Here is a 57,671-nt window from a genome sequence, read left to right on the forward strand (position 1 = left end):
GATTTCATGCGCCACGACGCCGGAGACCATATCGGGCGAGCTGGCGAGTTCGATGAGGCCGCTCGTCACCATGACATGATCGCCGGGCAAGGCGAAGGCGTTGGGCAGTTTGAGATCGACCACGTCGATGGTGATGCCGTCCTGGTTCTTGGCGGCGTCCTTCAGCAAGGCCGGCGGGGCGAGGCGGTCGACCAGCTGGCGCATCGCGGCCTTGCCGGCGGTGCCATCGCAGACGGTGAGGTTCTTGGTGATGGCCTTGTAGATATGGGCGCCCAGGCGCTGTTCCCAGGTCTTTGGGACGAAGCGGGCAAGGTACGCGCTGCCATCGCGCCAGGCGAAATAGCAGCCGGTGGCGATGAGGAGGCCGACCAGCGTCCAGGCGAGGCCCACCGACCAGCCGCGCTTCATCGCGCGCGATTGCCAATGTTTGAGACGCGGGTTGGCGTCAAGCAATTCCTGCCGGACAGGGGAATCGTGCAGGACAAGACGCGGAGCCGGATCGCTGACCAGGCCGAAATTGATGGCCCCGGTCACCTTATTGGCATCGATGACGCGCATGTCATTCGCGGGCCAACGCGCGAGACCGGGATTTTCCCCGGAGCCGATGACGAGCGTGGGACCCGCCAGCGTGATGACGATGCGATGCGCGGTGGCAGTATGGCCATCGTAATAACGGTCTTCAGGCAAGATGGTCCTCGTGTTCAGTCTCATCCAACAGGAACCCCCCCTCGCTATTGCGGGGCCAGGGGGTGCTGCGCTGTCCCAGTCTAATTACAATATCCCAGGATCGAACGCCTCCAGCAGGCCTTCGCCGAATTTCGGTCGTGGCAATTCGGCGCGGGTAATTTCCGAGCCGTCGATCTCGCCAACCAATACGATATTGTGGCTCAGGAACAACATGGTGCGATGGATGGCAATCGGCAAGCCCAGGCCGAGCGTGAAGACGATGATCACGATGTTCCAGAAATAACGGCTGACCAAGCGACCCGTTGTGATAGGCGTTGCAAAACGAAGTCCACCAAGTTCGAGGGACGAAGCCACTTCTCGAGCCACAGCAACCATGTAGAAACTGTAGGCGATTGGCGCAACAAAGACATAGGCGATCAAGATCACCAGCACGGGGAGGAAGGCTGCGACCATCTCAGGATTGGAACCTGGCCCCTCCATTTGCGCACTCGCAATGCCGCCTAGCTTCATCAATGCATAGATAGACCCGGCAAAGCCGCCGACGATCAGAAAGGTAACAAGAAACACCGCGAGCGAGACAAAGTATGCCCCGTACACATTTGCAGATTTTAATGTTGCGCTGGCTTTGGCGTCACCAAAGTAGGAATGGTTGATGCGGTCACTCAGCAAACGCATCTGTGCCCAGGGCCAGGCGAGGGTGAGGGAAAGGAGCGAGAGGATGGAGAACCACATCCCCTTCAATCCCCATTTCCAGGCCGAGCCGGTCATGCCGCCGCTGATGCCACGCCACAGGGTGCGGGTGAGGCGGTAGCGCTGTGCCGCATACTGCGCGACGAAGACCAGATAGAGAATGAGGAAGGAGACGCCCAGCTGCAGAACGATGAGCACGGGAGAACCCGGCTCCAAGGCGATGCCGATGGCCTGGATGCCGATCGAACCCAGCACATAGGTGATCATGACGATGAGGAAGCCGACGAAGAGCTCGCCGCCGGTGCCGGTATATTCGAAGCGGTCACCGGCAAGGCTGGTGCGGGACCACAGGTAGCGGCGGATGCGCGTCTTGCCCCAGAAGCGCCAGATACTGAGGGTGACGATCATCAGAAGAATATTCTTGATGAAGATCCAATAAAGCTCGCCCAACCGCCCGTCATAGACGAAATGGCTGCGCACCGGTTCGGCGGCGCGGGAGGCGAAGCCCATCTGGGCCGTGCTGCCGCTATGACCGGGACTGATCTCGCTCATCTATTTTCCCCATCAATTACTGTCATTCATCACGCTTATTGATAGAGGAGGGGGCATGCCCGGACAAGATGCCGCCATGTTGTCCAGGCGCTTGACAGGCCGGTGCCAATCGTGGCTTAACAGGCGCCGACGGTTGGGCTTGCCTGATCGTCCGTGGTGATTTGTGCCGGATTGCGGCCACGTAAAACCAAACGCTAAAAGGTCCAGGAAGGCGATCAATCGCGCAACCTCGGCCTTAGTTCGGTCGAGGTTTTTTTGTGCCCGGAATCTGGGAATTCCTGGATGGGGCCGTGCGAGGCGATCATGACTGTAAAGCGCGACATCAAACCGAGCTGGAAAGCGGCCACGAAGTTGGTGCATGCCGGCCAACTCCGCAGCCAGTTCAAGGAGACGGCCGAGACGATCTACATGTCGTCCGGCTATGTCTACGAAAGTGCCGAAGAGGCCGAGGCGGCGTTCGACAACAGCAAGCCGCGTTTCGTCTATTCGCGTTTCGGCAATCCCACCGTCGCGATGTTCGAGGGCCGCATGGCGGCACTTGAGGGCGCCGAGGCTGCGCGCGCCACGTCCTCTGGCATGGCCGCCGTGTTTGCGGCCATTGCGAGCCTGGTGAAATCCGGCGACCGGATCGTTGCTTCGGACGCGCTGTTCGGGTCCTGTCATTTCATCCTCAACGACATCCTGCCGAAATGGGGCGTCGAGACGGTGTTCGTCGACGGTCGCGAGATCGAGCAGTGGAAAGCGGCACTTTCCAAACCGACCAGGGCCGTGTTCCTGGAGAGCCCGAGCAATCCGGGCCTGCGCCTGGTCGACGTCAAGGCCGTCTCTGACCTGGCGCATAAGGCGGGTGCCACAGTGGTGGTCGACAACGTGTTCGCCACACCCTTGCTGCAGCAGCCCTTAACGCTGGGTGCCGATGTCGTGGTCTATTCGGCGACCAAGCATATCGACGGGCAGGGGCGGTGCCTGGGCGGCGTCATCCTGGGCAGCGAGAAGTATATCAACGAGACGCTGCAGCCCTTCATCCGGCATACCGGCCCCAGCCTCAGCCCAATGAATGCGTGGATCCTGCTGAAAGGCCTGGAGACGATGGATCTGCGCGTCTCGAAGCAATGCGACAGCGCCTTGAAGATCGCGCAGGCGTTGAAAGGCCATAACAAGCTCGCCGATGTCAGCTATCCGACGCTGGACGGCTTCGCGCAGGCGGATCTCGCGAAGAAGCAGATGAGCGCCGGCGGCACCATGCTGTCGCTGAACCTTGCCGGCGGCAAGAAGGAAGCGTTCAAGTTCCTCAATGCCTTGGAACTGGTGCTGATCTCCAACAATCTCGGCGATTCAAAGTCGCTCGCCACCCATCCGGCGACGTCGACCCATCAGCGCCTGGCGCCGGAGTTGAAAGAGAGCCAAGGTATCACGCAAGGCCTCATCCGTCTTTCGGTGGGGTTGGAGCATCCGGACGATCTCATTGATGATCTGCTGAATGCGTTGAAGGCGGTGTGAGCGGGCATCTCATGCCGGGATTCGATGGAGGGCGAATGTATCTCACTGGTCATTGTGCCTGCGGTGCCCTGCGCTACCGGTTCGACCCGTTTGATGCCGTGGTCGATTACTGTCATTGCGAGACCTGCCGGCGCTGGAGCGGGGCGCCGGTCACGGCCTGGGCGCAGGTGAAGCCGGCACAGTTCGAGATCACGCGCGGCGCGGCCAAGGCATTCCGTTCATCGCCCCGCGCCACCCGGCATTTCTGCGGCGATTGCGGGTCGCCCGTCTATATGACCGACCCGGATGGCCAATCGATCGGCATCATGCTGGGGACGGTCGACGATGCCTCAAGCCTGGTCCCGCAGGGTCATGGCTGGGTCAGCGATCAGATTTCCTGGTTCAAAATCGACGATCAGTTGCCACGCTGGGAGGAAGATGCGCCTTATGATGGCTAATAATATTATAAATCTGTGGCCGCATTCGGCCTGATCTTGCGCCCCGCAGCATTTCCCCTCTATATTGCGCCGCACAAAAACAAGTTCGGGTGGGAGTGACCATGAGTGCGGCGCCGAAGAAAGAGCAACCCTGGCTGTTCCGGACCTATTCCGGCCATTCTTCTGCCAAGGCGTCCAACGAGCTTTACCGCACCAATCTCAAACGTGGGCAGACGGGACTCAGCGTCGCTTTCGATTTGCCGACCCAGACCGGTTACGATTCCGACCATCCACTAGCCAAAGGCGAAGTCGGCAAGGTGGGCGTGCCGATCAGCCATCTGGGCGACATGATGGCGCTGTTCGACGGCCTGCCCTTGGCCGAGATGAACACCTCGATGACCATCAACGCGACGGCACCGTGGCTGCTGGCGCTTTATATCGCCGCCGCTGAACGTCAGGGCGCGCCGCGCGCCTCGCTGCAAGGCACGGTGCAGAACGACATCATCAAGGAATACCTCTCGCGCGGGACCTATATCTTCCCGCCGGAACCCTCGCTCAAGCTGATTACCGACGTGATCAGCTTTACCTATCGCGAGGTGCCGAAATGGAACCCGACCAATGTCTGCTCCTATCACCTGCAGGAAGCGGGTGCCACGCCGGTGCAGGAACTGGCCTATGCGCTGGCGACTGCGGTGGCGGTGCTCGATCATGTGAAGGCGAGCGGCCAGGTGCCGGCGGCGGATTTCCCGCAGGTCGTGGGACGGATCAGCTTCTTCGTCAATGCGGGCCTGCGGTTCATCACCGAGATCTGCAAGATGCGCGCGTTCACGGAGCTGTGGGATGAGATCGCCCGCGAGCGCTATGGCGTCGAGGATGCGAAGCTGCGCCGCTTCCGCTACGGCGTGCAGGTGAACAGCCTCGGCCTCACCGAGCAGCAGCCGGAGAACAATGTCTATCGCATCCTCCTCGAGATGCTGGCGGTGACCTTGTCGAAGAACGCGCGTGCGCGCGCCGTGCAATTGCCGGCCTGGAACGAAGCGCTGGGCCTGCCGCGGCCCTGGGATCAGCAATGGTCGCTGCGTTTGCAGCAGATCGTGGCCTATGAGACGGATCTGCTTGAGTACGGCGATATTTTCGACGGCTCGGTCGAGATCACCAGGAAGGTCGAGGCATTGAAGGCGGAAGCGCGCGAGGAGCTGGCGCGTATCGATGCGATGGGCGGCGCGGTAGCGGCCGTTGAATCGAGCTATATGAAGCAGCGCCTGGTGGAATCGAATGCCCGGCGCCTCGCTGCCATCGAAAGCGGCGAGCAGACCGTCGTCGGCGTCAACAAATATACCGAGAGCGCACCGTCACCCTTGCTCAGCGCCGGCGATGGCGGGTTTCTCACCATCGACGATAAGGCGGAGACGGAGCAGGTGGCGGCCATTAACGCCTGGCGTGCCGCGCGCGATAATGCGGCGAGCGCAAAGGCGCTGGTGGCGCTCGAAGCCGATGCACGGGCTGGGCGCAACATCATGGAAGCCTCGATCGCCTGCGCCCATGCCGGTGTTACCACCGGCGAATGGGGCGAGACCCTGCGTCGCGTCTTCGGCGAGTTCCGGGCGCCGACGGGCGTGGCGCGCGCCAGCATCAATCAGGACAGTGTCGCCATTGAAAATGTGCGCAAGGCCGTGGATGCCGCCTCGAAGCGGCTGGGCCGGCGCATCAAGATTCTGGTGGGAAAGCCCGGGCTCGACGGCCATTCCAACGGCGCCGAACAGATTGCCGTGCGGGCCCGGGATGCCGGCATGGAAGTGGTCTATGAGGGCATCCGCCTCACCCCGGCGCAGATCGTCAACGCGGCGCTGGAGGAAAGCGTGCATGTGGTGGGGCTTTCCATCCTCTCCGGCTCGCATATCGCCCTGGTGGGTGAGGTGATGAGCCGCATGCGCGCGGCTGGCCTTGCCGACGTGCCGGTCGTGGTGGGCGGCATCATTCCCCCGGACGATGAAAAAAGGCTGCTGGAATTCGGCGTGGCGCGGGTCTATACGCCCAAGGATTACGATCTCAATGCCATCATGGCGGGGATCGTCACCCTGGTGGACCAGCACTCGCAGGCGGCATGACGGAACGAAGCTTCGGCAAGGAATTCCAGAACGAATTCGAAGCATTGCTGGCCTGGCGCCGCGATGTGCGCCAGTTCAGGACCGACCCGATTCCGGCGGAGACGGTCGAGCATCTCCTGGACCTCACCAATCTGGCGCCCTCGGTCGGCAATGCGCAGCCCTGGCGTTTCGTCAGCGTCGATGCGCCGGAGCGCCGGGCGGCGATCATCGCCAATTTCCAACGCGCCAACGAAGCCGCCTTGTCCTGCTATGAGGGCGAGCGGGCTGAACTCTATGCACGCCTGAAACTGGCGGGCCTGCGCGAGGCGCCGCGCCATTTTGCCGTGTTCTGCGACGAGACGACACCGCAAGGCGCCGGCCTCGGTCGCCTGACCATGCCGGAGACCCTGCGCTATTCGACGGTTCTCGCCATCCACACGCTTTGGCTAGCGGCGCGGGCGCAAGGTTTGGGCCTCGGCTGGGTGTCGATCATCGATCCGGTGGCGGCGACGGCGAGCCTCGACGTGCCGGCCGACTGGCGCTTCGTTGCCTATCTATGCCTGGGACTGCCGGCCGAGGATCATCTGGAGCCGGAACTGCAGCGCAAAGGCTGGCAGGCCCGCGAAAGTGCCTGCCGCCAGGTTCTGCAGCGCTGATCACTGTTCGATGGTGAGCGTGTCGCCCTCGATATGCAGCGATTTGAGGCGCGACAGAAATTCCATCCCCAGCAGCGAGTGAGACATCCCTGTCATATTCACATGGGCCGGCACGTCATGCATGACGATCGGGCCCATGACCAGTTCGTCAATGCGGATCGGCGCCGAGCGGCCATAGCCGTTGGCGGTTTCCGACATCATATTGTAGGCAAGCTTGTCGAGATCGTAGCCGAGGCGTTCGGCGGCCTGTGGCGTCAAGACGATGGCGCTTGCGCCAGTATCCACATAGAAGGTGATCGCGACGCCATCGAGGCTGGCCCTCACCTCGTAGTGGCCTGAACTGGCGCGGGTGAAACTGACGCTCTGCTCACCCGTGGCAACACCGCCACGCGGATCGAGCGTGCCCGCGAAGCGCTGACCGAGGGTGGCAAAATCGTCCTTGTATGAATAGGCCAAGGTGAGGCCGGCCAGCAGTGCCACCCAGATGGCAAGCTGGGAGAGAGCGGTGCGCGTCTCCGTCCTGAAGCGGTAGAGGGCGCCGCCGCCGACCATGCTCAGCAGCAACAGCAGATAGATCAGCTGCCGCGTGCCATCGACCTCGTCGAGGCTGGAAAGGCTGTTGCCGATGAGCGCCAAAGCGACGATCCCACCACAGACGACCAGCGCCCAGATGGGCCAGCTATTGCGTTCCATCGCGGTTTCGTCTCCTGAATGAAATACGCTTTATGGATGTATTTGTTCCCCATTTGATCCCAACTCGGTTGTCCTGTCCACAGCTAATTTTTGGCGGCGGTTCCGTTCAGCGCCTCGGTCAGTTCGACCAGGTTGATGAATTCGGCGCGCTCGCCGCTTTCGTCCTGGCCGCGCCCGGCGCGAGCGAGGCTGGCGATCTCACCGAGGCCGAAGGAGCCAAGCCGGTCACCGCCTTTGAGATACTGCCCGAAGGCAGCGACGGCGGCGGCGAAATTGTCATCGGTTACCGGCGGGCGGTCGCGGGCAAGCCAGGCGGTGGGCAGCGGCGTCTCGATGAGCTTCGAGGCGTCGCCATCTGGAGCCTTGTAGCGGATGCGCAGGAAGGCGAACTCCTCTGCCTTGGTGGGCAGGTCCGGTGTCGTGCCTTCATCCTGGTAGCGCAGGGGATCAGTGCTGAGGCCCTTCGAGCCGACCAACGCGATCTCGTAAAGCGCCGTCACATTGTGGCCGGCGCCGATTTCGCCGGCATCCTTCTTGTCGTTGTTGAAATCCTCACGGCTGAGGGCGCGGTTCTCGTAGCCGATCAGGCGGTATTCCGCGACGACAGCCGGGTTGAACTCGATCTGCACCTTCACATCCTTGGCGATGGTCTCGATATTGGCCTGCAGGCCGTCGACCAGTTGCCGCTTTGCCTCGTTAAGCGAGTCGATATAGCCATAGCTGCCATCGCCGACATCGGCGATCTGCTCCATCAGGGCATCGTTATAGTTGCCTTCGCCGAAGCCGAGCGTAGAGAGCGCGATGCCGGATTTTCGGTTCTCCTCGATCATCTCCTTCAACGCATCGATATCGGTGACGCCGACATTGAAGTCGCCATCGGTCGCCAGGAGAATGCGGTTGATGCCGCCTTCAACCTTTGCCTCGCGTGCCTTGGCATAGGCCAGGGCGATGCCTTCCCCGCCCGCCGTGCTGCCGCCGGCATCGAGCCCGTCGATGGCGGCGCGGATCGTTTCCTTCTCACTGCCTGGCGTGGGTGCCAGCAAGAGGCCCGCCGAACCGGCATAGGTGACGATGCTAACCTTGTCCTCTGGGTCCAGCTGGTCGACCAGCATCTTCATGCCGGCCTTGAGCAGCGGCAGCTTGTCCTGGTCCTGCATGGAGCCGGAGACGTCGATCAGGAAGACGAGATTGGCAGCCGGGCGATGGTCAAGCGGCGTCTGATAGCCTTTGATCGCCAAGCGCAGCAGCTTGGTATTCGGATTCCAAGGCGTCGTCATCACATCGGCATCGGCGCGGAAGGGGATGCTGGCATCACGCGGGCCTTTGTAGTCATAGCTGAAATAGTTCAGCATCTCTTCGACGCGCACGGCATCGGCCGGCGGTTTCTGGCCGTTCATCAAAAAGCGGCGAAGATTGGCGTAGGAGCCGGTATCGACGTCGATGGAGAAGGTCGAAACCGACTCCTCCGCCGCGCGCTTGATGGGATTGTCATCGCTATGCGCATAGATTTCGGTGTTCAGCGATTGCGTCGGATAGATGTTCGCAGTGAAATTCTCGGGCTGCCCCGGCACCGCTCGTGCGGTTATCCCAAGTGCTGAAGCCGGCTCTATCTCGCGCGTCTCGACCGGTGCGTCGGGGGCGGTCACTCCGGTTCCGGCTATGCCGGCCGCATCGTTCGAACTTGTTTCCGATACGGCTTTTACCTTGGGTGCGGCCTGCATATCGGCCGTCTGGTTGTGCTCCGCACCGCAGGCGTTCAAAATCAATGCCGACGACAAAAGAATATGCGTGATGAGAATTTGCCTGCGCATGATGGCGCCCCTGTTGCTGATTGTCCCCTGGGCAGGGAGGATCGGCGGCGACAAGGGCGAAAGCAGGACTGGATTGTGGCGAAGTTGGGGTGGTCCAGGGGCAGACCGGGTTCAGCGCCAGTTGCGGCTGCGGCCGACCGCCGTGTGGAACTTCATGCGATGTGCGTCGGCAAGTTTCCCGGCAGTCAGGCGCGCCTTGGGAGCGGGCGGTGGTGGCAGGGTGTCGATGGTGGCCAAGCCGGCGCCGATGAGGGCCAGCTGCGCGGTGCCGAGGCCGGTCAGCTCAGTACTGGCAGGAATGACGATCTCGCGGCCCAGCACATCGGCCACAAAGCGGCCGAAATAGCTGTTCTTGGCGAGGCCGCCATCGATGGAGATGCGCGTGCCGATGGGGGCAAGGCGCGACATGGCGGCGATCACTTCGCCGGCGCGCAAGGCCACACCTTCCAGCAAGGCCTGCATCATGTCGGCCTTGGTGGTGTCGAGGCCGAGGCCCAGCCACAGGCCGGCAGCCGACCGGTCCCAATAGGGACAACCGAGACCGCTCAGCGCCGGCACGAAAGCGAGGTCGCGGGAAATGGCACTGTCGGCGGCAAAGGAATCGATCTCGGCATAGTCGCCGAAGAGGCCGAGGCTGCGCGCCCAGTTGACGGCGGAGGCGGCGTTGTAGACACCGCCATCGAGCGCATAGGCCGGTGCCGCATCTCGTAAACGCCAGGCGATGGTCGGCAGCAGGCCACTCGCGACATCGCGCAAGGGTCTGTCGCCGGCCACGCAAAGCGCAAAGGCGCCGGTGCCGAAGGTGATCTTGGCGTCGCCGGCGCGGCGGCAGCCATGGCCGAAGAGAGCTGCCTGCTGATCGACGACACTGGCTGTGACCGGCATCTTGCCGATCACGCCGAAATCGTCGGCGGTCGAGCGGATCTCCGGCAGGCAGTCCATTGGCACGCCGAAGAGGTCGCAGAGCACGGGGTCCCAGGCCAGGGTTTCGAGATTCATCAGGCTGGTACGAGAGGCCGTGGTAACGTCGGTGGCAAAAGTACCTGCTAACCGGTCCAGGAAGAAGGCATCGCTGGTGCCGAGGCGCAGACGGCCCTGTTTGCGCAGCAACTTGGCCTCTTCGACATTGTCGAGCAGCCAGCGCAGCTTGCTGGCCGAAAAATAAGGGTCGAGCGGAAGACCGGCACGCGCCAGCGTCGTCTCCTCGTGGCCGGCTTCCTTCAGGGCGGCAATGGCGTCATTGGTGCGGGCATCCTGCCAGACGATCGCATTGTAGATGGCGCGCTTCGTTTGCGCGTCCCAGGCCACGACGGTTTCGCCCTGATTGGCAATGCCGATGGCCTTTGCGCTGCTGGTCGTGCCGATGCAGGCATTGAGATGGCCGATCAATTCTTCCGTGTCATGTTCGACCCAGCCCGGTTGCGGCAGGATCTGGCGATGCTCGAACCCATCGAGAGTCTGGAAACGGCCATCCGCATAGAGGCGATGCAGTTTGGTGCCGGTGGTGCCTTGATCGATGGCGAGGACGAAATCAGACATGTTTGACGGAACTCAGCTGCGCGGGGTGAGATCGATGGTGAGATGGTGCACGCCGGTGAGGTCGACCGCCGGCACACGCCAGGCGATGCGCCGTTCCGGCAGAACGTTGATCGGACGTGACCAGATTTCGCGGCCATCGGCCAGGACGCGCAGCGTACCTTTGGTGGCCACACGGGCGCGCGCTTTGAAGAGCAGGGGGTCATAAGGACCGCGACCGGTGAGGCGCTGCGGATAGGCGTAGCTCAAGGCTCCGGTCGCTTCGATGCGGATGGGTGCTGCCGGTATGGGCAGTTTGTCGGCGAGCGCCGCCTGGATGGCGTGGGCCGCCGATTTTCCTTCACGGTAGCATTGGCCAGCGGTTTCGATGCCGCGCAGCAGATTGCCGGTCGCAAAATAGCTCGGATCTGTGCAGCGGTAGAGTTGGTCGATGACCGGGCCACGGGTGCCGGGGTCGAGTTCGAGATGGCTTTGGGTGAGCAATCCAGTCTCCGGGCGGAACTGGCCGGCGAAAATGATGCCGTCGCAGTCGAGCACACGCTGCTTGCCATTGCGCGTGAAGGACAGGCCTTCGACATGTTGCTGGCCGAGAATGGTGAGGTCGCTGCAACCGGTCATGACTGGCACGCCGAAGGCGACGCGTGCCACCCAATCGCCCGGCCGCCAGGCGGTGATGCGCGCGCGTTCCTCGATCATGGCCACCGCCTTGACGCCGACATGGCCGAGCGTCAGCAGCGCCGAAAAGGCAACCAGTTCCGAGCCGACGATGATCGGGCGTTGGAACGGCGCCTTGCCGTGCAGATAGGCGAATTGCTGCAGCGCGCCGGTGTTCATGACGCCCCAGGGCCGCGTGCCGGAAATAAGCCGTGCGCTGCGCGGCGTTTCGCGCGCACCCATGGCCAGCAGGACTTTTTGTGCCTGCAGGGTTTCCGGTCCGTTGGGGCCGGTGAGCTGCACGCGGCCGTTCGGTTCCAGTTTCAGCACCGTATGGCCGAGGCGCAGATCAAGATCGCCGACATTGTCGACGAGCCGCTTGGCGAAATCAGGGCCCGTCATCAGACGGCCGAACTGCAGCAGGCCGTAACCGGTATGGCCGCAATGGCGGGGTATGCCGCCCCCTTGAGATTCGCGGTCGATGATGACGATGTCGCGATGGCCAAGCCGCTTCAATTCCGCCGCGGCAGAGAGGCCGGCGGGGCCGGCGCCGAGGATAACGACCTCATGCGTCCTCATGGCGCAAGCTTCCCTTCGGCGATCGCCATCACATGGGCGCTGCAATAGAAGCCCTGGCAACGGCCCATCATGGCGCGGGTGCGGCGCTTCAGGCCGCCCACATCGCCCGCAGGGAAGCGGCCATCGAGCGCCGTTTCGATCTCACCCTTCGTGACCCATTCGCAATGGCAGACAATCTCGGCGCCGAGCGGGCTCTGATAAGGGCGCGGGTTTTCCTCCGCAAGATTGGGAACCGGTGTCCAGATCGGTTCGGCCTCGTCGAGCCGGCCGAAGCTTGCCGCGTAGAGTCCGGCGACGTGCTGGGCGATGCCGAGAGCGCCGGTAAGGCCGGTGGAGCGTATGCCAGCCACCGTGATCCAGCGGCGATCCGGTTGCGCCGTGATCTGGTAATCCTTGAATTCGGTGGCCGGGCGAAGGCCGGCATAGACGGCGCTGACATCGACATTGGCGAGACCCGGCAGCATCTCGCTGCCGCGCGCGACCAGCTGGCGCAGGGCCGCCTGATCGACCGCGGCATGGACCCGGTCCTCCTGGTCTTCGGCGGTGGGACCGACCAGGACATTGCCGAAGGCCGTGCGGCAAATGACGACGCCTTTGGTGCGTTCGGTCGGCACCGGCAGAATGATCGCTTTCAACAACCGTGCCGCCGGCTTGTCGAAGACGATGAACTGGCCTTTGCGCGGCGTGATCTTGAAGGGTGCCGGGCGGTTGATCGATTCAATGACATCGCCCTGATTGCCGGCGGCATTGATGACGCAATCGGCCGTCACTTCGCCCTGATTGGTGGCGAGATGCCAGATACCGTCGAAATGACCGGATTCGACCCGGCAATCGCGCAGCACGATGCCGCCATGGGCCAACCCCTGATGGATGTAGGCGAGCGGCGCCGACCAGGGGTCGATGATATGCTCGCCCGGCACATGCACGCCGCCCAACGCCTTGGGCGAGAGCAGCGGCTCCATCCGGCGCAGTTGTTCGCGGTCGATGCGTGTGACGTCCGTGACGCCGTTGTCATGCGCCTTGGCGACGATGCCGTCCAGCTTGGCCTGTTCCTCATCGTTCCAGGCGACGACGATGGCGCCAGATTTCACCAGCGGCAGGTTGAGCTTTTCCCGGATGGCAAGATATTCGCGGTAGCCCTGCTGCATGCAGGAGAGCTCCAGCGAGCCATGCGGTGCGTCAAAACCGGTGTGGAGCAGGGCGCTGTTGCCCTTGGAGGCGCCCGAGAGGATATCGCGCCCGGCTTCGAGCAGCACGGGCTTGCGGCCAGCCATGGCCAGACGTCGAAAGATGGCGCAGCCCACCACCCCGCCGCCAATGATCACCACTTGGGCATGATTGGTATCGGTCAAAATCTCGTCCCCTGTCGGGACGGAGTTTGCCATGGATAGGAAAAGAAATCACGCGCCGGAATGAGCCGGCGCGTGATTTCCCGTACGCGGATGTGCGGTCAGATTTGGGTGCGGAAGTGGAACGATTTCGGGCGGGTCAACATTTCATAGCCGACACGAGACAGGGTGGCACCGCGGCCCGAATCCTTGACCCCGACCCAGGCCAAAGCCGGGTCGAGATAGTCGCAACGGTTCATATAGACCGTGCCGGTCTCGAGCTCATTGCCGATCTGGCGGGCGGCCTTTTCGTCCATGGTCCAGAGTGCCGCGGTGAGGCCGTATTTGCTGTCATTCATCAGCTTCACGGCGTCGTCGTCGTTCTTCACCTTCATGATGCCGATAACCGGGCCGAAGCTCTCTTCCGACATGACCGACATGGAATGGTCAACATTGACCAGGACCTGCGGAGCAACATAGGGGGTGCCCGGCTTGTCGGCCGCAAACTGCTTGGTGTCGATCAGGGCCTTGGCGCCCTGGCGAACCGCATCGGCCACCTGGCCGCGGACGAATTCGGCCGCCGAGGTGCGGACCATCGGCCCCAGATTGGTGGCGGTGTCGAGGGGATTGCCGAGTTTGTACTTCCTGGTGAGGTCGACGAAGCCGTCGACGAATTTGTCGTAGAGGCTTTCATGCACATAGATGCGTTCGATGGCGCAGCAGCACTGGCCCGAATTGAACATGGCGCCATCGACCAGGTTCTCGACCGCGTAGGCGAGGTTGGCGTCGGCGCGGACATAGGCCGGGTCCTTGCCGCCCAGCTCGAGGCCCAGGCCCATGAACTTGCCAAGTGCCGCCTGCTGCACGGCATGGCCGCCGGCGACCGAGCCGGTGAAGTTGCAATAGGCGACTTCGGGTGCCGCGATGACCTTGGCGGTGTCGTCATGGGTGAGAACGAGATGCTGGAAGAGGCCCTTGGGCAGGCCGGCGGCGTCGAAGGCCTGCTGGAAATCCTCGGCGCAGAGCGGCGTCTGGGCTGAGTGCTTCAGAACCACGGCATTGCCGGCCATCAGCGCCGGGACGACGCCATTGACCGAGGTCAGGTACGGATAATTCCACGGCGCCACGATGAAGACCACGCCCAGCGGCTCGCGGTGGAGGACACGGGTAAATCCCGGCTTATCGGTGAAGCTGACATCGGCCAGAGCTTCGGGCGCCAGGTTGATCATGAAGCGGGCACGCTCTTCAAAGCCGCGCATTTCGAACGGGCTTTGCGAGATCGGCCGGCCCATCTGGCGCGTGATTTCCTCGGCGTGGCGATCCTTGCCCTTGAGGAACTCGTCGACGGCCTTGTTGAGGATCCTGGCACGTTCGGCGATCGAGACCTTCCGCCATTCCCTCTGCGCCTTGGCGGCATTCTGCAATGTAGCCGCGATCTCCGCCGGCGTGTTGTAGGGGCGCTCGACATAAACGGTGCTGTCGATCGGCGTGATGGTCTTCTGCATGGCGGCCATAAGGTACCTCAGGGTGTTGGACGAAAGAAAAGCGCCTGCCTCGACGGTCGAGGCAGGCGTTGTCGGCTGGATTAGATGATTTCGAAGTAGCGGGCGAGTTCCCAATCGGTGATGTGCTTCCTGAACTCGCGCTCCTCATGCTCGCGGGTACCGGCGTGATGCTCGACGAAGGCATCGCCGAAGAGGTCGCGGGCGGCCTTCGACTTGCGCAGGCGCTGCGCCGCTTCCCACAGGGTCTGCGGCAGATCGAGCTTCGCCGGGTGCTTCATTTCATAGGAATTGCCGACGATGGGGGCCTGCGGCTCGATCTTGTGCTCGATACCGTAGAGGCCGGACCCGATCGCGGCGGCGAGCGCCAGATAGGGGTTACAATCGGCGGCGGCGATGCGGTATTCGACGCGCTGCGATTTCTCGGAGCCCGGAATGACGCGGAGCGCGCAGGTGCGGTTCTCGATACCCCAGGTGGCGTTGGTCGGCGCCCAGAAGCCGGGGATGAGGCGCGAATAGGAGTTCACGGTCGGCGAGACCATGCCGAGCACTTCCGGCATCAGGGTCTGCTGACCGCCGATGAACCAGCGCATCTTGTCCGAGATGTTGTGCGGCTTCTTCGGGTCGTGGAAGACAGCCTTGCCGTCCTTGCCTTTCAAGGAAATGTGGATGTGGCCCGACTGACCGGGATAGGAATTGGACCACTTCGCCATGAAGGTCGCCATCAGGCCGCGGCGCTGCGCCAGCACCTTCATGAAGGTCTTGAAGAGGGCTGCACGGTCGGCGGCTTCAAGTGCCGAGCAGACGCCAAGGGCCGCTTCAAGCACGCCCGGGCCGGTCTCTGTGTGCAGGCCCTCAATCGGCATGCGCATCTTTTCGCACATGTCGAGGATGTCCTGGTAAAGCTCGGACCAGACCGAATTGCGGATGACCGAATAGCCGAACCAGCCGGGGGTCATCGGCGTCAAATTCTTGTAGTTCTTTTCGCGGATGCTTTCCGGCGTCTCGTCGAACATGAAGAATTCAAACTCGAGCGCCGAATAGACGTCGAAGCCCATCTTGGCGGCGCGATCGAGGACGCGGCGCAAGGTGCCGCGGGCGCAGATCTCTTCCGCCTTGTTGACGAATTCGCAGATGAAGAAGAGGCCGTTGTCTTCCATCGGCAGGTCGCGGCAGGTCTCGGGGATGATGCGCGCCCAGGCGTCGGGATAGGCCGTGTGCCAGCCGGTATAGTCGAGGCCGTCGATGAGCTGGTCCTGGTTGTCCCAGCCGAGCACCACGTCGCAGAAGCCGAAGCCGCCTTCAAGCGCCGAGAAGAACTTGGCCTTCGACATGTACTTGCCGCGCAGGATGGCATCGCCATCGAAGACGCCGACCTTGATATGCGTGAGGCCACGCTCTTCGACGATCTTCTTGGCCTGGGCAACGGTTTTAACTTGTTCCGGTTTCAACGGCATTTTTTAAGACTCCCCCTGTTCAATCGATGAATTGGAATTTAGGCCGCGCAAGATGAGGCGGCAATGGTGTCTTGGATGAGATAAGCGGCTCCCCGACGTCGGGTTGGTGCGGCCGGCATGCCTTTCGCCGGCGAGCCCCCCTCTGTCCTTGAGACCTGAGAGATTCACCGGGGCCCGTGATGGGCGGAGCCGGTTTACTCCGTCGGTGAGGCAGCGACGTCCGCCGCCTGCTTTCCAGAGTTGACGGTTCCGACCTGGTCCTTTTGCCTGAGAGTTTCCGGGGGCGGTTGCTCCTTCGGCGCCGGTGCGCAGCCATTGGGCGAACGCACCGATCTCTCCCTAGGTCGGAGGATTTTGCGCGCGGAGTGTGTGATTGGCCCGTGTAAACGTCAAGCCGAAAAAGCAAAAGGGGAGGCAGTTTGCACTGCCTCCCCAGATGGTTTGTTGATTTGCTGTGGGATCAGCCAGCGCCACCCAGCGCCGCTTCTTCCTTGGCGATCTCGGCCTGACGGGCCTTGACGTCCGCTTCGGTCAGCGGCGGGCCGGGGAACCGGCTCTTCTCGAAGGCGAACCAGACCACGATCAGCACGGCGACGGCCCCCGCGAGGAAGTAGCCGACGAGCTGATAGGGCGGCTGGAAGCCGACGAAGGCCAGCACCGCACCGCCGATGACGGCGAGAGCGGCAATCGGCTTCGACCAGACACCGAGGTTGAACGGACCCTTCTTCGTCCAGGTCTTGCCTTCGGCGAAGATGCCCGCGCCGATCGGCATGATGTAGGAGACGTAGAGGAACACCGCGCAGCCCGAGGCCAGGATGATGTAGGCGTTGGCATCGTTACCGGCAACGAGACCGAGCACGAAGCAGAGGAATGCACCGACCCAGATCGCGGCGCCCGGCGTACGATATTTCGGGCTGACCTGACGCAGGAATTTCGATGCACCCGGGATGCCGCCATCGCGCGCAAACGCATAGATCATACGCGAGAGCGAGGTCATGCCGGCAAGAGCGCAGAGATAGTTCGCGAGCACGATGCCGATGGCAAGCGCGTCTTTGACGACGCCCGGCATCAAGCTGGAGTCGAGCACGTAGAAGAACACCGACCAGCCCTTGGAAGCACCCTCGGTCATGTCCGGCATGGCAAGCAAGACCGCCACCACCAGCAACCAACCGAACAGGGCCGACCAGAACACGGCGGAAAGCATGCCGCGCGGCACCGCACGCTGCGCATCGCGGGTTTCTTCCGACGTGTGGGCGGAAGCGTCGAACCCGGTGATGGTGTAGCAGACATGCAGCAGGCCGAGGATGAAGGCGAACAGCAGGCTGCCCGTCGCCGGCCAGGTCTCGGCGCCAGCCGGACCGGTGTTGTTGGTGAAGGTCACAAGGCGCGAGAAGTCGAGTTCCACCGGCGAGCCGACGAGGAGTCCGGCGATCAGCACGAACGAGACCACCATGATGAGGTAGCCCGAGAAGTCCGTCAGGATCGTCGTCGCCTTGATGCCGACATAGTTGAGGATCGCCTGGGTCAGCGTGATGACCGCCACCGCGATGATCAGATGGGTGCCGGTGAAGCTTGCCGGATCCATGCCGAGCACGCCGACGAGGACGAGGTCCTTGAGCAGCAGGTAGACGCCGTAATTGACCGAGGAAACGACGAAGAGCAGGCCCAGGAGGTTGAGCCAGGCCGTGGCCCAGCCCCAGCCCTTGCCACCGAGGATCGAACCCCAGTGATAGAGGCCGCCCGCGGTCGGGTAGGCGGAAGCGATCTGGCCCATGGCCGCTGCAACGAGCAGGGCGAAGACCGAACCGACGATCCAGCCGATGGCGATCGAGCCGCCGCCGGCAGCACCGAACGCGACCGTGTAGGCGCCGATACCGCCGGCGAGGATGCAGATGATCGAGAACGAGATAGCGAAGTTCTGGAACCCGCCCATGCGGCGGGACAGCTCCTGGGAATATCCCATGCTGTGGAGGACTTTTACGTCCTCATCATGATGACTTGGTACAGACATTTATAACCCCCTCAGTTTGCGGTCCTGCGCAGCGGCACTCCCCGCCGTTGGCTCTGCGCTGACCAGACCCTCACCCGGAAGGATGTGGGCCTTTATCGACTCACACGGTCGATTCCGGCCAATCGGATTGGCTGGAGTATGCTCCGGGCCAACGGAAAGTAAAGAACGGGTTAACTTCTAGCCCAAGGTATAAACGGAAAAGAAAGAGCCCCTGTCAGGTAGCTGACAGGGGCTCTTTTGGCTCGAATAGTTGCCGCGCCGGTCCAGGCGGGCTGGTCTAAATTAGACGGCGGCTGTGGAACGGCAGTTTAGCGGTACGGGTATCCTGCCTTCTCCATGTTCGCCGAGTACTTCTTGAAGATCTCGACCACCTTGCCCGCCCGGGGGCTGGAATTGGCCACTTCGTCCCAGAAGCCCTCGGCATCCTTGACGACCTGGGTCCATTCGGCATCAGAAAGCTGGGTCACTTCCATCTTCTCGCCCTCGACACGGAGCTTGGCTTCGCCACCCCAGTACCAGATGTCGCGATAGTAATGCGACTGGTCGATGGTGACGCGGAACAGTTCCTGCAGATGCGGCGGCACCTTCTGCCAGCTGGGCGTATTGGCGAAGTAGCTGCCGAACCAGGCGCCGGTGACCGAGTTGCCGAGCGCGTATTTGCAGACATCCGCCCAGCCCACTTCATAGGCTTCGGTGAAGCCGCACCAGGCGACACCGTCAAGTTCGCCGGTCTGCATGGCGACTTCGACGTTATCCCAGGGAATCGTGACCGGCACGAGACCGTATTTGGAAAGGAACTTGCCCGCCGTCGGCACGCCGAAGACGCGCAGGCCATTCATGTCGGCCAGACTGCGGATCGGCTTGTCGACGGTGAAGATATGCAGCGGGTCCCACGCGCCGGTGGAAAGCCAGGTAACATTCTCAACGCCGGAATAGGCGTCTTCCCAGATTTCCTTGAGGCCGTAGTAGTGGAACAGCGCCGGCACATCGAGGCTATAGCGCGTGGCGAAGGGAAAGTAGCCGCCGAAGACAGCGATATCGACGGGCGAGGCCATGGTCGCTTCGTCGGATTGCACCGCATCCAAGGCACCGCTCTGCAACGCGCGGAACAGGTCCGCTGTCGGCACGAGCTGGTCGGCGTAATAGAGCTCGATCTCCATCTCGCCATTGGCTGCCTTGTTGAAAGCCTCGATCTGCGGCTTGATGACGTGGGCGCCGAGCGGGGCGCCCGAATAGGTCTGCAGCCGCCATTTGATCGGACCCGTCTGCGCCACGACATAGGGTGCGCCGATGGTCGAACCAGCGGCCACCGCACCTGCACCGATGGCCGCCTTGCGCATGAAATTGCGCCTGGTCGCCAGAATCTTGTCGGATGGGCTTTGCGGCTTCGTCTCTTCAGTCATCACTACCTCCTGCGGGTTGATTTGGAGCTGAACCGGCGCTCCGTTCTTGAAACGAGCGTCTAGCCTTTCACCGACATGTGTTCCGGCAGCCAAAGTGCCAGTTGAGGGAACAACATCAGCAGGGCAATCGTGATCGCCATGATCACCGCGAACGGCCAGATCGAGCGGTAGATGTCGACCAGTGTGATTTCCTTGGGCGCCAGGGAGCGCATCAGGAAGAGATTGTAGCCGAAGGGTGGGGTGATATAGGCGATCTGGCAGGTAATGGTGTAGAGCACGCCGAACCAGATCAACTGGTTATCGAAGCCGAGATCCAGCTGCTTCACCAGCGGAATATAGAGCGGCGCGACAATCACCAGCATTGCGGTGTCGTCGAGGAACATGCCCATGAAGATGAAGCTGATCATCATCACGATGATCACCATCCAAGGGGTGAGATCCAGCTTCTCCAGGAAGAAGAATTCCAGGGCCTTAACGGCACCGAGTCCGTCGAACACGGTACCGAAAGCGAGGGCTGCGAGAATGAGCCACATGAACATGCACGAAACGTTCAGTGTCTTGACCGATGTTTCGCGGATCAGCTTCCAGGTGAAGCGCCCCTTTATGACAGCCGCCAGGGTCGCACACGTCGCTCCCACGGCCGAGCTCTCGACCAGACTGGTGACGCCGAAAACGAAGAGACCCGTCATGAAGAAGAAGATGGCGAAGGGGATGATGCCGGCCCGGGCCAGGGCCAACTTCTCCTTCAGTGGCATCTTCAGCTCTTCCTCCGGCACGATCGGTGCCAGCTTCGGATTCATGCGAGCACGAATCACGACGTAAAGAACGAAGAGGGCAGCCATGATCAACCCGGGGACAAGGCCCGCGAACCAAAGCTTGGAGACCGGCTGACGCGCAATCATGCCATAGAGCACCATCACCACCGAAGGCGGGATGAGGATGCCGAGTGAAGATCCGCCCTGCACGACGCCGGAGATGAGGACCTTATCGTATCCACGTCGCAACATCTCAGGGAGAGCAATGGTGGCGCCGATGGCCATGCCCGCAACCGAAAGGCCGTTCATGGCGGAAATGATCACCATCACGAGGATCGTGCCGATGGCCAGGCCGCCGCTTACCCGTCCGAACCAGACGTGCATCATCTTATAGAGGTCCTCGGCGATGCCCGCCTCGGCGAGGATGTACCCCATGTAGATGAACATGGGCAGAGTCAACATGGCGTACCAGTTGAACAGCTTGAACACCTGGTTGAAGGACAGCTCGATCGCACCTGGGCCGTAGAGCATCAGAGCGGCAGCCATGGCGACGAAGCCGATCGCGGCAAACACACGTTGTCCCGTGACGAGCAGCACCAGCATGCCGCTGAACATGAGCAGAGCAATCATCTCGTAGCTCATGACAGGTTCTCCCGGCGCAGTGTCCCAACATTCTTGATAACGAGGGCCACTGCCTGCATCAGCATGAGTACGAGGCATGCAACGAGCAAAGCTTTGATCGGTATCACGGAGGGATTCCAGATCGAGAAGCGCTTCTCGTTGGTTTCAATGGCGTATTGCAGGCTGGAGATGCCGCCGACCAGTGTCACAACCAAATAGAAGATCAGGCAGACAGAGGTCCCGAGATCGATCCGTGCGCGCGCCCGTTCCGAAAGAGACGAATAGATGAGGTCCATGCGGACATGGGAGTCGTTCTTGAGCGTGAAGGCTCCGCCCATGAAATAGTAAGCGGCAAGTGTGAACTGCGTGAACTCGACCGCCCAATGCACCGGCATGTTGATGACGTTGCGGGTGAACGCGTCGAACATCAACGTCGCCCCCATCACGAAGATCAATGCCGCTGCTAGGTAACCAACGAAGTTTGACATGCGGTCGGTAAACCGCACGTAGCCTGCGGTCAGGCCGCGTATGCTACTCACGTCAACTTTCCCCCAAATACGTTGCCCCAAACCTCTCCTGCGGAGGGCTTATTGATGGGCGTTTCAAACGCCAACCAAGCCCGTTCCTTTATAAGGGTCACCTCAATCGACCCTGCTTGCTGACAGGTTCCCGTCAGAAAGCTTGCTGCATGCTTACCGCGCAAACAGGGCTAGAGACAAGTCAGAACGATTGGTCAACATTCTTGAGGTAGGGTGAAACAAGATGCGTCGCCAGTTGCGGTTCATTGCCAGGCACCTGATGGAAACCGACTAAGATCTTGTCCTAAGATAGTTTCGCGCCATCCTGCGGTGCAGCAAAAGACGGCCTCTCATGAACAGGCCGAGAAATGCCGACGGCAAAGCTCGGTGAAGGCGAGGGCGCGTTTGGTCGGTCGCAACTTCTTCAGCCGCGCAAGCCCCAGGCGCGTCGGGCGCAGCTTTTCCCTGACCGGCAGGAAGACCAGCCGGCGCCCATCCAGCGACCACTCGCTTAAAGGCCGTGAATGCATGATCGAGAAGGCGTCGGAATTGGCGACCAGCCCGCGCACCATCTCGAAGCTTGGCGTTTCATAGGCGACACGCGGTTGCAGGCCGAGCCCATAGATGATGGAGAGGAAATAATCGCGGCTGTGCGGCAGGCCAAGCAGCACCATCGGATAGGCGATGAGGTCGGCGATGGCGACCGTGTCACCTTTGGCGAGCGGGTGGTCCTTGGCGAGGATGCAATGGAGCGGCACTTCGGCCAGTGCCTCGAACTCGATATCGCCGTCGAGGCCGAGATCGTAGGTGAGGGCGAATTCAAACTCGCCGGCGCGCAGGCCATCAAGGACGCCCTGCACATGATACTCGTGCAATTTGACGCTGATCTCCGGATGACTGGCAACGAGCGCACCGATGAGGCGCGGCAGAACCAGCGGCGCCACGGTCTGGAAGCAGCCGATATGCAGTTCCCCCGCCACCTCCTGGCCAAGTCCCATCGCACCCAGGCGGACGTCGTCGGCATGGTCCAGCAGGCTCTTGGCGTCGGTCAGTAGTTCGCGGCCCGCCGCCGTGAGGCTCAGGCCCTGCGCGTGATGGCGGACGAAGAGATCCACCCCGAACCGCGACTCCAGTTCGGCAATCGCCGCCGAAACCGAGGGCTGGGAGATATTGACCCGCTGGGCGGCCAAGGTGACCGAGCCGGTCTCGGCGGTGGCCACGAAATAGCGCAGCTGCTTCAAGGTGAACGGCATTGATAAATCCGATTCAATTCGAAAGATAAAAAGATTTTCTCATTACCAAAGCCCATGGGCAAGATAATGCGAATTGAACGCATCCCAACGCTTCCGACAGGGGGAATTAATCAATGCTGCGGACCGGGGCCCAATATCGCGACAGCCTGAAGGACGGCCGTCAGATCTGGATCAATGGCGAACGGGTCAAGGACGTGACGACCCATCCGGCTTTCAAGCCGATTGTCGACGTCCGCGCCCGCATCTACGACATGGCGCATGAGGCCAAGACCAAACCCGTCATGTCCTACCGCGACGATAAGTCGGGGCAGGAGAATTGCATCGGTTACAAGCTGCCGCACACCCAAGAGGACTGGCATGCCAAGCGCCGCGCCATCGACACCGTCATGCGCGATATCAAGGGCTATGCCGTGCGCGTTGGCGACGAAACCGTGGGCGAGATGTGGTCGCTCTATGACGGGCGGGATATCCTCAACGAGGTCGATCCGCAATTCTCGAAGAATATTGAGCACCATATCCAGCATGTGCTGAACTCCGACACCTTCCATGTCTCGGCCAACACGGATCCCAAGGGCGACCGCTCCAAACGCCCGCAGGACCAGGACCCGGATATGCTGCTGCATCTGGTCAAGGAGACAGACAAGGGCATCATCGTGCGTGGCGCCAAATATGAGACGGCAGCGGCCTACGCCAACCAGGCCTTCGTCAAACCCACCATCGCCAACTGGGGTGACGACAAGCTCAGCGATTATGCGCTCGGCTTCATCTGCGACATGGGCTCGCCGGGCCTCAAGCATATCTGCCGCACAGGCTTCACCGGCCGCGCCTCGGCCGACGACTATCCGCTCTCCAACCGGGCCGATGAAGTCGATACGCTGCTGATCTTCGACGACGTGCTGATCCCGTGGGAGAACGTACTGTTCTATCGTCACACGCGGGCGGCGGCGTTCATCCGCGGCACGCTGCACCGCTACAGCGCTTTCCCCTTCACGCTGCGGCTCCTTTATATAGCCGACCTGATGCTGGGTGCTGCCGCCTTCAACGCCAAGCAGACCGGCCTCGATGCCCAGCAAGCGGTGCGCGAGAAGCTCGCTTTGCTGATGCAGTACCGTGAGAGCATCAACGCACATCTTACCGCGGCGATTGCGATGGCGGAGAAGAGCCCGGGCGGCCTTCTCATGCCCAATCAGTCGCTCCTCTATACCGGGCGCTATGCGGCGATCAACCAACTGCCGGCGATGATGCATCTGGCGCGCGAATTGTGCGGCGGCCAGATCTGCGTCACCCCGGACAAGGCCACGTTCGACAATCCCGAGATCAAGGATTGGATGGAAAAATACTATTCGGTCAACGAATTCTGGCAGGCCGAGGACCGCCGCAAGCTGCTGGCCTTCGCGCGCGATCTGCTGAATTCCGACCGCGCCGGGCATATGGTGACCTTCGAACTCTTCGCCCAGTCACCGCCCTTTGCGCATCTCAATTCGATCTATATGAATTTCGACATGACCAGCGCACTTTCCTATGTAAAAGATTGCGCGGGCCTGTCCGACCGTGTCCTTGATCAATGGAAGAAGAAATAAGCCATGACCTACAGCCATGTACGTTTGCGCAAGTTCAACACCAAGAAGACCTATCCGGAACAGAGCCTCGACAACGACCTCTCCATGTCGGTGCGTGCCGGCAATACCATCTTCCTGCGCGGCCAGGTCGGCCAGGCGTTGGATGGCTCGATGGTCGGCGTCGGCGACGCGGCGGCCCAGACCGAACAGGCCATGCGCAATGTGAAGCAATTGCTGGAAGAGCAGGGCGGCAAGCTTGCCGATATCTGCAAGATCGTCATCTACATCACCGATCCGCGCTATCGCGAGGATGTCTACCGGGTGATCGGTAAGCATCTCAAAGGTGTCTATCCGGTCTCGACCGGCCTGGTTGTCCAGGGCCTTGCCCGGCCGGAATGGGTGATGGAAATCGACGCCTATGCGGTGATCCCGGAAAGTCGTATGAAGAGCGTTCAGGAGCCGCCCGCCGCCTTGCAGTGGAAGGATACCGCCGACAAGGCGGACCGCGCCAGGAAGCCGGCAAAGAAGAGGGCGGCCCGCAAGAAATAAGGAACGAGCCATCCATGACCTTCTCGCTTGTCGGTCGCTGCGCTGAAACCGGAATGTTCGGTGTGGCCATCACCACCTCGTCGATCGCCGTCGCGTCACGCTGTCCCTGGGCCAGGGCCGGCGTCGGCGCGGTGGCGACGCAGAATGTGACCGATCCGCGGCTGGGCAATCAGGGGCTCGATCTTCTAGAGAAGGGCATGAGTGCGCCGGAAGCGATGAATGCGCTGATGGCGAAGGCTCCTTCGCCCGAGCACCGCCAGGTGACGATGATCGACAAAAGGGGCCATGCGGCCTTCTGGTCCGGGGCCAAGACACTCGGCACCAACAATGTGGCGCCGGGCGAGGATTGCATCGCCGCCGGCAACCTGCTGCAGAACCCGGATGTGCCGGCCGCGATGGTGAAGGCCTTCGTGCAGTCGAAGGGCCGGCATCTCGCCGACCGGCTGTTGCTGGGGTTGGAAGCCGGAATCGTCGCCGGCGGCGAAATGGGGCCGGTGCATTCCGCCGGCCTTCTTGTCGTCCATGAGCAGAACTGGCCGCTGGTCGATCTCCGCATCGATTGGAGCGATGACAATCCCATCGTGCGCCTGAAGCGCCTGTGGGAGGATTACCAGCCGCAAATGGACGCCTATATCACCCGCGCGCTCGATCCCAATGCCGCGCCATCCTATGGCGTGCCCGGCGACATGGGCGAGGAGAAGTAGGGATTACGCTATTCGATGCGGATTGACACCTAATTGCCATAGAGGCATGGTGAAGCTCACTCAATAAGAGTGAGAGCATATTGATGCGCGCGCGAGTTGCTTGGTTCCTAACCGGCCCAATGATTGCTACCTCCTTAGCCATAGCTGTGGCTGGCGCATCGACCGCTACAGCAGCCGAAAATGTCGAAGTGTGGAGCTATTCAATTGCTGAGATGTGGGGGCTCCAAGAAGCTTTTCCGCTACCCGCTCCTCCGTTCACATTTCTGGCCGGCGCGCTGTTTTTTCAAGATAAAGCGGTGGTGGTTGCGGGTGACGACAAGGCGATGACCGATAAGAAATACAGTGCAATCGGTTTGGGGTATGGTCTTTCCGTTCTTGCACAAATGAGCTCGCCGCCCAACATGCCCGCCAGCCTCAAATGTGTTGGTGATGGTAAATCGTCTGATGAGGCCATGATGGTCGAAGGTTGGGATTCCGACCTTACGGAAGTGGGGGCGGGTATGCTTTGCTCATACGCTCATTTTAACAATGCAAATTGGCGGTCTTCGCAATTGCTGACTGATCGGCGCCGGTTCTTGAGCGTTACGGAATACCGCACCGACGAAAACAAGATCGAGCGGGTCTATGTCGACGTGACGCGGTGGGCAGAGCAGCTCTATTCGGAACTACCCTAGTCAGGCTCTCTTGCCGCTCCTCAAGATATAGAGGCAGCAGGCGATGACGATCCCGGATCCGGCGAGCATGTAGGTGGTCGGCCAGTCGCCCCAGATCAGTGCGCCGAGGATCATCGCCCAGACCAGGCCGGTATAGTCGAGCGGTGCCAGCATCGAAACCTCGCCATAGCGGAAGGCCTGGTTGAGGCAGAACTGCCCACAGGTGCCGGCGATGCCGACGGCCAGAAACAGCAGCGCATCCTCAAGCGGCGGCGTGCGCCAGAACCAGAACATGGCGATGCCCAGGACGATCACGACCGTGAGGGCATAGTAGAAGAGGATCGTGTGCGTCGATTCGGATGAGGAGAGCTGGCGCGACGAGACCAGGGTGAAGGCCCAGAACACCGCCGAGACGAGCGCTGAAACCGAACCCCATTCAATCACATCTCCTTCGGGGCGCATGATGAGCAGGATGCCGATGAAGCCGGCGCCCACGGCGACCCACCGGCCCGGCCCGACCTTTTCGCCGAGCAGGGGAATCGACAGCATGGTCATGAAGATGGGCGCCGCAAGCCCGATCGATACGGCGTTGGGTAGCGGAATCAATTGTAGGGAGACATAGAAGGTCAGCATGGTGATGAGGTTGCAGACCGAACGCCAGAGATGCCCCGGCAAGCGCCGCGTATGCAGGCCGCCCAGCCCTTGCGGTGACATCCGCGCCAGTCCCAAGGCGATGAAGAGACAGACGAAATAGCGCAGGAAGGCGATCTGCGTGACGTGATAGCCGCGATCGTCGGCCAGCCATTTGACCAGCCCATCCATGCCGACCAGCAGCAGCGAGGCGGCCAGCATATAGACCACGGCGATTCGGGGCCGGTTGCGCAAGGCGCTATTGGCTGGGGCGGTACTGGTTGAGGTGGGGGAAGTCACGTTGCCGGGGCGGGTCCGAGGAGGTACAGTGCCGGCGATTATGGCCGTTCGGCCATCCCTTGGCTATGGCATTGAAGAATGGCGCCTTTCGACATCGTCCCCTCGGCCTGTCCGCATGATTGTCCTTCGACCTGTGCGCTTGAAGTGGAGCGCATCTCGCCGACCCGGATCGGGCGCATCCATGGCGCCAAGGACAACAGTTACACGGCCGGAGTCATTTGCGCCAAGGTCGCGCGCTATGCCGAGCGGCAACATCACCCGGACCGGCTCGACGTCCCTTTGCGTCGCGTGGGCGCCAAGGGTGTTGGCCGTGCGGCCTTCCAGCCGATCACCTGGGCGCAGGCGCTTGACGAGATTGCCGATCGGTTCCAGCGCGCCGAGCAGCGCCATGGTGCGGAAGCGGTCTTTCCCTATTACTACGCCGGCACGATGGGCCTGGTGCAGCGCGATGGCATCTATCGCCTTACGCACGAAAAGAAATACTCGCGCCAGAAGAGCACGATCTGCGTCTCGCTTTCCGATGCCGGCTGGCAGGCGGGTGTCGGGGTGATGCGCGGCGTCGATACGCGGGAACTCGCCGAGAGCGATCTCATCATCGTATGGGGCGGCAATCCGGTCGCGACCCAGGTCAATGTGATGACTCACGTCGCCCGCGCACGGAAGGCGCGCGGCGCCAAGTTGATCGTGGTTGATCCTTACCGCACCGGTACGGCGGAAGCGGCTGACCAGCATCTCATGCTGCGCCCTGGAACCGATGCCGCGTTGGCCGTGGCGGTGATGCATGTGCTGTTTGCGGAAGGCTATGCGGACCGCGCCTATCTCGCGCGTTACGCCGATGCGCCGGACGAGCTGGAGCGCCATGTGGCCAACCGGTCGCCGGAATGGGCGGAAGGCATCACCGGCATTCCGGCTGCGACGATCCGCGACTTTGCGCGCCTCTATGGCCGCACCAAGAAGAGTTTCATCCGGGTCGGATACGGCTTCTCCCGCACGCGGAACGGGGCCGTCAGTCTCCATGCCGTTTCCTGTCTGCCGACGGTCACAGGGGCTTGGGCGGAGAAGGGCGGCGGTGCGCATTACTCCAACCGCGCGATCTATCATATCGACAATCGCCTCATCATGGGCCTCGATCTCAAGGACACAAGCGTCCGTGAACTCGACCAGTCGCGTCTCGGTGCCGTGCTGACGGGCGATAAGCGGGACCTGGGCGACGGGCCGCCGGTCACGGCGATGATTATCCAGAATACCAACCCGATGAATGTCTGCCCGAACTCGAATTTGGTGCGGCAGGGTTTCCTGCGCGACGATCTGTTCGTCGCGGTGCATGAGCAGTTCATGACCGAAACGGCGGCGATGGCGGATATCGTGCTGCCGGCCACGACCTTCCTTGAGCATGACGATATCTACCGCGCCAGCGGCCACACCCATCTACAGGTGACCCGCAAGGTGGTGGAGTCATTGGGCGAAGCGCGGCCGAACCACTTTGTGCTCTCGGAACTCGCCAAGCGCCTGGGCTGCCATCACCCCGGTTTCTCGATGACGGAATGGGAAATCATCGACGAAACACTGAAACTGTCCGGTCATCCGGATGCGCAGACCCTCTACGCTGCCCGCTGGAAAGATTGTGTGCTGGATTTCGAGACGACACATTTCCTCAACGGGTTCGGTCACCCGGATAAGAAATTTCGCTTCAAGCCGGATTGGGCTGCGATCGGACCGGATATCGAGGGGCTGCCATCCTTGCCGGATTATGCACCGCTCAACGATGCGGCGACGGCGGAACATCCGCTGCGCCTGGTGACGGCGCCGGCGCGGCAATTTCTGAACTCGACCTTCACCCCGACCCCAACCTCGCGCGCCCGGGAAGGCCGTCCCACCTTGCTGATTCATCCGGACGACGCGGCACGCTACGCAATCGCCGATGGTGCCGAAATCGAAGTGGGCAACAGGCAGGGTGTCGTCGGCCTCCACGCCAAATTCTTCGACGGGCTCCTGCCCGGCGTGGTGGTGATCGAGAGCCTGTGGGGCAACGCCGATTTCCGCGGCGGGCTCGGCGTCAACACGCTGGTCAGCGACGAAGCCGGCAAGCCCGATGGCGGTGCCGTGTTTCACGATACGGCCGTCTGGGTCAGGCCTGCCTGATCATGACCAAATCCGGTCCACATAGCATCGGCCCCCATGTAATCGTGTTGGGCAATGAAAAGGGCGGCTCCGGCAAGTCGACCACGGCGATGCACCTCATCGTGGCGTTGCTGGCGGCCGGCAAGCGCGTTGGCTCGATCGATCTCGACGCACGCCAGGGCTCGCTCTCGCGCTATGTCGAGAACCGGCGCAAGACCGTGGACGCGATGCTGACGCCGCTGCCGATGCCGGAGCATATCCCGATCAACCAGAGCAAGGCGGACAGCCGCGAAGCGGCGACGCGGGAGGACGAGGCCAATCTGGCCGCAGCCCTCGAACAATTGGCGGGCAACGACTTCATCGTCATCGACACGCCCGGCAGCGACAGCGCGCTTTCGCGCGCGGCGCATATCCGGGCCGATACCTTGATCTCGCCGTTGAACGACAGTTTCCTGGATCTCGATCTGTTCGGGCGCATCGAGGATGAGGGGCAGAGCATCCGCCGCCCCAGTGTCTATGCCGAAACGGTATGGGAGCAGCGGAAGCGCCGCGCCATGGCCGGCGGCAGGCCGATCGACTGGGTGGTGATGCGCAACCGCCTGTCCAGCCTCGATGCGCGCAACAAACGCGACATCGGCAAGCTGCTGGAACAATTGGCCAAGCGCATCGGCTTCCGCATTGCGCCGGGTTTCACCGAGCGCGTCATCTTCCGCGAGTTGTTTCCCCGCGGCCTCACCTTGCTCGATCTGTCGCGCAAGGATGCCGGGGTGCAATGGCGCATGTCTCATGTGGCGGCGCGCCAGGAAGTGCGCGACCTGCTGGAGGCCCTGAACCTGCTGCCGAGGGAGGAATCCCCCACCTCCCAAATCCCGGCCTAGTTTTCCCCGCCGAATTTTCCTGGAAGTCACACCAAATGGGCACGAATGGCCGCCTTCTGTGTTCGTCTCGTGATGTTTAGGCAATATCCGCGACTTTTCAGCGCCCCCGGCTTGAAGTCCAGTTGGACGGCGTGGCAGAAATGTTGCGATGCATCAACCAAAGGGAAACGGAATGATCAAACCGCTCAAGAAGGCAATCTTTCCGGTGGCCGGTCTCGGCACGCGCTTTCTGCCGGCCACCAAATCCATGCCGAAGGAGATGCTGACCGTCGTCGACAAGCCGCTCATCCAATATGCGGTGGAAGAAGCCAAGGCCGCCGGAATCGAGGAGATGATCTTCGTTACGGGTCGCGGCAAATCGGCGATGGAAGATCATTTCGATCATTCCTATGAACTTGAAGACACGCTGAGCCGCCGCGGCAAGAAGGCGGAACTGGAACTGCTCAAGAAGATGCTGCCGCTTGCGGGCAATATCGCCTATGTGCGGCAGCAGGAACCGCAGGGTCTCGGTCATGCGGTCTGGTGCGCGCGCCATTTCATCAAGGACGAGGCGGTGGCCGTGCTGTTGCCGGACGATCTGGTGCATGGCGAGGTTTCGTGCCTGAAGCAGATGGCCGACGTCTATCGCAAGGTTGGCGGCAATATCATGGCCGTCATGGAAGTGGCGCAGGAACATACCAGCCGCTACGGCATCCTCTCGCCGGGCACCGACAAGGATGGACTGGTTGAGGTCAAGGGGCTGGTCGAGAAGCCTTCGCCCGACAAGGCGCCGTCGCGTCTGGCCGTCATCGGCCGCTACATCCTGCAGCCGGAAATCTTCAATCATCTCGAGGCGCAGGGGCCGGGGGCGGGCGGCGAGATTCAGTTGACCGATTCCATGGCGCGGATGATCGGCGAGGTGCCGTTCCATGGCTATCGGTTCGCGGGCAAGCGCTACGATTGCGGCGACAAGGCGGGCTTCATCGAAGCCAATATCGCGCTCGGCGTGGCGCACCCGATCCTCGGCAAGGCGGTCAAGCAAGTGGTGGCGGAGATCGCGGCGAGCCTGAAACTCTGATCAGATCTTCCTTGCTAAAGATAAGCGCATAAAAATATCATTATCCCTGCCAATCTGCGGGGAAATGATGGAAGAAATTCTCAAGGGCCTGCGCGCATCGGCCGAGGCGACGCGGTTGCGGATCCTCGGCCTGTGCGCCCATGCCGAACTGACGGTGAGCGATCTGGTCGAAATCCTCGGCCAGTCGCAGCCGCGCATCTCCCGACATCTCAAATTGCTGGTGGAGGCTGGGGTCCTGGTGCGCAACCAGGAAGGCCCGTGGGCCTGGTACCGCCTGCCCGAAGAAGGGGTGGGGGGCGAACTGGCGCGCCTCATCGTCGATTTGCTGCCCTCCGATGACCGGCAGCATGCACAGGATCTGAAGCGGCTCCAGGCGATTTCCGAAGGTTGGACGTCGCGCGTCGCTGATTTCTTCCGCCAGCATGCCGGGGATTGGGAGCAGATCCGATCGCTGCATGCCGATCAGGCGGCGGTCGATGCGGCCCTGCTCGCTGCCTTGCCGGGAGCGCCGATCGAGAGCCTGCTCGATATCGGCACCGGTGCCGGCCATGTGCTCTCGCTGGTCGGCAAGCGGGCCCAATCGGCGGTCGGCGTCGACCGCTCGCGCGAGATGCTGAATGTCGCGCGCTCCAATCTCTTCCGCGCCGGGCTGCGGCATTGCCAGGTGCGCCAGGCGGACATGTTCGCCCTGCCTTTCGAAGATGCGAGCTTTGCCGCGATCACCATGAACATGGTGCTGCATTTCGCCGACCGGCCGGATGCAGCCATAACCGAGGCAGCGCGGGTGCTGCAGCAGGGTGGCCGGCTCGTGATCGTCGATTTCGTGACACATCAACTGGAACAGCTGCGCGAGGAACAGGCGCATCGCTGGCTGGGCTTCGACGACGCCCAGATCACGGCCTGGTGCCGGGCTGCCGGATTGCAGCCGTTGGCGCCGCAACATCTGGCCGGCGGATCGCTGACCGTGGCCCTGTGGGTCGCTGAACGCCCGATCTGACTATTCGAAGCCGTAACGCGCCATGACTTCGCGCCGGAGGCGCGGGATCAGCGTCGGGTCGGCGTTGAGATGGGCCTCCTCGGAATCGAGGATAGCAAGGAAGAGGCGGCCGCGCAGCCGGTTGGTGTCGAGCTTGGCCGCGGCCCGGTTGCCGATGGCGGAGACGATGACATCGAGGCAGCGCTCAGCGGCGTTGAGGCGGCCCCACAGAAAATCATGCTCGCGCCAGGATCTGTTGAAGAAGGCGCCGAAGCTCATCAGCGAGGTGCCGCGCAGGACGATGCCGCTGGTGAGGCCATGCGCATCGTCCGGGCTGATGCGGTCGACCAGGACTTCATTGATCTCGTCCATATCCGTCCATTGCAGGATCGGAAAGGTGATGAGGTCGAAGAAGGCAAAGCCGACATAGGCCTTGGCGACCGCACGGCGCGCGATCGGCGGCAGGAAGGCAAAGCCCATCACCGAGATGATTTCATCGAGCGAGTTGTCGATCGGAATGAGGCCGAAGGCTTCCTCCAGCGCTGCGAGATCGACACTATCGAAATCACGCCCGGCCTGGGCCGCGGCCGCCAGCCGCTTGGCCGCCGCAACCGGGGCGCCGGAATATTTGGCCGGGTCCCAGCGGGGGGCTGCGCGCTCGATCGCCTCGTAAAGCGCGCCTTTGAGGTCGTCGATGGCGGCGGAGCCCACGTCGACGCCGGTCTCGCCGGCCGAGCGATAGAGTTCATTGAGGCGCCGGATCACGAAGCGAATGCGGCGCAGGCGAAACTCGATATCGAAACCGCGCAGGAAGCGAATGGTCCGCGCAGGCGGGGCATCGTCATGTTCCAGCCAGCGATCGAAGGCGTCGCTGATGACTTCGCGAGCGATCGCCGCTTCAGAAGTACTGGCGAGCTTGGCCACGAGCACCGACAGCCGGTCGCAGACGCCCCGCAATTTCAGCTTCTGATAGCTGAGATAGGCATAGCCGGCACCTTTATGTGCCGCTTCATTGGCGGCCGAGCGGTAGCGGCCGACCTCGGCGATGGTCGGCGGATTTTCAGCATCCGGCTGCACGATGTCATCGACCAGACGCTCGACTTCGGGGTCGGCGGCCGCCAGGATTTCCGCCATGCGCCGGGCCCGGACATTCCAGGCCTCGATGCCGAGAAGATCGTCCGCAATCGGTTCGTTGCGCGGGATGACGGCGAGCGAAGCCAGGATGGTGCGGAAGAATCCGGGAGCGCCTTCGCCGGAGCGTTGCCTGCCGTCAGGGCGCGGATTGGGGTCGACATAGATGATGCGGCGAATCACTTCGCGGCTGGCCGGCCGGTCGCCCAAGGCACTGATGACCGGCGAAAATGGCTTGTTCATGACGACGCTGCCGTCGATGAAGAAGCGATTGGCGGCAGCCTGGTCGAGATCGCCTTCGACGCCCAGCTTGTCGACCAGCAAGGCGGTGCGTGCCGGCCAGCCGCGCCCGCGCTGGGCCAGGATGTCATCCATTTCGGCGACCGTTGCCGGGACGAAGGCACCGGGAAAACAGGCGGTCGCGCGTGAAGCGAATACCAGCGACGGCACATGTTCCGGGCCGAACTCGCTCTGCAATTCGCCGGAAAGCGTGCGCCGGCAGCTGAAGGCGAGGATGCGACGATGCTCGGTCTCCTCGACGACCGGCGGGTCGTGAAGAGCAATACGGTGCCGATGGCCGCGATAGTCGGTCACCGTGACGAAGAGGTCCAGGCGGTGACCCGGGGGCAGCAGGCTGATGCCGGAACCGCCGCCGGCATCCATATTGTCGCAGGCATCCAGCATCCAACCGGCAAAGCGGGGGCCGGAAAACGGCGGCGTGAACCAGCGCGCCTGCACGAAGCGGCGCACTTTGGCGAGTGTTTCAGGATCGGCCACCTGCTGGCCGAAGCGGCGAATGAGGATCTTGTCGATGATCGGTGCCAGGGCACCTTTCAGAGTCCGGCTGACCAGGCTGGCCGGAACCGAAAGCTGGGTGACGTCGGCGTTCTGCAGCCACAATTCACGATGCGAATCGAGCGGCAGATCATGGGCAAGGGCGCGGGCCAGCATGACGCCATTGATACCGCCGGCCGAGGCACCGGAAATGAGGTCGATCACGATCCGGAGGTCGATGTCTGGCTCCAGCGACTTCAGCAGGTCGAGATAGACGGCGGTGCTGTCGGAAACGGCCGCAGTCGCACCCTCGGCTTCGGCGTGAAGCTGCTTCGACGCGCGGATCAGATTGAGAATTTCCCGGGTAACGCCGTGGATATAGACGGCCAGGGAGACGCCGCCGTAAAGCACCACAGCCAGCCGCACCTCGATCTGCTTCATATCCCCCCGGACGCCCATTCGGGCTCTCGTTCGAGTCGGCTTAGTCTAGCATCGGGAATGCCCCTTGGCGCTAGCGGCGATGCCCCTTGTTGGGCGGCGGATTTGCAATCCCGGCATGCGGCCCCGGCCATATCAACGTGAGGGGGGGCGGGCCGGAGTTGTTATGTTCTTGACCCCAAGCACACCTTGCCGGAGCCCACGCGGATGATCCCCTTTTCGGTTCTCGATTTGTCGCCGATCACGCTTGGTAACAGTGCCGCCGATGCCTTTCGAAATACGGCCGATCTGGCGCGCCATGCCGAGAACTGGGGATACCAGCGCTATTGGCTGGCCGAACATCACAACATGCCGGGGATCGCCAGCGCTGCCACGGCCGTGGTCATCGGGCATGTCGCTGCGGCAACACAGCGCATCCGCGTGGGGTCAGGCGGCATCATGCTGCCCAACCATGCCCCGCTGGTGATCGCCGAGCAGTTCGGGACGCTGGAATCGCTCTTTCCCGGCCGGATTGATCTCGGCCTCGGCCGCGCGCCCGGTACCGATCAGCGGACTGCGCGGGCCCTGCGCCGCAATCTCCTCGGCAGCGATGACACCTTTCCGCAGGACGTCGCCGAACTGCAGGCCTGGTTTGCGCCGGTCCAGCCGGGCCAATCGGTCCGCGCCGTTCCCGGCGCCGGCCTCAATGTCCCGATCTGGCTGTTGGGTTCCAGCCTGTTCAGCGCCCAGTTGGCGGCGGAAATGGGGCTGCCTTTTGCCTTTGCGTCGCATTTTGCGCCGGATTATCTCATGCGGGCACTCGATCTCTATCGCGCCAACTTCAAACCGTCGGCAGCCTTGCAGAAGCCTTATGTCATGGCCGGGCTCAATGTCTTTGCCGCCGCGACCGACCAGGAAGCGCGCTTCCTGTTCACCTCGCTGCAGCAGCAGTTCATCAACCTGCGCCGGGGCACACCCGGTCCGCTGCCGCCGCCGCGCCAGAGCATGGATGGCTATTGGTCGCCCATGGAGCAGCAGATGGTCGAGCATTCGCTGGCCTATGCCGTGGTCGGGGCACCGGCGACGGTCGAGCAGGGGCTTGCCGACTTTATAGCCGCCACCCAGATCGATGAGGTGATCGTGACCGGCCAGATCTACGATCATCAGGCCCGGCTGCGGTCCTTCGAGATCGTGGCGGCGGTGCGCGACCGCCTGGCGATGGCCGAAGGCGCCGCGATGGCCCGCTAGCGGCCCCGGCCGCGGCGTTCTATTGTCTGCGGCAATCTAGCCGTTTGCCAGGAGCCTGCCATGTCTGCCCCGACGCCCACGCGGCGTTTCGTCTTCAACCCGGCCCCCGTGCCCGCCTTGCCCGTGGCCGGGCGCGAGGAATTTTTCCCCGTTCATCGCATCTACTGCGTCGGGCGGAACTATGCAGACCATGCCGTCGAGATGGGGCATGATCCCAGCCGCGAGGCGCCTTTCTTCTTTCAGAAGAACCCCGATACGCTGGTTCTCCCGGGCGACGACTTTCCCTATCCGCCCGCCACGACGGATGTGCATCACGAAATCGAACTGGTGGTCGCGCTGCAATCCGGCGGCCGAGACATCCCCGTAGCTGAGGCAGTTGAGCATGTCTTCGGCTATGCTGTCGGTCTCGACATGACCCGGCGCGATCTGCAGGCCGAAGCCAAGAAGGCGGGGCGACCCTGGGAAGTCGGCAAGGCATTCGAGCATGCCGCCCCTTGCTCGGCGATCGCGCCCGCCGCTGAAATCGGCCATCCGCAGGCAGGTGCCATCTGGCTGAAGGTCAATGGCGCGCTCAAGCAGCAGGGCGATCTCTCTCAACTCATCTGGAAGGTGCCGGAGATGATCAGCTATCTCTCCGGCCTGTTCACGCTGCAGGCGGGCGATCTCATTTTTTCCGGAACGCCGGCGGGCGTCGGGCCGGTCTTGCGCGGCGACGGATTGCTGGGCGGTATCGACGGTGTCGGCACCCTGTCCATTCATGTGCGTTAGAAAGAAGCCGATCCCGTGACCGACTATGTCCGCCGCATTCTCGATGCCCGCGTCTATGACGTCGCCATGCAGAGCCCGCTCGATGCCATGCCGCGCCTCAGCGCGCGCCTTGGCGGAGACATTCTGCTGAAGCGCGAGGATCTGCAGCCGATCTTCTCCTTCAAGATCCGGGGTGCCTATAACCGCATCGCACGGCTGTCACTGGAAGCGCGCGCCTGCGGCGTCATCTGCGCCTCAGCCGGCAATCATGCCCAAGGTGTCGCACTTTCGGCGCATAGGCTGGGGATCAAGGCCACCATCGTCATGCCCGTGACGACGCCGCAGATCAAGATCGACGCTGTCCGGCATTGGGCTGGTGAGGTCGTGCTGAAGGGCGATACGTTTGACGACGCCTACGCGCATGCCAAGTCGCTGGAAACCGCGCATGGTTTCACCTTCATTCACCCGTTCGACGATCCGGATGTCATTGCCGGGCAGGGCACCATCGGTGTCGAGATCCTGCAGCAGCATGCCGACCCGATCGAAGCGATCTTCGTCCCGGTGGGGGGCGGGGGACTCGCTTCCGGCATCGCCTCCTATGTCAAATTCCTGCATCCCGAGATCAAGGTGATCGGGGTGGAGCCGGTCGATGCCGCGTCCATGAAAGCGGCGATCGAAGCCGGCGAGCGGGTCATCCTCGACCGTGTCGGACTCTTTGCCGATGGCGTTGCCGTGCGGCAAGCGGGCGTGGAGACCTTCCGCCTCTGTTCGAAATTGCTGGACGACGTCATTCTCGCCGACACCGACGAGATGTGCGCGGCCGTGAAGGATATCTTCGAGGATATGCGGGTCATCGCCGAACCGGCCGGGGCCCTGTCGCTGGCGGGCTTGAAGGCCTATGTCGCGGCCAACCCGGATCGCACCGGCGCGCTCATCGCCATCAACAGCGGCGCCAACATGAATTTCGATCGCCTGCGCCATGTGGCCGAGCGGGCGGAACTGGGCGAGGCGCGGGAAATCCTGTTGGCGGTCACGATCCCGGAGCAGCAGGGCAGCTATCGCCGATTTGTCGAGGTGCTCGGCAATCGCAATATCACCGAGTTCAACTATCGCTACGCAGCGGGCAGCGAGGCACATGTCTTTGTCGGCCTCAAGTTACGTGGTGAAGGAGCGGAGAAGGCTTCCCTTCTTTCGGAACTGCACACCCTCGGCTACCAGGTGCTCGACATCAGCGCCAATGAGACGGCCAAGCTGCATGTCCGCTACATGGTGGGCGGCCGGGCGCCGGGCCTGCAGGATGAAGTGATCCTGCGCTTCGAGTTTCCGGAGCGGCCGGGCGCGCTGATGAAGTTCCTCAACGGCGTCGGGAGCGATTGGAACATCACCCTGTTCCACTATCGCAATCACGGCGCGGATTATGGGCGGGTGCTGGCCGGGCTGCAGGTCCCGCAATCCGAACGCGCCCGCTTTGCCGCCCAGCTGACCCAGCTCGGCTATCCTTACGAAGATGAGACCGTCAATCCCGCCTATCGCATGTTCCTCGGGGATTGAAGCGCCGCCATCCTCGAATCCCGGCCCAATTCTCCGAATGCGCCGATCCGTGGAATAGCAAGCCCGCTCGGCCGTTTTTGGTGACAGGCCGAAGGCGGTACTCTCAGGTGAACGATCTCAAATCCGCATTATGCGTGCTGCTGGTGATGCTGCTGATCTCGGCAGCACTGATCGCGGCCGTTTCGACCCTGGCCAGTTCCTGAACGGAAAGTCGGAGCTTACTGCGCGGTCTGCGCGACGCTGCTGTCACCCTTCACGACCAGGCAGTCGGTCTGCTTGGCCTTGAGCTTCTTGCAGGCCGCATCGGCATCCGCCTTGCTGAGGCCGAAGACCCGGGCACGATAGATGTTGCTATTGCCACGATCGATGACGATGCGGGTATCGGCGAGCAGGGTGGGGACGGCCTTGGTCGCCCGTTCCGCGGCTTTCTGGGCCGGCTTGAACTTGGAATAGGCGCCGACCTGGATACCGAACTGGTTCTTGTCGCCGCTCCAGACATTGGCGACTTCCTGCGTGTCCGGCGAGGTGACGGCGGGGGCGAGCGAGACGCTGGCCATGGTGGCAATGGCCGAGCCGATCGAATCGTCCTGGCGGCTCGTCGGCTTCGGCGTCGGGACCAGGGCGTTGGCCACGACTTCGTCGATACCGGGTTCAACCGGCGCGGTGTCGTTGGCCGCCAGAACCGGCACCAATTGCGCCGGCGCGGCGCTGCCCGGCGCTTTGGCCATCAGCACGTCGCCGATTCCGTTCCGGGTCTTGAAGCCTTGGGTGAGGAGGGCAACCATCTGCTTGTCGCGGATCGGCGCGCTGGTCCCGCCAAGGACCACGCCGACCAAGCGGCGACCGTTGCGTTCGGCCGAGGAAACCAGGTTGAAGCCGGCGGCGCGGATATAGCCGGTCTTGATGCCATCGGCGCCGGCGAACTTCTTCATCACGCGGTTATGGCCGCCATAGGTGTTGCCGCGATAGACGAAGCTGTTGCGGCCGAAATAGCCGTAATATTTCGGATGGTCGCGCAGCAGCGCCACGCCCAGGGTCGCCTGATCGCGCGCGGTCGTCACCTGTCCCGGATTGGGCAGGCCGTTGGCATTGCGATAGACGGTCTTGTTCATGCCCAGGGCACGCGCCTTCGCGGTCATCATGCGGGCAAAGGCGGCTTCGGTACCGCCCAGGCGCTCGCCGACGGCGGTCGAGACGTCATTGGCCGAGCGGACCACCATGGCAAGAATGGCCGTTTCGACCGAAATGGTGTCGCCGGCGTTGACGTTCATGTTCGTCGCCGGCTCGCTGGCGGCATTCTTTGAGAATGTAATCCGGTCGTTGAGCTTGATCGTACCCTGGTCAAGGGCATCGAACAGCAGATAGAGGGTCATCATCTTGGTCAGAGATGCCGGATAAGTGATGGCGTCGGCATTGGAACGCGACAGCACTTCGCCTGTTTCAGCATCGACCACGATGCTGGCTGCAACCGGCTTGGCCTGGGCAACGCCCTGGCCAAGGACGCTGATCAACGCCAGGATCGCGAGGGTGGCGCCTGCACGGCGCAAAACGGACAGAATCGACCCCCGCGTGGGCTGATGCGGCAGCAGCATTGTGCTTTTCCCCCTAAGCCGGTGAAAAGATTTGGGCAATTTCGTGTCCGATCCTACGTTAACCGTAGAATCCTGTCTATAGCCTACAGACCCCTAAAATCTGGTAAACTGTGACAAGACGCCAACGGAATCAGGTAACTAACGGATGATCCTCACACCCTTAAGCTCATTCGGGCAAAGGCTCCGACTCTTTGCCGCCCTCTCATTTGCAGCGCTCAGCCTCACGGCCTGCGCCTACCATTCGGCCGGCAATGTCGGTTCGGGCAGCAGCATCGACAACCCGGTCGAACGGAAATTCACCTGGTTCAGCTATCTCGATGCCGCGGATATTCGCAATTCCTGTGCCGCCGGCGGGCCCGACCAGTATCGCCTCGTCTATAACGGCCAGTATGACCATCACGTGCGGACCTATGAGGTGACGAGTGCGCCTACGCGCCAGATCGTGGCGCGTGCGCGGGGGACCAGTGGCGACATCACCCAGATGGGCTTCAACAGCTTTGATGAGCTATTGGGGCCCTGGAATTTCCGCCGTTCGCAGACGGCGCTGAGCGAGGCGGATTGGACAAAATTGCGTGATCTGCTGCACGAGTCGGGCTTCGCTGCCGGCAGCCAGGCGGGCCTGCGCCTCCATTCCCAGGACTTTTATTGGCTGGCGGCGGGCTGCGAGGGCGGCAAGTTTTTCTTCAATGCCTGGGCGGATAAGCCGCGCGCACTCAGCCTTACCCACACCAAATTCCTGGATTTTCTGCTGCGCCATGACGGAACGGGGCTGGCCTATGTACCGCCGCGTCCCGTCACCTACATGGATAAGAATGAGCAGAGCAAGGGGACGGATCGGGATTATAGCGGTGCCTTCGTCATTACCGTGCATGAGGACGGCATCGGCCGGGCCGGTCTCTGATGGGGGAAACGACCGGCCGAAGACGAGACCCGGCAAATATGCAGCCCCACTATAATGCGGCGGCCCCTTTTAACTCCGCCTTAGCATCCAATATGATACAGCCATGACAGCGACTTGCGGGATGATCGACTTGACGGATCCGATGGATATGAAGCTGACGCGCGCATATCCGCTCCTGGCCTCGGCCGGCGAGGATGGCGATGACGGTGACCAGGGCGGCAATAACGGCCGGCCGGGCGTCGGCACGGTCGTCAAGGCCAAGCCGAAGACCAAGAAGCCGTCCATGTATCGCGTCCTGCTGCTCAATGACGATTACACGCCGATGGAATTCGTCGTGCATGTGCTGGAGCGCTTCTTCAACAAGAGCCGCGAGGCGGCGACCGAGATCATGCTTCATGTGCACCACCGCGGTGTCGGCGTGTGCGGTGTCTATACATACGAGATCGCCGAGACCAAGGTTTCGCAGGTGATCGACTTTGCCCGCCGGCATCAGCATCCGCTGCAATGCACGATGGAGAAGGAATAGCGTTTTCGTGAGCGAATTGGGGAACTGCAAGTAGATCGGATGTCACGCGGGCGGGGGCTCGCATGACCATTGATTGTTAGTCAAGGAAGGATGTCTCGGCCCATGCTGTCGCCCAATCTTGAACAGACCCTGCACCGCGCTCTGGCCCTGGCCAGTGAGCGTCGGCACGATTACGCGACGCTGGAGCATCTGCTCCTCGCCTTGACCGACGATCAGGATGCGGTCGCCGTGATGCGCGCCTGCAATGTCGATGTCGAGCGGCTGAAGCGCGACCTTGTCGACTATGTCGACAATCAGCTCGCCAACATCATCAGCAAGCAGCAATCGGAAGCCAAGCCCACGGCCGGCTTTCAGCGCGTCGTTCAGCGCGCGGCCATCCATGTGCAATCCTCGGGCCGCGAGGAGGTGACGGGGGCCAACATCCTGGTGGCTCTGTTCTCCGAACGCGAAAGCCATGCCGTCTATTTCCTGCAGGAGCAGGAAATGACGCGCCTCGACGCCGTCAACTATATCAGCCACGGCATCGCCAAGGTGGCCGGCCGCGCCGAACCCAAGCGCGTGCGGGGCGCTGCGGAAAAGGAAGAGGGCGAGGCGCAAGTGAAATCCGGCACCGAAGCGCTCGAAGCCTATTGCGTCAACCTCAACCAGAAGGCCCAGAACGGCAAGATCGACCCGCTCATCGGGCGCGACACCGAAGTCTCGCGCACCATCCAAGTCCTGTGCCGCCGCACCAAGAACAACCCGCTCTATGTGGGCGATCCGGGCGTCGGCAAGACGGCGATCGCCGAAGGCCTCGCCCGCCGCATCGTCAAGGGCGACGTGCCGGACGTCCTGAAGAATGCCACCATCTTCTCGCTCGACATGGGCTCGCTGCTGGCGGGCACCCGCTATCGCGGCGATTTCGAGGAACGCTTGAAGGCGGTCGTGAAGGAACTCGAGAATCTGGAAGGGGCCATCCTCTTCATCGACGAGATTCACACGGTGATCGGCGCCGGTGCCACGTCAGGCGGCTCGATGGATGCCTCGAACCTGTTGAAGCCCGCCCTGCAATCGGGCTCGCTGCGGTGCATCGGGTCGACCACCTACAAGGAATACCGCCAGCATTTCGAAAAGGACCGAGCGCTCGTGCGCCGCTTCCAGAAGATCGACGTCAACGAGCCGTCGCAGGAAGATGCGGTGAAGATCCTGCGGGGCTTGAAGCCCTATTACGAGAAGCACCACAATGTCCGCTACACGGCGGAAGCGATCCGTGCCGCGGTCGAGCTGTCGTCGCGCTATATCGGCGATCGGAAGCTGCCGGACAAGGCGATCGACATCATCGACGAAGTGGGGGCCGCCCAGATGCTGCTCCCGGAATCGAAGCGCAAGAAGACCATCACCGTGAAGGATGTCGAAGCGGTGGTGGCGATCATCGCGCGTATCCCGGCAAAGTCGGTTTCCAAGGACGACAAGATCGCCTTGAAATCGTTGGAACGCGATCTGAAGACCATGGTCTTCGGCCAGAACCCGGCGATCGACGCTCTGTGCGCCGCGATCAAACTCGCCCGCGCGGGCCTCCGGGAACCGGACAAGCCCATCGGCTCCTATCTCTTCTCCGGCCCGACCGGCGTTGGCAAGACCGAGGTCGCGAAGCAATTGGCCCGCATCATGGGCATCGAGCTCATCCGCTTCGACATGTCGGAATATATGGAGCGCCACACGGTCTCGCGGCTCCTCGGCGCCCCTCCGGGCTATGTCGGCTTCGACCAGGGCGGCTTGCTCACCGATGCCATCGACCAGCATCCGCATGCGGTCCTGCTGCTCGACGAAATCGAGAAGGCGCATCCGGACCTCTTCAACATCCTGCTGCAGGTCATGGATCACGGCAAGCTCACCGACCATAACGGCAAGGCGGTCGACTTCCGCAACGTCATCCTGATCATGACGACGAATGCGGGTGCAGCGATGATGGCGAAATCCGCCATCGGCTTCATGCGCGACAAGCGTGAAGGCGAGGACCAGGCCGAAATCGAGCGCCTATTCGCGCCGGAATTCCGCAATCGCCTCGACGCGGTCATCCCGTTCTCGAACCTGTCGCCGGAAATCGTGGCCCAGGTGGTGGACAAGTTCGTCATGCAGCTGGAAGCGCAGCTGGCCGATCGCCACGTCAATATCGAGCTCACCGACGCAGCGCGGAAGCGCTTGGCCGATATCGGCTTCGATCCGCTCTATGGCGCGCGGCCGCTTAGCCGCACGATTCAGGAGCATATCAAGAAGCCGCTGGCCGAGGAGTTGCTGTTCGGCAAGCTCGAGAAGGGCGGCACGGTCCGCGTCGATTTCGATACCGAGATGCAGAAGCTCACCTTCGAGATCGTCGAATCGAAATCATCCCCACGCGAAGAGACGGTCGAACCCGTCGACGCGTAAGGATACATCCGGCAGGCTAGCCCGCGCTCGCGCATAGCCAATTCCTGCCTTCCGCAACGGCGCCCGCTCCCCTAGGATCGGGCGCCGCATTGCCTCAAGGGGGAAGGTTGCAGATGAACGAGCAGGCAAAGATCAGCCAAGCGGAAACTTTGCGCGACCTTTACGGCGAGCCGGTGCCGGCCTCGCTGGTGAAGGAAATGATGTTCCTCACCGATGCCTACGCAGCGTTCATCAAGGCGTCCCCCTTCGTGGTGCTGTCGACCAGCGGCGAGGAAGGCCTCGATGCGTCCCCGCGCGGCGGCCCGCCGGGCTTCGTGCGCATCGTCGACAGGAACACGCTGATCCTCCCCGACCGCAGCGGCAACAACCGTGTCGATACGTTGAGCAATGTTGTGGCCGACCCACGCATTGCCATGCTGTTCCTGGTGCCGGGTGTGGGCGAGACCATGCGGGTCAATGGGACAGCGCGCGTCTCGGTTGATCTGGATCTCGTGCAGAGCTTCGCTGACGCCAATGGCAAGATCCCGCGTTCGGTGCTGATCGTCACGATCGAACGTTGCTATGTGCACTGCTCGCAATCGCTCGCGCGCTCCCGGCTGTGGGATCCCGCGGCACAGGTCGAGCGCAAATCCCTCCCCAGCATCGGCCAGATGCTGCAGGCCTGCCGCGCCGAATTCGACGGCGCCGCCTATGACAAAAGGAATGCGGAAGAAGGCTCGGAACCCGAGGATTGAAGTCGCCCGGGCTTTTGATCGCGCGAAAGCTTTCTGTCAGTCGACATGGATAGGTTTTCGCCGTGGTCGTCACCGGCGGCTGCGGCTGACATCAGCCTGACATCCTTCGTATGGAGCTATCCTTTATGTCGACTTCCTCGATGCGCGGCCTGCTGTTGGGCGCGGCGATTTTTGTTGCAACCAGCCTGCCCGCCTTGGCGGATTCCACCGTCAACGTCGATCTCACCGGCGATGCCGGCGACAAGATGGGCATGACCCTCGACAAGCCGTCGGTCCCCGCCGGCAAGGTGACCTTCGTGGTCAAGAATGATGCCATCGCGACCGATCACGAAATGGTCGTGATCAAGTTGAAGCACAAGAACGACAAGATTCCGATGATGAGCGGCAAGCATCGGGTCGATGAAGACAAGCTCACTTCCATGGGCGAAGTCGAAGACCTGCAGCCCGGCAAGAGCGGCGAGGTGAGTGCCGATCTGACGCCCGGTGACTATCTGCTGCTGTGCAACCTCAAGGGCCATTACGAGGCCGGCATGTTGTCTTATTTCACGGTGACGAAGTAAACGCGACGCCGGTTAGGAAAAAGGGGCTGCCGAACCGGCAGCCCCTATTTTCTTGAGCGAGAGCGATCGGTCTATTCCGCGCTCTTCGCCTTTGCCGTCTTCTTGACGGCTTTCTTGGCGGTCTTTGCCTTGGCTGCCGTCTTGGTGCCAGCCTTCTTCGTGGCGCTCTTCGGTTCCGCCGTCTTGGCCGTCGCCTTCTTGGCGACCGCTTTCTTCGCAGCCTTTGGCGCGGCCTTCTTCTTGCCCTTGCCGCCGCCGGCTGCTTCCCGTGCAGCGATGAGGCTCAGCGCTTCTTCCAGCGTCACGGCGCCGGGTTCGATCGATTTCGGCAGCGTGGCATTGACGGCGCCCATCTTCACATAGGGGCCGTATTTGCCCTCATGCAGCGTCACGGCTTCGCCGCTTTCCGGATGCTTGCCGATTTCCTTCCCCGGCGCTGCCTGGCGCCCGCCGCGGCCCTTGCTTTCTTGGGCAAGCAATTCGACGGCGCGGTTCATGCCGATGGAGAGGACGTCGTCGTCCTTGGGGATCGATTTGAACTTGCCGTCGTGGTTGAGATAGGGGCCGAACCGGCCGATGCCGGCCATGATCGGCTTGCCCGTTTCCGGATGATGGCCGACCACGCGCGGCAGGCTGAGGAGCTTCTGCGCGATCTCCAGGTTGACGGCATTGGGGTCGAGGTCGCGCGTCAGCGAGACGCGCTTGGGCTTCTCCCCATCCTCGCCCTCGCCAAGCTGCACATAGAAGCCATAGGGGCCCTTGCGCAGCGTGATGCTGCGGCCCTGTTCATCCTTGCCGAATTCGACCGGGCCAGCGGAACCGGCGGCGATCTCTTCTTCCGTCTGAACGGCCAGCGGCTTGGTGTATTTGCATTCGGGGTAATTGTTGCAGCCGATGAAGGCGCCGTTCTTGGCAAGCTTGATGCCGAGTTCGCCATTGCCGCAGGCCGGGCAGGCGCGCGGTGCCTTGCCGTTGCCGAGATCGGGGAAGAAATGCGGCGCCAGGGCGTCATTGAGGACGTCGATGACGACTGAGCGTGTGCCGATGCCCTTGTCGAGGAAGGCCACAGCCTCCTGCATCGACGGCAGCTTGCCGTCATGGGTCGCTTCTTCCTGGTGGAGATGCGAGAAGTCGTTCCAGAATTCGGCCAGCACGTCCTTCCAGCGGGCGCGGCCGCCGGAAATGTCGTCGAGCTTGGTCTCGAGGTCGGCGGTGAAGCCGTATTGCACATAGCGGTCGAAGAAATTGGTCAGGAACGCCGTCACCAGGCGGCCGCGATCCTCCGGCACCAGGCGCTTCTTGTCGATCTTGACATAGGCCCGGTCCTCGAGCGTCTGCAGGATCGAGGTATAGGTCGAAGGCCGGCCGATGCCCAGTTCCTCCAGTCGCTTGATCAGCGAGGCTTCGGAATAGCGGGGCGGCGGCTGGGTGAAATGCTGCTCCGGCTTGATCTCCTGCGGCTTCACCGCATCGCCCTGCTTCAGATTGGGCAGGCGCTTGCCGCTATCGTCTTCCTCGAGCGGGTCGTCGCGGTCTTCCTGGTAAAGGGTCAAGAAGCCGTCGAAGGTGATGACCGAGCCGGTCGCGCGCAGGATCTGCTTGCCGTCGGCCGAGGCGATGTCGATCGCCACCTGGTCAAGCTCGGCGCTTTCCATCTGGCTGGCGAGGGTCCGCTTCCAGATGAGGTCGTAGAGCTTGGCTTCCTCGTCGCGCAGATATTTCCTGACCTGTTCCGGGCGGCGGAAGAGGTCGGTGGGGCGGATGGCTTCGTGCGCTTCCTGGGCGTTCTTCGCGGCACTCTTATAGATGCGAGGGCTCGCCGGCAGGTATTTCTGCCCGTATTGCTCGCCGATGAGCTTGCGGCCAGCGACCACGGCTTCCTGGCTGAGATTGACGCCGTCGGTACGCATATAGGTGATGAGACCGACCGTCTCGCCGTCGAGATCGACACCTTCATAAAGGCGCTGGGCGATCTTCATCGTGTGCGCGGCGCCGAAACCGAGCTTCCGTGAGGCTTCCTGCTGCAGGGTCGAAGTGATGAAGGGCGGGGCCGGGTTGCGGCGCACCGACTTGCGTTCGACGGCGCCGACCTTGAACGGCGCGCCGGCCTTGACCGCAGCCACGGCCGCCTCGGCCGCCGCCTTGTCGCCGATGTCGAACTTGTCGAGCTTCTTGCCATTGAGGTGCGTGAGGCGTGCCGCAAAAGCCTGGCCGTCCGGTCCGGCGAGGACCGCTTCGATGGTCCAATATTCCCGCGCCCGGAAGGCTTCGATCTCGGCCTCCCGCTCGCACACGATGCGCAGCGCCACCGACTGGACGCGGCCGGCCGAGCGGCTACCCGGCATCTTGCGCCACAGGATGGGGGAGAGGGTGAAGCCCACCAGGTAGTCGAGGGCGCGCCGGGCGAGATAGGCGTCGACCAGTTCCTGGTCGATCTCGCGCGGGTTGGCGATGGCGTCCAGCACCGCCTTCTTGGTGATTTCGTTGAAGGCCACCCGGGCCATCGGCAGCTTGGCGAGCGCCTTCTTGCCCCGGAGTTCCTGCGCCAAATGCCAGGAGATGGCCTCGCCCTCGCGGTCAGGGTCGGTTGCCAGCAGCAGCTGGTCGGCCCCGGCGGCGGCGGCGGCGATTTCCTTGATCTGCTTGGCGCCGCGACCCTCGGCATCCCAGGTCATGGCGAAGTCCTCATCGGGCCTGACCGAGCCATCCTTGGGCGGCAGGTCGCGGACATGGCCGAAGCTGGCCAGGACCTTGTAATCGCTACCCAGATATTTGTTGATGGTCTTGGCCTTGGCGGGAGATTCGACGACGACGACCTTCATGGACCCGCTTTCGGGATGAGCAAGAGTGTGGACACGAACCTGGCGTCGGGGTCCGGTTTGCCGGATATAAAGGTGGTCAAGCGACCTTGGCGAGCAGCGAAACCCGGTTGCCGGGGTGACGTTCCAGGCGGCCCGCTAAGTCCAATTCCAGCAGCACCATTCCCATGACGGGAGCGGAGCAATGACATTGCCGAAGCAGTTCGTCAACCTCCACCGGGCTTGGTCCTAGCAAAGTCAGGATCTCCGCGCGAGCATCGGGTGTTTCATTTTCTATTTCAGAATCAATATTGTGTGTGTTGAAATTAAAGTTCTCTGGAAGATTTGATTTTAGGCTTACGATCCCATCCAGTGCCTCGAGCACCTGTGTCGCATCCTCCACCAGGAGGGCGCCCTCGCGGATCAGGCGGTTGGTGCCGCGGCAACGGGGGTCGAGTGGGGAGCCAGGGACGGCCATCACTTCGCGCCCCTGTTCATTGGCAAAACGGGCCGTGATGAGCGAGCCGGATTTGAGGGCCGCCTCGATGACGACCGTGCCCAAAGAGAGGCCGGAGATGATCCGGTTTCGCCGCGGGAAGAGCCGCGCCCCGGGTTCGGTCCCCGGCGGCATCTCGGCCACGATCAATCCTTCTTGCGCCAGACGCTCATAGAGATTGGCATGCTCCGGCGGGTAGATGACATCGACCCCGCCGGCCAGAACGGCAATGGTCCCGCCGGGTGCGCCGAGGGCACCGAGATGGGCCGCCCCATCGATTCCGCGGGCAAGGCCGGAAACGATGACGAAACCGGCGGTGGACAAGTCGCGCGCCATGTCATGGGCAAAGCGCCGGCCATTGGCCGAAGCGTTGCGGGCGCCGACCAGCGCCACCTGTCTTGGCCGCGTCAACAGGTCGAAGCGGCCGCGGGCGGTGATGATGGCGGGTGAATCCTCGACCGCGCGCAAGGGCGTGGGATAGTCCGGCTCGACCCAGGCGATGGCGCGGCCGCCCATCCTGGCCAGCCGCTCCAGTTCCTGCGTGGCGACGTCGCGCGGACAGGCGCGGTAGCTGCGCTGGCCGCCGCGGCGCGCGAGGTCCGGCAGCCGCTCAAGCGCCAGCTTGGGCGAACCGAAGCGCTGCAGGAGGCGGCGAAAAGTGGCCGGGCCCACATTCTCGCTGCGCGCCAGGCGCAGCCAGTCCAGGCGTTCGGCATCGGTGAGGGGACGAAGGTTCTGCTCCATGGCCCGGGAGCCTAGGAGAGGATTGCGTGAGAATCAATGGAGAACGAACAACCGCAGCGGGTTTCCGCTATTCCGGTTTCTTCTTGCCGATGCGGGGCTCGGTTCCCTTCAGCATGCGCCCGATATTTTCGCTGTGCCGGATCCAGACCAGGGCCGCGGCGAAGGCGGCAAAGGCCACCTGCGGGCCGGTGCCGAGGATATAGGCATAGAGCGGCGACAGGGCCACGGCGACCAAGGCCGAGAGCGAGGAAATGCGAAAACCGATGGCGACCGCCAGCCAGGTGAGACAGGCGGCGATGCCGACCATCCAATTGACCGCGAGCAGGGTGCCCAGCGTGGTGGCCACTCCCTTGCCGCCCTTGAAGCCGAGCCAGACCGGAAAAAGATGCCCCAGCAAAGCGGCGCCGCCAGCGATGACGGCCAGCAGCGGCGAAAATTGCGCAGCAACCAGGGCGGCAATGGCACCCTTGCCGCCGTCGAGCAGCAGCGTAGCCAGGGCCAGCGGCTTGTTGCCGGTCCGCAATACATTGGTGGCGCCGATATTGCCGGACCCGATCTTGCGGATGTCGCCGAAACCGGCGGCCCGGGTGAGCACCAGGCCGAAGGGGATCGACCCCAGCAGATAGCCGAGCGCCGCCGTCGCCGGATAGGACCAGACGGGAAGATCGGCCATCGGGTCCATCAGGACTGTCCTTCCGCGGCAAAGACGGTACGTCCGTCGACGAATGTCTTCAGCACCATGCCCTGGACGGGGCGTCCGTCATAGGGCGAATTCTTCGACTTGCTCTTGAAGCTCGCAACATCGATGCGGTGCGGCTTGTCGAGATCGATGAGGACCATATCCGCCGGCGCGCCCTTGGCGAGGCGACCCTGGGGCAGGCCGAGGATTTCCGCCGGGCGGCTGGTCAGGCATTTGAGGAGATCGAGCAGCGACAGCGAACCCTTGTGATAGAGCTCGAGGCTCACCGGCAGCAGGGTCTCGAGGCCGATGATGCCGGCCGCGGCCTGCACGAAGGGCACGCGCTTGCTTTCGACGTCGTAAGGGGCGTGGTCGCTGGCGATGCAGTCGATGATGCCTTCGGCAACCGCCGCTGCTACGGCCCGCCGATCGCTCTCGCCGCGCAAGGGCGGCGACAGCTTGGCGAAGGTCCGATAATCGCCGATCTCGTTCTCGTTGAGCGAGAAATAAGGCGGGGCGGTATCGCAGGTGACGCGCAGGCCCTCGCGCTTGGCCTGGCGAATGGCTTCGATGGCGGCAGCGGTCGAGACATGGGCGACGTGATAGCGGGCACCCGACATGCGCACCAGATGTAGATCGCGCTCGATCATCATCACTTCGGCGCAAGGCGGAATACCGGGCAGGCCGATACGCGTCGCCAGTTCGCCATTATTCATGGCGCCGCCGGCCGCAAGGGTCGGCTCTTCCGGATGCTGCACGATCAGCAGGTCGAAAGTGCGGGCGTAGTAGAGCGCGCGGCGCATGACCTGGGCATCGGCCACGGCCTGCAGCGCATCCGTAAAGCCCAGCGCGCCGAATTCCGACAGCATGCCCATCTCGACCAGGTCCCGGCCATTGAGGCCGCGGGTGAGGGCGCCATAGCAATAGATCTTGGCGCGCTTGGTCTCTCGCGCGCGGCGGGCGATGTATTCGACGCCGGAGACGTCGTCGATGACAGGATGCGTGTTGGGCAGGCAGACCATGCTGGTGACGCCGCCCGCGGCGGCGGCGAGGCTGCCGGTGGCGATCGTTTCCTGATGCTCGTCACCCGGTTCGCGCAGCTGGACGCGCATGTCGACGAGGCCCGGAATCAGCACATGGCCGCCGCAATCGACGACCTCGGTATTCTCAGGCGCATTCTGTTTCGTCACCTGGGGGCCGATATCGGCGATGATGCCGCCATCCACCAGCACGCCGCCGCGCTCGTCGCGATTGGCCGCCGGGTCGACGATGCGTGCATTCACCAGCAGCAGCGGGCGGGCGCCCTTTTTCCTATCGCCGTTCATCGGTTCTGCCCCACGATGCCGCGGGTAAGGGCATCAAGGCAGGCCATACGGACGGCCACGCCCATTTCGACCTGCTCGCGGATGACGGAGCGGTTGATGTCGTCGGCCACTTCCGAATCGATCTCGACGCCGCGATTCATCGGGCCCGGATGCATGATGAGCGCATTGGGCTTGGCCACGGCCAGCTTCTCGTAGTCGAGCCCGAAGAAATGGAAATACTCGCGCACCGACGGCACATAGGCGCCCTGCATGCGTTCCAGCTGCAGGCGCAGCATCATGACGATGTCGACATCCTTCAGGCCCTTGCGCATGTCGGTGAAGACCTCGACCCCCATGCGGTCGATATTGGACGGCAGCAGGGTCGTCGGCGCGATGACGCGGACGCGGGCGCCCATCTTGGTCAGCAGATGAATGTTCGAGCGCGCGACGCGGCTGTGCAGGATGTCGCCGCAGATGGCGACCAGCAGCCCCTGCAGCTTGCCGAGGCGCCGGCGGATGGTCAGCGCATCGAGAAGCGCCTGGGTCGGATGCTCGTGGCGTCCGTCGCCGGCATTGATGACGGCACCGTCGACCTTCTGCGACAGCAGGTTGATGGCGCCCGAATCCGGATGGCGCACGATCATGACGTCCGGGCGCATGGCGTTGAGGGTCATCGCCGTGTCGAGCAGCGTCTCGCCCTTTTTGACCGAGGAGGTGCCGACCGACATGTTGGTGACGTCGGCGCCCAGGCGCTTGGCGGCCAGCTCGAAGCTGGTCTGCGTCCGGGTCGAATTTTCGAAGAAGACGTTCATGACCGTGCGGCCGCGCAGCAAGGCGCGGGCGGTCGAATCGTCCTTCGACATATCGGCGTAACGGTTGGAAAGATCGAGCAACCGCTCGATTTCTTCGGCGGAAAGCCCCTCGATTCCCAGCAAATGCCTGTGGGGGAAGAAGGGATTTGGCGTGCGGATTTCAGCGCTCATTTGAGCGCGCATCATAGTGCCGTCCAGGCCCCCGTCAACGATTCTGGTGGGGGCATTTTCCAGGCCTGTTTTACGATGGTCGGCGCCCTGTCCAGTCGGTCAAATGATCTTCTTCGCCCTGAGCTGCCCGATCTCGTCATCGCCCATGGAGAGCAGTTCGCGGAGGACCGCGTCGGTGTCCTGGCCGCAGATCGGCGGGGCGAGGCGGTAGTCGACCGGCGTTTCCGAAAGCTTGATCGGGCTGCCGATGAGATCGACATGGCCCGAACCGGCGGCGGCATGGGGCATGCTGATTTTCATCTCGCGCGCCAGGACCTGCGGGTCCTTGAACACCTGGTCGATATTGTTGACCGGCCCCACCGGCACGCCGAGTTCATTGAGCCCGTCGATCCAATATTGCTGCGGCTTCTTTTCCGTGAGCTCGTTGATCATCTGGTAGATCAATGTGCGGTTGCGCACACGGGCCGGGTTGGTCGCAAAGCGCTCGTCCTTGGCCCAGTCGGGCACACCGGCGAATTGGCAGAACTTCTCGAACTGGCTGTCATTGCCGACCGCGAGGATGAAGAAACCGTCGGCGCAGCGCACGACGGAATAGGGGACGATGTTCGGGTGCTCGTTGCCGAGCCGCTTCGGCACTTCGCCCGACGTGAGGTAATGGAGGCCGATATTGGCAAGGTATCCCACCTGCGCGTCGAGCAGGCTCATGTCGCAGAACTGGCCGCGACCCGAGAGCGAGCGATGGTGCAAGGCGGCCAGGATGGCGACGGTCGAATAGATGCCGCAGACGATATCGGTGATGGCGACGCCGACCTTGGTCGGCTGGCCGCTGGGATCGCCGGTCACACTCATGATGCCGCCCATGCCCTGGGCCAGGAAATCGTAGCCGGCCAAGGGCGCATAGGGACCGGTCTGTCCGAAGCCGGTGATCGAGCAATAGATGAGCCGGGGAAAATCGGATTTGATCTGCTCGTAGCTGAGGCCATAGCGCGCCATGTCGCCGACCTTGAAATTCTCGACGAAGATGTCGGACCTGGCGATCAGGCGCTTGGCGATCTCCTGGCCTTCGGGCTTGGCCACATCCAATGTCACCGAGCGCTTGTTGCGGTTGATCGAAAGGTAATAGCCGCTCTCATGCGTATCCTTGCCGTCCTTGTCCTTGACGAAGGGCGGGCCCCATTTCCTGGTGTCGTCGCCCGCACCCGGCCGTTCGATCTTGATCACGTCGGCCCCGAGATCGCCCAGAATCTGCGTCGCCGTCGGCCCGGCGAGAATGCGGCTGAGATCGAAAACGCGAATACCGGCAAGCGGTCCAGACATGAATATCCCCGACAATGGTGTTTGGCGCCAATGTCAGGGGGCGGGAGGCCAAAAGCAAGCTGGATTTGGCGCGAAAACCGCTCAGCGTTGCCGCGGCACGGGCGTGATTCTGACTGGCGTGATTTTGTAGGCGCAGCAGCGGTCGCCGCCCAGCATGTGCTGGATGCGGGTGACTTGTGCATCGGCGCCCATCACATCCTGGAACAGCTTGAGTTCGGCGCCGCAAAGTCCCGAACAGGCCTTGGCCGCCTGCGCGATGGGACAATGGTTTTCGATCAGCAGCCATGCCCCGTCTTCGACCTGCCGGTATTCCGCCATATAGCCGTCGATGCGCCGCAGGTCGGTAAGACGCGTGACGCGTTCGGCGATGCTGCCGCTTTCGCCGAGGGCTGTGCGATAGCGTTGCGCCTGCTGCGCCTCGCGCGCGGCGAGAATGTCGGCAAGGCCCGCATCGCCATGTGCGACGACGATCGCCGCCAGCAATTCGCTGGCGAGGTCCCGGTGACGGTCGTCGAAATGGGCGTGGCCCTGTTCGCTCAGCGACCACAGCCGCTGCGGCCGGCCGATTGCCTGGCGCCGATCCTCGAAGGTGACGAGCCCGGCCGAACACAGGCGGTTCAAATGCTGCCGGGCCCCCACTGCCGTCATGTCGAGACGCTGGCCGATGCCGGAGGCGGTAAGGGCGCCTTCCGCTTTCAGCACTTCGAGGACACGGGTGGGACCGAAATCTGACATGGGCGTAAAATATCGCACCGCATCCAGTTTAGAAAGCATTTACTTTCCAAAGATCGCCCCCTAGGTTCCGCCTATGTCAGATCACGCTCCGTCCGCGGACTCCTCTCCACCCCGCCTCCTCCAGCGCGCCAACATCGCGCCGCTGGCGCTCGTCAATCTCGGCGTCGGCCTCCATGCCGTCATCTGGTACATGGCCTCGACCGCCATGCCGACCGCGATCGGCGAGGTGGGCGGGGCCGAATATCTGAGCTGGGTCGGTAGCCTCTATCTCGTCACCACCATCATCGGCGGGGCGGTGACGGCGATGCTCAAGGGTCATTTCGGCGCCCGCAACGCCATGCTGGGCGCCGGTTTCGTCGTCATGGTCGGCGGCTTCGTCTCGGCACTGGCGCCGGGGGTGACGCTCATTCTCGCCGGTCGCGCCATCCAGGGGTTGGGCGAGGGCGTGCTGATAGCACTCTCCTATGTGATCACGCGGGAACTGTTCGACAATCGCCTGGTGCCGCGCGTCTTCGGCACGCTGGCGGCGACCTGGGGCGGGGCCGTGTTCTTCGGCCCGCTCATCGGTGGCGTGCTGACGGAAGTCTTCTCCTGGCGCATCGCTTTTCTCGGCGCGGCCTTGCTGCCGCTGCCCATGCAGGCGCTTGCCTTCATGATCCTGCGCGACCGTCACGAACGGGTCTTTGTCGGCAAGCCGCCTTTGCTGCGCGTTTTCCTGCTGGGAGTCGGCGTTATCGGCATTGCGGTGGCCGACCGGCTCGGCAGTTCCGTCCTGGGTGCCGTCGCCATCGGCGCCGGTATCGTTGCCGTGGCGCTGGCGCTCAAGATCGACCGCCATTCCGGCACGCATCTCATCACCACCGTTTTCCCCAGCCTGCGGCACCGGGTTTCGCTGGGCCTCTGGATCCTCATCCTGATGCCGATGGGCGAGGCGGGTGTCTTTGTCTACACACCCTATCTGCTGCAGCTCGATCGCGAATTGACGCCGACCTGGGCGGGCTATTTCGGTGCCATCCATGCCCTGACCTGGTCGCTGTCGGCACTTTGCGTGGCCTCGCTGCCGCCGCGCTGGCACAGCACCGTCATTCTCGCCGGTCCCGCGACGCTGGCTCTCGGCCTCGCGCTCCAGGCGCTGACGATGGCGGCGGCACCCTTGCTCTATGTCGGCATCGCATTGGCGTTTGTCGGCATCGGTTTCGGCATTTCTCATTCCTTCATCAATCAGCGCATCATGGCGGCGGCCCCTGAGGGGCAGGAGGATGCGACGGCGACCGCCATCCCGACCCTGGAATGCCTCGGCGGCGCCATCGGGGCGGCGGCGGTGGGGCTCATCGGCAACGCCGCGGGCTTCGACGGGGTGCTGTCGCAACAGGTGGTGGCACAAGGGTCGTTGGGGGTCTTCGGCGGGGGTGCCGTGATCGCCCTCATGGCGGTGGTCGCCGCCTTCTTTTTCCTCCGTTCCGGCGCCCGGCATGCCGAATTGGTCCGCAGCGGGGCCCTGGCGGAATAGAAAAACTTGATGCCAACCTTAGATGAATTCGATTTCCTAAATACCTTCCCCTGCGGCAGACTGTCGCCCATGATCGATTTCACGTTAGGGAATCGCCTGGAAGGACTGAATTGATGGCCAAAGTTATGGTCGACCGCACCGAAACCCAGCCCGACAGTGTCGACGTCGACACCTTTGTCGGGGCCATGCGCATGCAGGCGACGGCGGTCAATCTGGTGACCTCCGATGGGCCCGGCGGCAAGACCGGCGTTACGGTCAGCGCCATGACCTCGGTATCGGCGGAGCCCCCCTTGCTGCTTGCTTGCGTCAACCGGCGCAGCCCCTCGGTCGCAGTCATCCGCCAGAACGGTGTCTTCTGCATCAATGCGCTGTCGGCCGAGCAGAGCGAACTTGCCAATACCTTCGCCGGCCGCCCCAGCAGCGGCCAGCCGTTCGACTTCTCTACCGCCGAATGGACCACGCTCGCCACCCCGGCACCGGCGCTGGTCGATGCCGTCGCCAATCTCGATTGCGTCATCCACGACATCGTCGAAGCCGGCTCGCATACGATTTTCATCGGCCGCGTGGTGGGTGCCGCGCATCGCAATGTGAAGCCGCTGGTCTATTGCGACCGCACCTATCTCGCCCCCGGCCCACTCACTGACTGACCGCCGCCGGCGGTCCATTTCCAAGGCGTTAGAAAAAATGGCGCGCGATCCGCGTTACGACATCCTGTTCGAGCCGGTCAAGATCGGCCCCGTCACCACCAAGAACCGCTTCTATCAGGTGCCGCATTGCAACGGGCAGGGCTATCGCGACCCCTCGGCCGTCGCGAAGATGCGCGGCAACAAGGCGGCGGGTGGTTGGGGCGTGCTCTGCACCGAGCAGGCGGAAATCCACCACACGTCGGAGATCACGCCTTTCATCGAACTCAGGCTGTGGGACGATCGCGACATCCCGCAATTGCAGAAGATGAGCGATGCGATCCATGCCGAAAACGCCCTCGCTGGAATCGAACTCGCCTATAACGGCCCCAACGGCTCCAACCTCTACACCCGCGAAGTGCCGCTTGGGCCCTCGCATCTCCCGATCGCGACCTTCTATTACGATCCCGTGCAGGCGCGGGCGATGGACGGGCAGGACATCAAAAACCTGCGCCGCTGGCATAAGAACGCAGCGATCCGGGCCAAGCGCGCCGGCTTTGACATCATCTATGTCTACGCCGCCCACGGCTTTTCGATCATCCAGCATTTCCTGTCGCGCCGCTTCAACCAGCGCACGGACGAATATGGCGGCAGCCTCGAGAATCGCATGCGCCTGCTGCGTGAGATCACCGAGGATACGAAAGACGCCGTCGGGGATACGGCAGCAGTGGCCGTCCGTATCGCCGTCGACGAATTGATGGGCGAGAGCGGCCTCCATAAGGCGGAGATCGAAGACGTCATCGGCCGCATGGCGGAAACGCCCGATCTCTGGGACGTGACGCTCTCCGATTGGAGCAACGATTCCCGCACCTCGCGCTTCACCGAAGAAGCGGCGGAAGAAGAGTTCGTGCGCGGTATCAAGAAGTTGACCACCAAGCCGGTGGTCGGTGTCGGCCGCTTCACCTCGCCCGATCTCATGGTGCGGCAGGTCAAGAGCGGCATCCTCGACCTCATCGGCGCGGCGCGGCCCTCGATTGCCGATCCGTTCCTGCCCAACAAGATCAATGAAGGGCGCCTCGACGATATTCGCGAATGTATCGGCTGCAACATCTGCGTCTCCGGCGACATGACCATGTCGCCCAGCCGCTGCACGCAGAACCCGGCCATGGGCGAGGAATGGCGCAAAGGTTGGCATCCCGAATTCATCCGCGCCCGTGAAAGCGAAGCGCGCGTGCTCGTCGTGGGTGCCGGGCCGGCGGGTCTCGAAGCGGCGCGTGCCCTTGGCCAGCGTGGCTATGAAGTGGCACTTGCCGAAGCGGGGACGGAACTTGGTGGCCGTGTCGCGCGCGAATGCCGCCTGCCCAATTTGAGTGCCTGGGGCCGTGTGCGCGACTGGCGCGTGGGCCAAATCAACAAGATGGCCAATGTTAGCGTCTATCTCGACAGTAAACTGGATGCGGCCCAGGTGCTGGAATTCGGCTTCGACCAAGTGGTCGTGGCGACCGGCAGCACTTGGCGTCGCGATGGCGTGGCGCATCACCATCTGGCGCCGATGCCCATCGCATCAGATGTCGCCGTCTTCACGCCCGACGATCTGGTGGCGGGTGCAAGGCCGCAGGGCAAGCAGATCGTGCTCTATGATGACGACCACTATTACATGGGCGGCATCTGCGCTGAGCTGCTGGTGAAAGCGGGCCACCGCGTCACCTTCGTGACGCCGGCACCGGAGGTTTCGACCTGGAGCCGCAACACCCTGGAG

General features: G+C 62.7%; 46 protein-coding genes, 1 pseudogene and 2 riboswitches (2 of these 49 running past the window's edge). Of the genes and pseudogenes, 23 read left to right on the forward strand and 24 right to left on the reverse strand.

What is annotated here, in order from left to right; translation table 11 throughout:
* Both ACE3OA_RS13310 and ACE3OA_RS13315 read right to left on the reverse strand, forming a co-directional pair.
* Positions 1-687: the 5' portion of a M48 family metallopeptidase gene (locus ACE3OA_RS13310; protein WP_374311410.1), read on the reverse strand. It extends 393 nt beyond the left edge of the window; 687 of the gene's 1,080 nt are visible here — the first part of the coding sequence; its start codon is at positions 685-687; the stop codon falls past the left edge of the window.
* Between the two features lie 84 nt (positions 688-771).
* Complete coding sequence (locus tag ACE3OA_RS13315; protein WP_374311412.1) at positions 772-1,929, reverse strand: YjgN family protein; 1,158 nt, start codon at positions 1,927-1,929, stop codon at positions 772-774.
* A gap of 143 nt (positions 1,930-2,072) precedes the next feature.
* Positions 2,073-2,147: riboswitch (SAM riboswitch) on the forward strand.
* Positions 2,148-2,232: 85 nt separating this feature from the next.
* On the opposite strand from ACE3OA_RS13315, the gene metZ reads away from it, so the two are divergent.
* From metZ to bluB, 4 genes are all read left to right on the forward strand, one after another.
* Positions 2,233-3,429 (forward strand): O-succinylhomoserine sulfhydrylase, encoded by a 1,197-nt coding sequence (gene metZ / locus ACE3OA_RS13320; protein ID WP_374311414.1) that lies wholly within the window; start codon positions 2,233-2,235, stop codon positions 3,427-3,429.
* Positions 3,430-3,464: 35 nt separating this feature from the next.
* Entirely contained in the window at positions 3,465-3,866 is a 402-nt protein-coding gene (locus ACE3OA_RS13325; RefSeq protein ID WP_374311416.1) for a GFA family protein, read from the forward strand.
* 101 nt (positions 3,867-3,967) lie between these two features.
* Positions 3,968-5,953 (forward strand): methylmalonyl-CoA mutase family protein, encoded by a 1,986-nt coding sequence (locus ACE3OA_RS13330; RefSeq protein WP_374311418.1) that lies wholly within the window; start codon positions 3,968-3,970, stop codon positions 5,951-5,953.
* The gene (gene bluB / locus ACE3OA_RS13335) at positions 5,950-6,588 is read left to right on the forward strand and encodes a 5,6-dimethylbenzimidazole synthase (RefSeq protein ID WP_374311420.1); all 639 of its coding nucleotides are present in this window, start codon (positions 5,950-5,952) and stop codon (positions 6,586-6,588) included. Before ACE3OA_RS13330 ends, bluB begins: the two co-directional genes overlap by 4 nt.
* Here the strand turns inward: bluB and ACE3OA_RS13340 are convergent, their stop codons facing one another.
* The 12 genes from ACE3OA_RS13340 to ACE3OA_RS13395 all read right to left on the reverse strand — a co-directional run bounded on the left by ACE3OA_RS13340 (position 6,589) and on the right by ACE3OA_RS13395 (position 22,709).
* The gene (locus ACE3OA_RS13340) at positions 6,589-7,281 is read right to left on the reverse strand and encodes a TIGR02281 family clan AA aspartic protease (protein WP_374311422.1); all 693 of its coding nucleotides are present in this window, start codon (positions 7,279-7,281) and stop codon (positions 6,589-6,591) included.
* An 83-nt stretch (positions 7,282-7,364) separates the two neighbouring features.
* Complete coding sequence (locus ACE3OA_RS13345; RefSeq protein WP_374311424.1) at positions 7,365-9,092, reverse strand: von Willebrand factor type A domain-containing protein; 1,728 nt, start codon at positions 9,090-9,092, stop codon at positions 7,365-7,367.
* 111 nt (positions 9,093-9,203) lie between these two features.
* Positions 9,204-10,631 carry an FGGY family carbohydrate kinase gene (locus ACE3OA_RS13350; RefSeq protein ID WP_374311426.1) on the reverse strand — a complete coding sequence of 476 codons (1,428 nt, stop codon included), beginning with the start codon at positions 10,629-10,631 and terminating at the stop codon, positions 9,204-9,206.
* Positions 10,632-10,643: 12 nt separating this feature from the next.
* A complete protein-coding gene (locus ACE3OA_RS13355; RefSeq protein ID WP_374311428.1) occupies positions 10,644-11,861 on the reverse strand; it encodes an NAD(P)/FAD-dependent oxidoreductase in 1,218 nt (405 codons plus the stop codon).
* On the reverse strand, positions 11,858-13,213 hold the full coding sequence (locus ACE3OA_RS13360) for an NAD(P)/FAD-dependent oxidoreductase (protein ID WP_374311430.1): 1,356 nt from the start codon (positions 13,211-13,213) through the stop codon (positions 11,858-11,860). Before ACE3OA_RS13360 ends, ACE3OA_RS13355 begins: the two co-directional genes overlap by 4 nt.
* A gap of 98 nt (positions 13,214-13,311) precedes the next feature.
* A complete protein-coding gene (locus tag ACE3OA_RS13365; RefSeq protein WP_374311432.1) occupies positions 13,312-14,703 on the reverse strand; it encodes an aldehyde dehydrogenase family protein in 1,392 nt (463 codons plus the stop codon).
* Between the two features lie 71 nt (positions 14,704-14,774).
* Complete coding sequence (locus ACE3OA_RS13370; RefSeq protein ID WP_374311434.1) at positions 14,775-16,148, reverse strand: glutamine synthetase family protein; 1,374 nt, start codon at positions 16,146-16,148, stop codon at positions 14,775-14,777.
* A 246-nt stretch (positions 16,149-16,394) separates the two neighbouring features.
* Positions 16,395-16,499, reverse strand: a riboswitch (glycine riboswitch).
* 109 nt (positions 16,500-16,608) lie between these two features.
* Positions 16,609-18,159: an amino acid permease gene (locus ACE3OA_RS13375; RefSeq protein ID WP_374311436.1), complete on the reverse strand. Its 1,551-nt coding sequence runs from the start codon at positions 18,157-18,159 to the stop codon at positions 16,609-16,611.
* Between the two features lie 308 nt (positions 18,160-18,467).
* Complete coding sequence (dctP, locus tag ACE3OA_RS13380; RefSeq protein ID WP_374311438.1) at positions 18,468-19,562, reverse strand: TRAP transporter substrate-binding protein DctP; 1,095 nt, start codon at positions 19,560-19,562, stop codon at positions 18,468-18,470.
* 59 nt (positions 19,563-19,621) lie between these two features.
* A complete protein-coding gene (locus tag ACE3OA_RS13385) occupies positions 19,622-20,959 on the reverse strand; it encodes a TRAP transporter large permease subunit (protein ID WP_374311440.1) in 1,338 nt (445 codons plus the stop codon).
* Positions 20,956-21,477, reverse strand: a complete 522-nt coding sequence (locus tag ACE3OA_RS13390; protein ID WP_374311442.1) for a TRAP transporter small permease subunit — start codon at positions 21,475-21,477, stop codon at positions 20,956-20,958. Before ACE3OA_RS13390 ends, ACE3OA_RS13385 begins: the two co-directional genes overlap by 4 nt.
* A 329-nt stretch (positions 21,478-21,806) precedes the next feature.
* Positions 21,807-22,709: a LysR family transcriptional regulator gene (locus ACE3OA_RS13395; RefSeq protein WP_374311443.1), complete on the reverse strand. Its 903-nt coding sequence runs from the start codon at positions 22,707-22,709 to the stop codon at positions 21,807-21,809.
* A gap of 113 nt (positions 22,710-22,822) precedes the next feature.
* On the opposite strand from ACE3OA_RS13395, the gene ACE3OA_RS13400 reads away from it, so the two are divergent.
* The 4 genes and pseudogenes from ACE3OA_RS13400 (at position 22,823) to ACE3OA_RS13415 (ending at position 26,195) form a co-directional block, all read left to right on the forward strand.
* Positions 22,823-24,289, forward strand: a complete 1,467-nt coding sequence (locus ACE3OA_RS13400) for a 4-hydroxyphenylacetate 3-hydroxylase family protein (RefSeq protein WP_374311445.1) — start codon at positions 22,823-22,825, stop codon at positions 24,287-24,289.
* Between the two features lie 3 nt (positions 24,290-24,292).
* Positions 24,293-24,691 (forward strand): annotated as a pseudogene (locus ACE3OA_RS13405) (Rid family hydrolase); the annotation flags it as partial.
* Between the two features lie 140 nt (positions 24,692-24,831).
* Positions 24,832-25,521 (forward strand): DUF1028 domain-containing protein, encoded by a 690-nt coding sequence (locus ACE3OA_RS13410; protein WP_374311447.1) that lies wholly within the window; start codon positions 24,832-24,834, stop codon positions 25,519-25,521.
* An 83-nt stretch (positions 25,522-25,604) separates the two neighbouring features.
* Positions 25,605-26,195, forward strand: coding sequence for a hypothetical protein (locus tag ACE3OA_RS13415; RefSeq protein WP_374311449.1), 591 nt, complete (start codon positions 25,605-25,607; stop codon positions 26,193-26,195).
* On the opposite strand, the gene ACE3OA_RS13420 is transcribed toward ACE3OA_RS13415, so the two are convergent.
* Entirely contained in the window at positions 26,196-27,059 is an 864-nt protein-coding gene (locus ACE3OA_RS13420; protein WP_374311451.1) for a DMT family transporter, read from the reverse strand. It abuts the gene before it with no gap.
* A gap of 123 nt (positions 27,060-27,182) precedes the next feature.
* On the opposite strand from ACE3OA_RS13420, the gene ACE3OA_RS13425 reads away from it, so the two are divergent.
* The 4 genes from ACE3OA_RS13425 (at position 27,183) to ACE3OA_RS13440 (ending at position 32,157) form a co-directional block, all read left to right on the forward strand.
* Entirely contained in the window at positions 27,183-29,246 is a 2,064-nt protein-coding gene (locus tag ACE3OA_RS13425; protein ID WP_374311453.1) for a molybdopterin oxidoreductase family protein, read from the forward strand.
* Between the two features lie 2 nt (positions 29,247-29,248).
* Entirely contained in the window at positions 29,249-30,103 is an 855-nt protein-coding gene (locus ACE3OA_RS13430) for a division plane positioning ATPase MipZ (RefSeq protein WP_374311455.1), read from the forward strand.
* 172 nt (positions 30,104-30,275) lie between these two features.
* Complete coding sequence (gene galU / locus ACE3OA_RS13435) at positions 30,276-31,160, forward strand: UTP--glucose-1-phosphate uridylyltransferase GalU (RefSeq protein WP_374311457.1); 885 nt, start codon at positions 30,276-30,278, stop codon at positions 31,158-31,160.
* A 64-nt stretch (positions 31,161-31,224) separates the two neighbouring features.
* A complete protein-coding gene (locus ACE3OA_RS13440) occupies positions 31,225-32,157 on the forward strand; it encodes an ArsR/SmtB family transcription factor (protein ID WP_374311459.1) in 933 nt (310 codons plus the stop codon).
* Here ACE3OA_RS13440 and ACE3OA_RS13445 read toward each other — a convergent pair whose 3' ends face one another.
* Entirely contained in the window at positions 32,158-34,482 is a 2,325-nt protein-coding gene (locus tag ACE3OA_RS13445) for a patatin-like protein (protein WP_374311461.1), read from the reverse strand.
* Between the two features lie 204 nt (positions 34,483-34,686).
* On the opposite strand from ACE3OA_RS13445, the gene ACE3OA_RS13450 reads away from it, so the two are divergent.
* The 3 genes from ACE3OA_RS13450 to ilvA are packed head-to-tail and all read left to right on the forward strand — an operon-like array spanning position 34,687 to position 38,004.
* Positions 34,687-35,706: an LLM class flavin-dependent oxidoreductase gene (locus tag ACE3OA_RS13450; RefSeq protein ID WP_374311463.1), complete on the forward strand. Its 1,020-nt coding sequence runs from the start codon at positions 34,687-34,689 to the stop codon at positions 35,704-35,706.
* A 60-nt stretch (positions 35,707-35,766) separates the two neighbouring features.
* The gene (locus ACE3OA_RS13455) at positions 35,767-36,474 is read left to right on the forward strand and encodes a fumarylacetoacetate hydrolase family protein (protein ID WP_374311465.1); all 708 of its coding nucleotides are present in this window, start codon (positions 35,767-35,769) and stop codon (positions 36,472-36,474) included.
* Positions 36,475-36,489: 15 nt separating this feature from the next.
* Positions 36,490-38,004, forward strand: a complete 1,515-nt coding sequence (gene ilvA / locus ACE3OA_RS13460) for a threonine ammonia-lyase, biosynthetic (protein WP_374311467.1) — start codon at positions 36,490-36,492, stop codon at positions 38,002-38,004.
* 218 nt (positions 38,005-38,222) lie between these two features.
* Here the strand turns inward: ilvA and ACE3OA_RS13465 are convergent, their stop codons facing one another.
* Positions 38,223-39,596, reverse strand: coding sequence for a D-alanyl-D-alanine carboxypeptidase (locus ACE3OA_RS13465; protein WP_374311469.1), 1,374 nt, complete (start codon positions 39,594-39,596; stop codon positions 38,223-38,225).
* Between the two features lie 145 nt (positions 39,597-39,741).
* On the opposite strand from ACE3OA_RS13465, the gene ACE3OA_RS13470 reads away from it, so the two are divergent.
* The 5 genes from ACE3OA_RS13470 (at position 39,742) to ACE3OA_RS13490 (ending at position 44,723) form a co-directional block, all read left to right on the forward strand.
* On the forward strand, positions 39,742-40,497 hold the full coding sequence (locus tag ACE3OA_RS13470; RefSeq protein WP_374311471.1) for a hypothetical protein: 756 nt from the start codon (positions 39,742-39,744) through the stop codon (positions 40,495-40,497).
* Between the two features lie 148 nt (positions 40,498-40,645).
* Positions 40,646-41,023 carry an ATP-dependent Clp protease adapter ClpS gene (gene clpS, locus ACE3OA_RS13475; protein ID WP_374311648.1) on the forward strand — a complete coding sequence of 126 codons (378 nt, stop codon included), beginning with the start codon at positions 40,646-40,648 and terminating at the stop codon, positions 41,021-41,023.
* 102 nt (positions 41,024-41,125) lie between these two features.
* The gene (clpA, locus tag ACE3OA_RS13480) at positions 41,126-43,429 is read left to right on the forward strand and encodes an ATP-dependent Clp protease ATP-binding subunit ClpA (RefSeq protein WP_374311473.1); all 2,304 of its coding nucleotides are present in this window, start codon (positions 41,126-41,128) and stop codon (positions 43,427-43,429) included.
* Positions 43,430-43,542: 113 nt separating this feature from the next.
* Positions 43,543-44,163 (forward strand): pyridoxamine 5'-phosphate oxidase family protein, encoded by a 621-nt coding sequence (locus tag ACE3OA_RS13485; RefSeq protein WP_374311475.1) that lies wholly within the window; start codon positions 43,543-43,545, stop codon positions 44,161-44,163.
* Between the two features lie 125 nt (positions 44,164-44,288).
* Complete coding sequence (locus ACE3OA_RS13490) at positions 44,289-44,723, forward strand: hypothetical protein (RefSeq protein ID WP_374311477.1); 435 nt, start codon at positions 44,289-44,291, stop codon at positions 44,721-44,723.
* Between the two features lie 71 nt (positions 44,724-44,794).
* Here ACE3OA_RS13490 and topA read toward each other — a convergent pair whose 3' ends face one another.
* From topA to ACE3OA_RS13525, 7 genes are all read right to left on the reverse strand, one after another.
* Entirely contained in the window at positions 44,795-47,545 is a 2,751-nt protein-coding gene (gene topA, locus ACE3OA_RS13495; protein ID WP_374311479.1) for a type I DNA topoisomerase, read from the reverse strand.
* 76 nt (positions 47,546-47,621) lie between these two features.
* Positions 47,622-48,761, reverse strand: a complete 1,140-nt coding sequence (gene dprA, locus ACE3OA_RS13500) for a DNA-processing protein DprA (RefSeq protein ID WP_374311481.1) — start codon at positions 48,759-48,761, stop codon at positions 47,622-47,624.
* 67 nt (positions 48,762-48,828) lie between these two features.
* The gene (plsY, locus tag ACE3OA_RS13505; RefSeq protein ID WP_374311650.1) at positions 48,829-49,434 is read right to left on the reverse strand and encodes a glycerol-3-phosphate 1-O-acyltransferase PlsY; all 606 of its coding nucleotides are present in this window, start codon (positions 49,432-49,434) and stop codon (positions 48,829-48,831) included.
* An 8-nt stretch (positions 49,435-49,442) separates the two neighbouring features.
* Positions 49,443-50,765 (reverse strand): dihydroorotase, encoded by a 1,323-nt coding sequence (pyrC, locus tag ACE3OA_RS13510; protein WP_374311483.1) that lies wholly within the window; start codon positions 50,763-50,765, stop codon positions 49,443-49,445.
* Entirely contained in the window at positions 50,762-51,727 is a 966-nt protein-coding gene (locus tag ACE3OA_RS13515; protein WP_374311485.1) for an aspartate carbamoyltransferase catalytic subunit, read from the reverse strand. The genes pyrC and ACE3OA_RS13515 overlap by 4 nt, the downstream gene beginning before the upstream one ends.
* Positions 51,728-51,826: 99 nt before the next feature.
* Positions 51,827-53,044 (reverse strand): CaiB/BaiF CoA transferase family protein, encoded by a 1,218-nt coding sequence (locus ACE3OA_RS13520; RefSeq protein ID WP_374311487.1) that lies wholly within the window; start codon positions 53,042-53,044, stop codon positions 51,827-51,829.
* 81 nt (positions 53,045-53,125) lie between these two features.
* Entirely contained in the window at positions 53,126-53,779 is a 654-nt protein-coding gene (locus ACE3OA_RS13525) for a helix-turn-helix transcriptional regulator (RefSeq protein ID WP_374311489.1), read from the reverse strand.
* A gap of 73 nt (positions 53,780-53,852) precedes the next feature.
* Between ACE3OA_RS13525 and ACE3OA_RS13530 the strand changes: the two genes are divergently transcribed.
* The 3 genes from ACE3OA_RS13530 to ACE3OA_RS13540 form a co-directional block, all read left to right on the forward strand.
* Positions 53,853-55,289: an MFS transporter gene (locus ACE3OA_RS13530; protein ID WP_374311491.1), complete on the forward strand. Its 1,437-nt coding sequence runs from the start codon at positions 53,853-53,855 to the stop codon at positions 55,287-55,289.
* Between the two features lie 113 nt (positions 55,290-55,402).
* Entirely contained in the window at positions 55,403-55,936 is a 534-nt protein-coding gene (locus ACE3OA_RS13535; RefSeq protein WP_374311493.1) for a flavin reductase family protein, read from the forward strand.
* Positions 55,937-55,973: 37 nt separating this feature from the next.
* Positions 55,974-57,671, forward strand: the 5' portion of a protein-coding gene (locus ACE3OA_RS13540) for an FAD-dependent oxidoreductase (RefSeq protein WP_374311495.1). Its footprint extends 375 nt past the window's final position; only the first 1,698 of its 2,073 coding nucleotides appear in the window; the start codon lies at positions 55,974-55,976; its stop codon lies beyond the right edge, outside the window.

Source organism: Dongia sp. (assembly GCF_041906375.1).
In the GTDB taxonomy this organism is placed as follows: Bacteria; Pseudomonadota; Alphaproteobacteria; order Dongiales; family Dongiaceae; genus Dongia.

Coding starts and splice junctions, on each gene's coding strand:
- ACE3OA_RS13315 (WP_374311412.1), bottom strand. CDS start 1,929: ATGAGCGAGATCAGTCCCGGTCATAGCGGCAGCACGGCCCAGATGGGC.
- metZ (WP_374311414.1), top strand. CDS start 2,233: ATGACTGTAAAGCGCGACATCAAACCGAGCTGGAAAGCGGCCACGAAG.
- ACE3OA_RS13325 (WP_374311416.1), top strand. CDS start 3,465: ATGTATCTCACTGGTCATTGTGCCTGCGGTGCCCTGCGCTACCGGTTC.
- ACE3OA_RS13330 (WP_374311418.1), top strand. CDS start 3,968: ATGAGTGCGGCGCCGAAGAAAGAGCAACCCTGGCTGTTCCGGACCTAT.
- bluB (WP_374311420.1), top strand. CDS start 5,950: ATGACGGAACGAAGCTTCGGCAAGGAATTCCAGAACGAATTCGAAGCA.
- ACE3OA_RS13340 (WP_374311422.1), bottom strand. CDS start 7,281: ATGGAACGCAATAGCTGGCCCATCTGGGCGCTGGTCGTCTGTGGTGGG.
- ACE3OA_RS13345 (WP_374311424.1), bottom strand. CDS start 9,092: ATGCGCAGGCAAATTCTCATCACGCATATTCTTTTGTCGTCGGCATTG.
- ACE3OA_RS13350 (WP_374311426.1), bottom strand. CDS start 10,631: ATGTCTGATTTCGTCCTCGCCATCGATCAAGGCACCACCGGCACCAAA.
- ACE3OA_RS13355 (WP_374311428.1), bottom strand. CDS start 11,861: ATGAGGACGCATGAGGTCGTTATCCTCGGCGCCGGCCCCGCCGGCCTC.
- ACE3OA_RS13365 (WP_374311432.1), bottom strand. CDS start 14,703: ATGGCCGCCATGCAGAAGACCATCACGCCGATCGACAGCACCGTTTAT.
- ACE3OA_RS13370 (WP_374311434.1), bottom strand. CDS start 16,148: ATGCCGTTGAAACCGGAACAAGTTAAAACCGTTGCCCAGGCCAAGAAG.
- ACE3OA_RS13375 (WP_374311436.1), bottom strand. CDS start 18,159: ATGTCTGTACCAAGTCATCATGATGAGGACGTAAAAGTCCTCCACAGC.
- dctP (WP_374311438.1), bottom strand. CDS start 19,562: ATGACTGAAGAGACGAAGCCGCAAAGCCCATCCGACAAGATTCTGGCG.
- ACE3OA_RS13385 (WP_374311440.1), bottom strand. CDS start 20,959: ATGAGCTACGAGATGATTGCTCTGCTCATGTTCAGCGGCATGCTGGTG.
- ACE3OA_RS13395 (WP_374311443.1), bottom strand. CDS start 22,709: ATGCCGTTCACCTTGAAGCAGCTGCGCTATTTCGTGGCCACCGCCGAG.
- ACE3OA_RS13400 (WP_374311445.1), top strand. CDS start 22,823: ATGCTGCGGACCGGGGCCCAATATCGCGACAGCCTGAAGGACGGCCGT.
- ACE3OA_RS13410 (WP_374311447.1), top strand. CDS start 24,832: ATGACCTTCTCGCTTGTCGGTCGCTGCGCTGAAACCGGAATGTTCGGT.
- ACE3OA_RS13415 (WP_374311449.1), top strand. CDS start 25,605: ATGCGCGCGCGAGTTGCTTGGTTCCTAACCGGCCCAATGATTGCTACC.
- ACE3OA_RS13425 (WP_374311453.1), top strand. CDS start 27,183: ATGGCGCCTTTCGACATCGTCCCCTCGGCCTGTCCGCATGATTGTCCT.
- ACE3OA_RS13430 (WP_374311455.1), top strand. CDS start 29,249: ATGACCAAATCCGGTCCACATAGCATCGGCCCCCATGTAATCGTGTTG.
- galU (WP_374311457.1), top strand. CDS start 30,276: ATGATCAAACCGCTCAAGAAGGCAATCTTTCCGGTGGCCGGTCTCGGC.
- ACE3OA_RS13440 (WP_374311459.1), top strand. CDS start 31,225: ATGATGGAAGAAATTCTCAAGGGCCTGCGCGCATCGGCCGAGGCGACG.
- ACE3OA_RS13445 (WP_374311461.1), bottom strand. CDS start 34,482: ATGAAGCAGATCGAGGTGCGGCTGGCTGTGGTGCTTTACGGCGGCGTC.
- ACE3OA_RS13450 (WP_374311463.1), top strand. CDS start 34,687: ATGATCCCCTTTTCGGTTCTCGATTTGTCGCCGATCACGCTTGGTAAC.
- ACE3OA_RS13455 (WP_374311465.1), top strand. CDS start 35,767: ATGTCTGCCCCGACGCCCACGCGGCGTTTCGTCTTCAACCCGGCCCCC.
- ACE3OA_RS13465 (WP_374311469.1), bottom strand. CDS start 39,596: ATGCTGCTGCCGCATCAGCCCACGCGGGGGTCGATTCTGTCCGTTTTG.
- ACE3OA_RS13470 (WP_374311471.1), top strand. CDS start 39,742: ATGATCCTCACACCCTTAAGCTCATTCGGGCAAAGGCTCCGACTCTTT.
- clpS (WP_374311648.1), top strand. CDS start 40,646: ATGAAGCTGACGCGCGCATATCCGCTCCTGGCCTCGGCCGGCGAGGAT.
- clpA (WP_374311473.1), top strand. CDS start 41,126: ATGCTGTCGCCCAATCTTGAACAGACCCTGCACCGCGCTCTGGCCCTG.
- ACE3OA_RS13485 (WP_374311475.1), top strand. CDS start 43,543: ATGAACGAGCAGGCAAAGATCAGCCAAGCGGAAACTTTGCGCGACCTT.
- ACE3OA_RS13490 (WP_374311477.1), top strand. CDS start 44,289: ATGTCGACTTCCTCGATGCGCGGCCTGCTGTTGGGCGCGGCGATTTTT.
- topA (WP_374311479.1), bottom strand. CDS start 47,545: ATGAAGGTCGTCGTCGTCGAATCTCCCGCCAAGGCCAAGACCATCAAC.
- dprA (WP_374311481.1), bottom strand. CDS start 48,761: ATGGAGCAGAACCTTCGTCCCCTCACCGATGCCGAACGCCTGGACTGG.
- plsY (WP_374311650.1), bottom strand. CDS start 49,434: ATGGCCGATCTTCCCGTCTGGTCCTATCCGGCGACGGCGGCGCTCGGC.
- pyrC (WP_374311483.1), bottom strand. CDS start 50,765: ATGAACGGCGATAGGAAAAAGGGCGCCCGCCCGCTGCTGCTGGTGAAT.
- ACE3OA_RS13515 (WP_374311485.1), bottom strand. CDS start 51,727: ATGAGCGCTGAAATCCGCACGCCAAATCCCTTCTTCCCCCACAGGCAT.
- ACE3OA_RS13520 (WP_374311487.1), bottom strand. CDS start 53,044: ATGTCTGGACCGCTTGCCGGTATTCGCGTTTTCGATCTCAGCCGCATT.
- ACE3OA_RS13525 (WP_374311489.1), bottom strand. CDS start 53,779: ATGTCAGATTTCGGTCCCACCCGTGTCCTCGAAGTGCTGAAAGCGGAA.
- ACE3OA_RS13530 (WP_374311491.1), top strand. CDS start 53,853: ATGTCAGATCACGCTCCGTCCGCGGACTCCTCTCCACCCCGCCTCCTC.
- ACE3OA_RS13535 (WP_374311493.1), top strand. CDS start 55,403: ATGGCCAAAGTTATGGTCGACCGCACCGAAACCCAGCCCGACAGTGTC.